51 protein-coding genes, 1 tRNA gene and 3 pseudogenes (1 of these 55 cut by a window edge) are annotated in these 56,611 nt (G+C 60.9%); 17 read left to right on the forward strand and 38 right to left on the reverse strand.

Annotated elements, in window-relative coordinates; translation table 11 throughout:
• Positions 1–218 precede the first annotated feature (218 nt).
• Positions 219–295 (forward strand) — tRNA-Met (locus tag C934_RS0113690).
• Between the two features lie 262 nt (positions 296–557).
• On the opposite strand, the gene C934_RS0113695 is transcribed toward C934_RS0113690, so the two are convergent.
• Positions 558–1,010 carry a universal stress protein gene (locus C934_RS0113695; protein ID WP_018857245.1) on the reverse strand — a complete coding sequence of 151 codons (453 nt, stop codon included), beginning with the start codon at positions 1,008–1,010 and terminating at the stop codon, positions 558–560.
• Positions 1,011–1,325: 315 nt separating this feature from the next.
• Here C934_RS0113695 and C934_RS0113700 point away from each other — a divergent pair, with 315 nt between their 5' ends.
• Positions 1,326–2,552: an alpha-D-ribose 1-methylphosphonate 5-triphosphate diphosphatase gene (locus tag C934_RS0113700; protein ID WP_018857246.1), complete on the forward strand. Its 1,227-nt coding sequence runs from the start codon at positions 1,326–1,328 to the stop codon at positions 2,550–2,552.
• Positions 2,553–2,639: 87 nt separating this feature from the next.
• Here C934_RS0113700 and C934_RS0113705 read toward each other — a convergent pair whose 3' ends face one another.
• Entirely contained in the window at positions 2,640–3,650 is a 1,011-nt protein-coding gene (locus tag C934_RS0113705) for a LacI family DNA-binding transcriptional regulator (protein WP_018113060.1), read from the reverse strand.
• 216 nt (positions 3,651–3,866) lie between these two features.
• Here C934_RS0113705 and C934_RS0113710 point away from each other — a divergent pair, with 216 nt between their 5' ends.
• From C934_RS0113710 to C934_RS0113725, 4 genes are all read left to right on the forward strand, one after another.
• Positions 3,867–5,468 (forward strand): sugar ABC transporter ATP-binding protein, encoded by a 1,602-nt coding sequence (locus tag C934_RS0113710; RefSeq protein WP_018857247.1) that lies wholly within the window; start codon positions 3,867–3,869, stop codon positions 5,466–5,468.
• Positions 5,465–6,790: an ABC transporter permease gene (locus tag C934_RS0113715; RefSeq protein ID WP_018857248.1), complete on the forward strand. Its 1,326-nt coding sequence runs from the start codon at positions 5,465–5,467 to the stop codon at positions 6,788–6,790. Before C934_RS0113710 ends, C934_RS0113715 begins: the two co-directional genes overlap by 4 nt.
• The gene (locus C934_RS0113720) at positions 6,777–7,745 is read left to right on the forward strand and encodes a substrate-binding domain-containing protein (protein ID WP_018113584.1); all 969 of its coding nucleotides are present in this window, start codon (positions 6,777–6,779) and stop codon (positions 7,743–7,745) included. Before C934_RS0113715 ends, C934_RS0113720 begins: the two co-directional genes overlap by 14 nt.
• Before the next feature lie 484 nt (positions 7,746–8,229).
• Positions 8,230–10,509, forward strand: a complete 2,280-nt coding sequence (locus tag C934_RS0113725) for a CDC48 family AAA ATPase (protein ID WP_018857249.1) — start codon at positions 8,230–8,232, stop codon at positions 10,507–10,509.
• 144 nt (positions 10,510–10,653) lie between these two features.
• Here the strand turns inward: C934_RS0113725 and C934_RS0113730 are convergent, their stop codons facing one another.
• Together C934_RS0113730 and C934_RS0113735 are read right to left on the reverse strand one after the other, a co-directional pair.
• Positions 10,654–12,414: an adenylate/guanylate cyclase domain-containing protein gene (locus C934_RS0113730; RefSeq protein WP_018857250.1), complete on the reverse strand. Its 1,761-nt coding sequence runs from the start codon at positions 12,412–12,414 to the stop codon at positions 10,654–10,656.
• 142 nt (positions 12,415–12,556) lie between these two features.
• Positions 12,557–12,895, reverse strand: coding sequence for a putative quinol monooxygenase (locus tag C934_RS0113735; RefSeq protein ID WP_018857251.1), 339 nt, complete (start codon positions 12,893–12,895; stop codon positions 12,557–12,559).
• A 245-nt stretch (positions 12,896–13,140) separates the two neighbouring features.
• On the opposite strand from C934_RS0113735, the gene C934_RS0113740 reads away from it, so the two are divergent.
• Positions 13,141–14,889, forward strand: a complete 1,749-nt coding sequence (locus C934_RS0113740; RefSeq protein WP_018857252.1) for an adenylate/guanylate cyclase domain-containing protein — start codon at positions 13,141–13,143, stop codon at positions 14,887–14,889.
• A gap of 109 nt (positions 14,890–14,998) precedes the next feature.
• A complete protein-coding gene (locus C934_RS0113745; protein ID WP_245267952.1) occupies positions 14,999–15,457 on the forward strand; it encodes a MarR family winged helix-turn-helix transcriptional regulator in 459 nt (152 codons plus the stop codon).
• A 139-nt stretch (positions 15,458–15,596) separates the two neighbouring features.
• Here the strand turns inward: C934_RS0113745 and C934_RS0113750 are convergent, their stop codons facing one another.
• Entirely contained in the window at positions 15,597–16,538 is a 942-nt protein-coding gene (locus C934_RS0113750; RefSeq protein WP_018857254.1) for an alpha/beta fold hydrolase, read from the reverse strand.
• 392 nt (positions 16,539–16,930) lie between these two features.
• Here C934_RS0113750 and C934_RS0113755 point away from each other — a divergent pair, with 392 nt between their 5' ends.
• Both C934_RS0113755 and C934_RS0113760 read left to right on the forward strand, forming a co-directional pair.
• Positions 16,931–17,326 (forward strand): cupin domain-containing protein, encoded by a 396-nt coding sequence (locus C934_RS0113755; protein ID WP_018857255.1) that lies wholly within the window; start codon positions 16,931–16,933, stop codon positions 17,324–17,326.
• A 24-nt stretch (positions 17,327–17,350) separates the two neighbouring features.
• Complete coding sequence (locus C934_RS0113760) at positions 17,351–18,667, forward strand: epoxide hydrolase family protein (RefSeq protein WP_018857256.1); 1,317 nt, start codon at positions 17,351–17,353, stop codon at positions 18,665–18,667.
• 59 nt (positions 18,668–18,726) lie between these two features.
• On the opposite strand, the pseudogene C934_RS35145 reads toward C934_RS0113760, so the two are convergent.
• The 10 genes and pseudogenes from C934_RS35145 to C934_RS0113810 all read right to left on the reverse strand — a co-directional run.
• Positions 18,727–18,965 (reverse strand): annotated as a pseudogene (locus tag C934_RS35145) (LysR family transcriptional regulator); the annotation flags it as partial.
• Between the two features lie 71 nt (positions 18,966–19,036).
• Positions 19,037–19,807 (reverse strand): ABC transporter ATP-binding protein, encoded by a 771-nt coding sequence (locus C934_RS0113770; protein ID WP_018857258.1) that lies wholly within the window; start codon positions 19,805–19,807, stop codon positions 19,037–19,039.
• 12 nt (positions 19,808–19,819) lie between these two features.
• Positions 19,820–20,794: an ABC transporter substrate-binding protein gene (locus tag C934_RS0113775; protein WP_409564071.1), complete on the reverse strand. Its 975-nt coding sequence runs from the start codon at positions 20,792–20,794 to the stop codon at positions 19,820–19,822.
• A gap of 80 nt (positions 20,795–20,874) precedes the next feature.
• The gene (locus C934_RS0113780) at positions 20,875–21,720 is read right to left on the reverse strand and encodes an ABC transporter permease (protein WP_018857260.1); all 846 of its coding nucleotides are present in this window, start codon (positions 21,718–21,720) and stop codon (positions 20,875–20,877) included.
• Positions 21,721–21,746: 26 nt separating this feature from the next.
• Complete coding sequence (locus C934_RS0113785) at positions 21,747–23,093, reverse strand: LLM class flavin-dependent oxidoreductase (protein WP_018857261.1); 1,347 nt, start codon at positions 23,091–23,093, stop codon at positions 21,747–21,749.
• A 402-nt stretch (positions 23,094–23,495) separates the two neighbouring features.
• Positions 23,496–24,278, reverse strand: coding sequence for an ABC transporter ATP-binding protein (locus C934_RS0113790; RefSeq protein ID WP_018857262.1), 783 nt, complete (start codon positions 24,276–24,278; stop codon positions 23,496–23,498).
• 1 nt (position 24,279) lies between these two features.
• Positions 24,280–25,140 (reverse strand): ABC transporter permease, encoded by an 861-nt coding sequence (locus C934_RS0113795; protein ID WP_018117153.1) that lies wholly within the window; start codon positions 25,138–25,140, stop codon positions 24,280–24,282.
• A gap of 25 nt (positions 25,141–25,165) precedes the next feature.
• A complete protein-coding gene (locus C934_RS0113800) occupies positions 25,166–26,182 on the reverse strand; it encodes an ABC transporter substrate-binding protein (protein WP_018857263.1) in 1,017 nt (338 codons plus the stop codon).
• 68 nt (positions 26,183–26,250) lie between these two features.
• Positions 26,251–27,585, reverse strand: coding sequence for a histidinol dehydrogenase (hisD, locus tag C934_RS0113805; RefSeq protein ID WP_018857264.1), 1,335 nt, complete (start codon positions 27,583–27,585; stop codon positions 26,251–26,253).
• A 360-nt stretch (positions 27,586–27,945) separates the two neighbouring features.
• Positions 27,946–28,716 (reverse strand): SDR family NAD(P)-dependent oxidoreductase, encoded by a 771-nt coding sequence (locus C934_RS0113810; RefSeq protein ID WP_018117156.1) that lies wholly within the window; start codon positions 28,714–28,716, stop codon positions 27,946–27,948.
• A 217-nt stretch (positions 28,717–28,933) separates the two neighbouring features.
• On the opposite strand from C934_RS0113810, the gene C934_RS0113815 reads away from it, so the two are divergent.
• A complete protein-coding gene (locus C934_RS0113815; RefSeq protein WP_018857266.1) occupies positions 28,934–29,416 on the forward strand; it encodes a BON domain-containing protein in 483 nt (160 codons plus the stop codon).
• A gap of 121 nt (positions 29,417–29,537) precedes the next feature.
• Here the strand turns inward: C934_RS0113815 and C934_RS31960 are convergent.
• The 8 genes and pseudogenes from C934_RS31960 to C934_RS0113855 form a co-directional block, all read right to left on the reverse strand.
• Positions 29,538–30,409, reverse strand: a pseudogene (locus tag C934_RS31960) (dihydrodipicolinate synthase family protein).
• A 56-nt stretch (positions 30,410–30,465) separates the two neighbouring features.
• Complete coding sequence (locus C934_RS0113825; protein ID WP_018117159.1) at positions 30,466–31,434, reverse strand: ABC transporter ATP-binding protein; 969 nt, start codon at positions 31,432–31,434, stop codon at positions 30,466–30,468.
• Complete coding sequence (locus C934_RS0113830; RefSeq protein ID WP_037089755.1) at positions 31,435–32,448, reverse strand: ABC transporter ATP-binding protein; 1,014 nt, start codon at positions 32,446–32,448, stop codon at positions 31,435–31,437. It lies immediately after the preceding gene.
• Positions 32,449–32,453: 5 nt separating this feature from the next.
• A complete protein-coding gene (locus C934_RS0113835; RefSeq protein ID WP_018857268.1) occupies positions 32,454–33,374 on the reverse strand; it encodes a dihydrodipicolinate synthase family protein in 921 nt (306 codons plus the stop codon).
• Positions 33,375–33,394: 20 nt separating this feature from the next.
• On the reverse strand, positions 33,395–34,270 hold the full coding sequence (locus tag C934_RS0113840) for an ABC transporter permease (protein ID WP_018857269.1): 876 nt from the start codon (positions 34,268–34,270) through the stop codon (positions 33,395–33,397).
• Between the two features lie 2 nt (positions 34,271–34,272).
• On the reverse strand, positions 34,273–35,232 hold the full coding sequence (locus C934_RS0113845; RefSeq protein ID WP_026371800.1) for an ABC transporter permease: 960 nt from the start codon (positions 35,230–35,232) through the stop codon (positions 34,273–34,275).
• A gap of 57 nt (positions 35,233–35,289) precedes the next feature.
• A complete protein-coding gene (locus C934_RS0113850) occupies positions 35,290–36,873 on the reverse strand; it encodes an ABC transporter substrate-binding protein (RefSeq protein ID WP_018857271.1) in 1,584 nt (527 codons plus the stop codon).
• Positions 36,870–37,601: a FadR/GntR family transcriptional regulator gene (locus C934_RS0113855; protein WP_026371801.1), complete on the reverse strand. Its 732-nt coding sequence runs from the start codon at positions 37,599–37,601 to the stop codon at positions 36,870–36,872. Before C934_RS0113855 ends, C934_RS0113850 begins: the two co-directional genes overlap by 4 nt.
• 470 nt (positions 37,602–38,071) lie before the next feature.
• On the opposite strand from C934_RS0113855, the gene katG reads away from it, so the two are divergent.
• The gene (katG, locus tag C934_RS0113860) at positions 38,072–40,252 is read left to right on the forward strand and encodes a catalase/peroxidase HPI (RefSeq protein ID WP_018857273.1); all 2,181 of its coding nucleotides are present in this window, start codon (positions 38,072–38,074) and stop codon (positions 40,250–40,252) included.
• Between the two features lie 115 nt (positions 40,253–40,367).
• On the opposite strand, the pseudogene C934_RS33660 reads toward katG, so the two are convergent.
• The 3 genes and pseudogenes from C934_RS33660 to C934_RS0113880 all read right to left on the reverse strand — a co-directional run.
• Positions 40,368–40,484: pseudogene (locus C934_RS33660) on the reverse strand (DUF3175 domain-containing protein); the annotation flags it as partial.
• A gap of 753 nt (positions 40,485–41,237) precedes the next feature.
• Complete coding sequence (locus C934_RS0113875) at positions 41,238–41,597, reverse strand: RT0821/Lpp0805 family surface protein (RefSeq protein WP_018857276.1); 360 nt, start codon at positions 41,595–41,597, stop codon at positions 41,238–41,240.
• Positions 41,598–41,857: 260 nt separating this feature from the next.
• Positions 41,858–42,751: a LysR substrate-binding domain-containing protein gene (locus C934_RS0113880; protein WP_025660063.1), complete on the reverse strand. Its 894-nt coding sequence runs from the start codon at positions 42,749–42,751 to the stop codon at positions 41,858–41,860.
• A 129-nt stretch (positions 42,752–42,880) separates the two neighbouring features.
• On the opposite strand from C934_RS0113880, the gene C934_RS0113885 reads away from it, so the two are divergent.
• A complete protein-coding gene (locus C934_RS0113885) occupies positions 42,881–43,585 on the forward strand; it encodes an SDR family oxidoreductase (RefSeq protein WP_018857278.1) in 705 nt (234 codons plus the stop codon).
• Between the two features lie 60 nt (positions 43,586–43,645).
• Here the strand turns inward: C934_RS0113885 and C934_RS0113890 are convergent, their stop codons facing one another.
• The 5 genes from C934_RS0113890 to C934_RS0113910 all read right to left on the reverse strand — a co-directional run bounded on the left by C934_RS0113890 (position 43,646) and on the right by C934_RS0113910 (position 48,365).
• Positions 43,646–44,434, reverse strand: a complete 789-nt coding sequence (locus tag C934_RS0113890) for a DUF481 domain-containing protein (protein ID WP_018857279.1) — start codon at positions 44,432–44,434, stop codon at positions 43,646–43,648.
• A gap of 203 nt (positions 44,435–44,637) precedes the next feature.
• Positions 44,638–46,095 (reverse strand): CYTH and CHAD domain-containing protein, encoded by a 1,458-nt coding sequence (locus C934_RS0113895; protein ID WP_018857280.1) that lies wholly within the window; start codon positions 46,093–46,095, stop codon positions 44,638–44,640.
• Between the two features lie 234 nt (positions 46,096–46,329).
• Positions 46,330–47,208, reverse strand: coding sequence for an aldo/keto reductase (locus C934_RS0113900; RefSeq protein WP_018857281.1), 879 nt, complete (start codon positions 47,206–47,208; stop codon positions 46,330–46,332).
• A 72-nt stretch (positions 47,209–47,280) separates the two neighbouring features.
• Positions 47,281–47,562, reverse strand: a complete 282-nt coding sequence (locus tag C934_RS0113905; protein ID WP_018857282.1) for a hypothetical protein — start codon at positions 47,560–47,562, stop codon at positions 47,281–47,283.
• Positions 47,563–47,567: 5 nt separating this feature from the next.
• Positions 47,568–48,365, reverse strand: a complete 798-nt coding sequence (locus C934_RS0113910; protein ID WP_018857283.1) for a DUF899 domain-containing protein — start codon at positions 48,363–48,365, stop codon at positions 47,568–47,570.
• Between the two features lie 121 nt (positions 48,366–48,486).
• On the opposite strand from C934_RS0113910, the gene C934_RS0113915 reads away from it, so the two are divergent.
• Positions 48,487–49,707, forward strand: coding sequence for a hypothetical protein (locus C934_RS0113915; protein ID WP_018857284.1), 1,221 nt, complete (start codon positions 48,487–48,489; stop codon positions 49,705–49,707).
• 9 nt (positions 49,708–49,716) lie between these two features.
• Complete coding sequence (locus C934_RS0113920) at positions 49,717–50,349, forward strand: Vgb family protein (protein WP_018857285.1); 633 nt, start codon at positions 49,717–49,719, stop codon at positions 50,347–50,349.
• Between the two features lie 59 nt (positions 50,350–50,408).
• Here C934_RS0113920 and C934_RS0113925 read toward each other — a convergent pair whose 3' ends face one another.
• The 4 genes from C934_RS0113925 to C934_RS0113940 are packed head-to-tail and all read right to left on the reverse strand — an operon-like array spanning position 50,409 to position 54,083.
• Complete coding sequence (locus tag C934_RS0113925; protein ID WP_018117179.1) at positions 50,409–51,557, reverse strand: ABC transporter permease; 1,149 nt, start codon at positions 51,555–51,557, stop codon at positions 50,409–50,411.
• Positions 51,554–52,504 (reverse strand): ABC transporter ATP-binding protein, encoded by a 951-nt coding sequence (locus C934_RS0113930; protein ID WP_018857286.1) that lies wholly within the window; start codon positions 52,502–52,504, stop codon positions 51,554–51,556. The genes C934_RS0113925 and C934_RS0113930 overlap by 4 nt, the downstream gene beginning before the upstream one ends.
• A complete protein-coding gene (locus C934_RS0113935) occupies positions 52,501–53,466 on the reverse strand; it encodes an HlyD family secretion protein (RefSeq protein ID WP_018857287.1) in 966 nt (321 codons plus the stop codon). Before C934_RS0113935 ends, C934_RS0113930 begins: the two co-directional genes overlap by 4 nt.
• Entirely contained in the window at positions 53,463–54,083 is a 621-nt protein-coding gene (locus C934_RS0113940) for a TetR/AcrR family transcriptional regulator (RefSeq protein WP_018857288.1), read from the reverse strand. Before C934_RS0113940 ends, C934_RS0113935 begins: the two co-directional genes overlap by 4 nt.
• A 303-nt stretch (positions 54,084–54,386) precedes the next feature.
• Between C934_RS0113940 and C934_RS0113945 the strand changes: the two genes are divergently transcribed.
• Positions 54,387–55,109 (forward strand): 3-keto-5-aminohexanoate cleavage protein, encoded by a 723-nt coding sequence (locus C934_RS0113945; RefSeq protein ID WP_018857289.1) that lies wholly within the window; start codon positions 54,387–54,389, stop codon positions 55,107–55,109.
• A gap of 28 nt (positions 55,110–55,137) precedes the next feature.
• On the opposite strand, the gene C934_RS0113950 is transcribed toward C934_RS0113945, so the two are convergent.
• Positions 55,138–55,398 carry a YMGG-like glycine zipper-containing protein gene (locus C934_RS0113950; RefSeq protein WP_018857290.1) on the reverse strand — a complete coding sequence of 87 codons (261 nt, stop codon included), beginning with the start codon at positions 55,396–55,398 and terminating at the stop codon, positions 55,138–55,140.
• 188 nt (positions 55,399–55,586) lie between these two features.
• Here C934_RS0113950 and C934_RS0113955 point away from each other — a divergent pair, with 188 nt between their 5' ends.
• Positions 55,587–55,886 (forward strand): DUF2934 domain-containing protein, encoded by a 300-nt coding sequence (locus tag C934_RS0113955; protein ID WP_018857291.1) that lies wholly within the window; start codon positions 55,587–55,589, stop codon positions 55,884–55,886.
• 134 nt (positions 55,887–56,020) lie between these two features.
• On the opposite strand, the gene C934_RS0113965 is transcribed toward C934_RS0113955, so the two are convergent.
• On the reverse strand, positions 56,021–56,278 hold the full coding sequence (locus tag C934_RS0113965) for a DUF982 domain-containing protein (protein ID WP_018117187.1): 258 nt from the start codon (positions 56,276–56,278) through the stop codon (positions 56,021–56,023).
• A 139-nt stretch (positions 56,279–56,417) separates the two neighbouring features.
• Positions 56,418–56,611, reverse strand: partial view of a hypothetical protein gene (locus C934_RS0113970; RefSeq protein ID WP_018117188.1) — the 3' portion only. The gene runs 1 nt beyond the window's last position; the window shows 194 of its 195 coding nt (coding positions 2–195); only part of the start codon is in view: it crosses the right edge, with 2 bases visible at positions 56,610–56,611; the stop codon is at positions 56,418–56,420.

The following is a 56,611-nucleotide window of genomic DNA, read 5'->3' on the forward strand; positions in this document are numbered from 1 at the left end:
TAAACGCAACAAACAAAGATAATCTTCTCATCACGAAAACGGCCCCAAGCCGATCAAAAGGGCCGCCCACAAAGCGGCCTTTCTGCTATAATGGGTCCGGAAACATGCAGTGCGTCCCTTACACGAGACAAATCGCCTTCGGCAATTTGCTCGGGCAGTAGCGTAAACTGCTTCGCAGTTTACGCACCGTGACAAAACCCAAAGGGTTTTGCACTTGGCGCGGGGTGGAGCAGCCCGGTAGCTCGTCAGGCTCATAACCTGAAGGCCGCAGGTTCAAATCCTGCCCCCGCAACCAAATCTCCCGTGGTGAGCGCTTCCCGGGCGATCTAGCTCGGCGTCTTCCTGACGCGAGCGAATATCCTTATACATCGGATACATAACGTCCGCGCAAGCGCCGAGGAGCTTTCTCTTTTTGGACTCCGTGTCGAGCTCGGCTCCGCAACCTCAGACGCGGTGCCGTCCCCGATTTCGCTCGCCGATGACCGAGATTTGGAGCCAGCCGCGCTGGTCGGTTTCGGCGCAGGCCCCGCGGGACACCGCTTCCCAGAAGTGACGACTTACCGGACCACCAAGACAGGCACCGGGCTGCTCGCGAGGACTTCCGATGTCTGGCTCCCGAGCACCAGCTTTCTTAAACCCCTACGGCCGTGTGATGCCATGACGATCAAATCGCAGTCGAGAGCCTTGGCCTCCTCAACAATCGCTTCGGCCGGATAAGCCTGCGGGATATGGACAGTGTTCGCCTGCACGCCGAGCTTTTCTGCTGCTCTCTTGACCCCAGCCAGCACTCTCTCGGCTGTTTCCTTTTGACCGGCTTCATACTGGGCCATCTCTGTCGGCCCGGGAATATAGGTGCCGGCAATCCCGGCATGCGCGTAGACAGGGAACCGCTCTGTTGCCATGATTATCGTCACGCGGGCCTTGAGGCTGCTTGCAAGCGACAGCCCATGATCGACACCCTTCTGCGCTACTTCCGATCCATCGGTAGAAATGAGAATATGGTTGTACATACTTGTCGTCTCCCGTCTGGTCCAAGGCATTTGTGCCCACCACGCAAGGTACTATCGTTTCGCAACTAACGATACGGTTGTAGACGGAGAAATCGCCAGAACGGACTGGCGGAGGTTGGCCATCGCGCCACATGCAACGCACCTCCACTGTGGACGGATTACACCGCTGTGGACCTGCGCTACCGTGTCAGTCAACGTATGCCTGTGCACAGCGACATTCTCAAATCTGTCATATCGGCTGGTTCGAAGCGGCGTGGCACTCAGGCCTCCGATGAAACGGGGCTGCTGCACTCTCCTTTTCGTGGAATGACACCAATGCAGAACAATTCGGCAGTGATTATCGAGGGCGCGACCGTCATTTTTGGCGACCGTCTGGAGCCCGCTTCCGTGCGCATCGAAGACGGCCGGATCATGGCGGTCGACGGTGCACGCGACGGAGCGGACATTGTGGATGGACGCGGCTCTCTCCTCGCTCCGGCTTTTGTGGACATTCATGGCGATGCCTTCGAGCGGCAGATCATGCCGCGGCCGGGGACGATGCTCCCCGTCGCTCCTGCGCTGCTCGAAACAGACCGTCAGCTTGCCGCCAATGGGATAGCGACTGCCTACCACGCCCTGACGCTGAGCTGGGAGCCGGGGCTTCGATCTGTGGAAAACGGTTACGCCGTCGTCCGCGCTCTCGACGCACTCGGCCCGCGTCTGACGGTGGACAATCGTGTCCAGCTCCGTTGGGAAACCTTCTGCTTCGAGGCGATCGAGCTTATTCGCGAGGCGCTCGCCGGACCGCGCCTGCCGTCGATTGCCTTCAACGACCACACATCAATGGCAATGCTGCATCCCTCGATACCGTTGCAGGAGCGGCCGTTTGACCTCGATCCGGCCTTCCCGGCAGTCGACCCCGAAACGCCTGCGTTCGCGGAGAAGATGGCGGAACGCGCCAAGCGGGCCAAGATCCCGGTGTCTGACATGGTCGCGCTCGTCAGGAACATGTGGGATCGCCGTCCGCAAGTACCAGCCGCGATTGAAGAGGTGGCGACCCTCGGCCAGGCCGCCGGCGCACCGATGCTGTCGCATGACGATAGCCAGATTGAAACGCGCGACTTCTTCCGCGTCCGTGGCGCACGGATCAGTGAGTTCCCGACGAACAAGCGGGTGGCGCGGGCCGCCCGTGAGGCTGGTGACTTCATCGTCTTTGGCGCGCCGAACGCCACGCGCGGCGGTAGCCACATTGTTTCGATCGGTGCCGCCGATATGATTCGCGAGGGTCTCTGCGATATTCTCGCCTCGGACTATTATTATCCTGCGATGCTGCTTGGCCTGGCCAGGCTCAAGGCCGATGGCGTGGCACCGGTCCACGCGCTCTGGCCGCTCGTATCCGGCAATCCGGCGCGTGCGTCGGGGCTCTTCGATCGCGGCGTGATCGAAGTCGGAAAGCGGGCGGACCTCATATTGGTCGATTGGCCAGAGGGCGGCGCCCCCGTGGTTCGGCGCACCTGGGTCGCCGGCCGGGAAGCCTATTGCGCGGCGCCGATGGGCTGGTGACGAGTAGAGAAGCGGGCGAGCAACTGATGCAGAGCTAGAACGAGGCCCGTCGGGAGCTCCGCTCGTCCGCCCATCTCGCGCAAATCTTTAACCTCCGTCAGCTGCAGAGAAAGGCCGGCAGGACGAGCGGATCGTCAAGCGGCCCGAAAGTACGATCTGCCGGGGAGGGCGGTCGGAGCGATTGGCAAGGCGGTCGAGAATGAGCTGGGCTGCGTGTTCACCGATGGCCTGTACCGGCTGGGCGATGGTCGTCAGGTTCGGCTGGAAAACATCCGCCCAGGGAAAATCGTCGAAGCTCGACACCGAGATGTCATCGGGACAACGCAGCCCCATGTCCCGGATCGCCTTCATCACGCCGATGACCATCAGGTTGTTTGCCGAGAAAATGGCGCTCGGCCGTTCCGGCATCACGAGCAACTGCATGGCGGCATTATAGGCGTCTTTCTCGCGAAAGTTTCCGATGCGCACCAATGCGTCGTCCTGGGGAATGCCGGCATTGTCAAGCGCGCCGCGATAGCCGGCCAGCCGGCCGAGGCCGGTGGAGGTATCAAGCGAACCCGAGATGTAGCCGATCCGGCGATGGCCGAGGCCGACAAGATAGTCGATCGCGTCTTGTACCGCGCGCTGGTTGTCGAGGACGACGGCATCCGCCGCGATGCCGTGGCTGATGCGATCGATCAGTACGGTCGGGATACCGGCGCGCTGGAGGACGCGCTCAAGCGCATGGTCGTCGCCAGCCGGCGCAATGATCAGGCCGTCCACCATCCTGTCCAGGAGAAGCGAAATCTGCTCCTCCTGTTGCACCGGATCTTCGTCTGTGCAGCAGAGCATCACAGCGTAACCGGCGCGATGCAGCACATCCTGGATGACGGCGACGACATCCGTGAAGAACGGGTTGGTGATATCGGCGATGACGAGCCCGATCGTCTTGGTGGCGCCCGTCTTCAGGCTTCGGGCAATGGCGTTGCGTTTATAGCCGATGGCCGCAATCGCATTTTCGATTCTGCCACGCAGTTCGGAACTGACCGGCGCGGTACCATTGACGACCGCCGAGACCGTGGCAACCGAGACGCCTGCCGTCGCAGCGACGTCTAGCATGGTCGGCTGGGATTTTCGTCTTTTGGAAGAAATCCGGTCCATAATTCAAAACGTTTAGATCGATGCGTTGTCCAACATGTTACGAAAATGGCAAGTTCTTAGCAAGATCAAAGCGTTGGAGGGCGACTGATCTCTTGACAGATTCGAAACGTTTAGATTAGCTTCTACTGTCGCTTACAGCCGCGAGACAAAGATGGAAGGGAGGCCGTCATTGTCATGCAGGAAGAAGTGGGCCATTTGTCTTCGCGCGCCGACGCGCCATTTTCGTCCACCGCGCCTGTGCTGGAAGCGGTCGACGTCTCGAAGTCGTTTGGCGGAATTGCCGCGCTCAATCATGTGAAATTTGATCTGTTCGCCGGTGAGATCCACTCGCTGATGGGCGAGAACGGCGCCGGCAAATCGACCCTGATGAAAATCCTGTCCGGTGTCTACGCCGACTATGATGGCGCCGTCATCATCGACCAGGCTCCGGTTCACTTCGCGACGGTGCGCGACGCAGAGGTTGCCGGTGTCGCCATCATCCACCAGGAACTCAATCTCGTCCCTGAGCTGTCGATTGCCGACAATATCTTCCTAGGCAGGGAGCCCTTGATCGCCGGGTTGTTTGTCGATCGCCGAAAAAGCATGAATGCCGCCCGGACCCTGCTCACGCGGCTCGGCATCGATCTTGATCCCGAAGCACGGGTGTCGTCGCTCAGGATCGGCGAACAGCAGCTGGTCGAGATCGCAAAGGCGCTGTCGCTCGACGCCCGGATGCTCATCATGGACGAGCCGACATCGGCGCTGTCACCGAATGAATGCAAGCGGCTTTTCACGATCATGCGCCAGCTCGCATCGGAAGGGGTGGGCATCATCTACATCTCGCACCGGATCGACGAGGTAATGCAACTCAGCGATCGCGTCACGGTGTTCCGGGACGGCCGGCACGTCTGGACCAGGCCGAAGTCGGAGATCGATGAAGACATGGTCATCGCCGGCATGGTTGGCCGCAATCTCAGCCGTGCCGAAACCATCAGGCACGAAGCGACCGCCGTTGGCGGTGCAGTCCTGTCGGTGAGAAATCTGTCATTGTCCGTGGCCAACCGGCACGGCTGGAAGCAGGTCCTGACCGGCGTCAATTTCGAGGTCGCCTCAGGTGAAGTCCTTGGCATCGGCGGCCTGCTCGGGGCCGGGCGTACCGAGATCCTGCAGGCGATAACGGGCGCCAGCAACGGGGAGGCCGGCGGTGAGATTCTGATCGACGGGCAGCCGGTCACGATCCGCTCGCCGACGGACGCGCGCCGACTGGGCATTGCCTTCGTCACTGAGGACCGCAAGATGCAGGGACTTCACCTGCACGATACGATCACGGAGAATGTCGCGCTACCGCTCGTCAGCCGAATGGCGCGCTTCGGCCTGCGCGACTTTGCGGCGGAAGCGGCGGTTGCCGCCGACGCCATCAAGACGTTGGGTATTCGGGCCTCGGGCATTGAACAGGTCGCGGCAACGCTTTCCGGCGGAAACCAGCAGAAGGTCGTGATCGGCAAGTGCCTCGCCACGACGCCGCGCATCTTGCTGCTCGACGAGCCGACCCGCGGCATCGATGTGGGGGCAAAGAGCGACATCTACGACCTGATCTTCCGCCTGGCCGAAGCGGGTATGTCGATCGTCGTCGTGAGTTCGGAAATGCCGGAACTCCTGCATCTTTCCGACCGCATCCTCGTCATGTCCGAAGGACACCAGACCGGTATCCTGAACCGCGCGATCGCGACGGAGGAGCGGATCATGCAATTGGCGGCACCGCGATCCGGCAACAGGCAGGAGAAGGCATCCGCATGAATGTGATAAAGCTTGTTTCCCGCACGAAACTGTACTGGGGCCTGATCGCGATTTTCCTGATCGGTGTCGCCTGGTCGCCGGTGACGTCGTCGGGCAGGAACATATTTCTTTCCAGCGGCAACCTGCTCGACGTGCTGCGTCAGGTCTCGACGACGGGGCTTATCGCGACCGGCATGACGGCCGTCATCATCACCGGCGGCATCGACCTGTCGGTCGGTTCGTTGATGGCAATCTGCAGCGTCGTCTGTGCCATGTTGTTGACGGTTCCGGGGGACACACCCGCCTTCCTGCTCGGCGTGCCGTCGGTGCTGCTTGCCGCCCTCGTCATCGGGGCCGCCGTGACCCGGTTCATCTTCTCCAATCTTGAAAAGAGCCGCACTGGCTTCAGCCATAGCCGCGACCTGACGCTCGACCGCACGCGGGGCATCTATGTCCCGGCGCTGGTCGGTATCGCCCTCTGCACCGTGCTGCTCTTCTATATCGTGCCGCAGAGCGAAACCAAGTTCGGTGTGCTCGGCGTGCTGCTCGTCGTACCGGCCGTCGGCCTTCTGTTTGGCGCCATCAACGGCATCATCATCGTCGTCGGCCGCCTGCAGCCCTTCATCGTCACCCTGGCGATGATGGTGACTGCGCTCGGCATCGCTCGGCTGACGGCGGGTCAGAACAATGCGGTCCTGCCGGTTTATACCGGGTCGAACGCCACGGCCGATTTCGATATCCTCCGCTCGCTGGTCTTCGGCATCATTCCCATGCCCGGTATCTTTTTCATTGCGGCGATTGCGATTTATGCGGTCGTGCTGAAGTTCACTCCGTTCGGCCGCTTCGTTTATGCGATCGGCGGCAACGAGGAGGCGGCGCGGCTTTCAGGCATCGACAGCGGACGGGTCAAGATCGTCACCTATGCCGTCTCCGGCCTGCTCGCGGGCATCGCCGCGATCCTCTACGTTGCGCAGTATCGCCAGGGCAAGCCCGATGCCGGGGCTGGGCTGGAGCTCGACGCCATCGCCGCGGTGGTCATCGGCGGCACGAGCCTGATGGGGGGACGCGGCAGCCTTGCCGGCACCTTCTGCGGCGTGCTGATCTTCGGGCTGCTGTCGAATATCCTGCAGCTCCACAACATCAATTCCAACCTTCAGCTGGTGCTGAAGGGACTGATCATCATCGGCACCGTGCTCGTTCAGGAGCGCAATGCCCGCGATATTCTGGCGCGGTTGCGGCTGACACTGCCGCGGCCCGCGAGATCGGAGGCGTCCGGGGAGGAGCGTCCGCGCAAGGAGACCATGTCTCTCAACACTGGAGGAAACGGAAATGAAACGTCGTGACATGTTGAAGTTCGCGGTCGTCACTACCGCGCTTTTCACCACTACATCCCTTTTCGCTACGCATGGCGCGCTGGCGCAAGACAAGAAGTGGCGCATCGGGTTCTCCCAGGCGACCACGATCGAGCCCTGGCGGGCGCAGTTCAACAAGGACATCATCGCGGAAGCCGCAAAGCATCCCGAAGTCGAGCTGATCATCACCGACGGTGAGGACAAGACTGAAAAGCAGGTTGCGGATGTCGAAAACCTGATCCGCCAGGAAGTCAATGCGCTGCTGATCTCGCCGAAGGAATCCGCTGGCCTCACCGGCGTCGTCCAGCAGGCGATCGACGCCAAGATTCCGGTCTTCGTCTTGGATCGCAACGTCGAAACCGACAAGTACGTCCAGTTCGTCGGCGGCGACAACAAGCTGATCGGTCGGGCTGCGGGGGAATATGCCGTTGAACTTCTCGGCGGGCCCGGTAAGGCGCAGGGCAATGTCGTCGAGATCTGGGGCGGCATGGGAACCCAGCCGGCACACGACCGGCACGACGGCTTCCACGAATTTACCGACAAGGAGCCGGGCATCAAGAACCTGCTCGACCAGCAGTCGGGCGACTGGAAGCAGGACCAGGCCTACAACATCATGGCCACCGCGCTCCGCAACAATGAGAAGATCGACCTCGTCTATGGCCACAACGATCCGATGGCCTATGGCGCCTACCTCGCTGCCAAGGATGCCGGACGTGAGAAGGACATCAAGTTCATCGGCATCGATGCGCTTCCCGGAGAAGGCGTGACCTGGGTGAACAATGGTGAACTCAGTGCGACCTTCCTCTATGCAACGCCGGGCGCGGAAGGCCTGCGTCAGGCGATCAAGTATCTCGGCGGAGAAAAAGTCGAAAAGAATGTCGTCTTGCCGACGCTCAAGGTGACAAAGGAAAATGCAGGCCAGATCATGAAGGACAACGGCCTCTAACTCAGCGTAAACCTGACAGTAAAGAAGGGTCGGCTATCCCAGCCGGCCCTTTTTGTGTCCATACGGGTCCGCACCTGTTCGACGGTCAGTCCGGTCCGCTAAACCACTGTAGTAGTCGGCGGCATCCGCGCATTCGTCGATAGCCTGGCGGAATATCGGGCTTGGGGAGAGCTTGGATGGCTGCCTGGGGGCGAAGGCTGCGTAAAACTCGAGGGGATTGTGAAGCTTCCGAGTTTTGCGGCTTTCCACCGAGGCTCAACCGGTGGACCACTGGAGCACTTTGTCCAACCGTGAAACGGTCGCTCACCTATACCTCTGTATAATTCGCTCCATCACGCGTTTCGAATATCAGTAGGCGGATCCGTCGTGTCGGCGGCAAGGAAGCGCAAGTCTTTTTACGTGTTCGCATGAAAACCGCTTGTCTTTTCCGTAAGCTCTCTAGCTGTCAGCGCAGCGTTTCATCACAAGCGATTTTGGAGGTATCATGTCTGTCCCCGACGATCAGATCCTCACGCTGCAGGTTGCCAATATGCCACCGCAGGATACGGGAGCGAGCATCGCCCGCGTCTCCACGAAGGCGATGACCAAGCTCGGCGTACGAGAAGGCGAGCTTATTGAGCTCATCGGCAAGCGGCATACGGCCGCGATCGCGATGGGGCCCTATTCCGATGATGAGGGCCTGAACCTGATCAGGCTCGACGGCCTTCAGCGCGTAAATGCAGGCGCAACAAGCGGCGACCATATCGAAGTTCGCAAGGCGGAGGTCAGGCCGGCGACGAAGGTTGTCCTCGCGCCGGCGCAGAAGAACCTGGTGTTGCAGGGACCGGGTGAAGCTTTGCAGCGCACGTTTCTTCACCGCCCAATGGTGGCCGGCGACGTTGTATCGACCTCAGTCCAGCAACGCGTAAGAGATCCCCGCGCTGCGGACCCGCTGCTACGGAGCGTACTCGATCTTCCCGCCTACGGTCTGCAGGAAATCAGGCTCGTCGTTGTCTCGACACAGCCGAGAGGCATCGTCCAGATGAACGAGCAGACGGTTGTCGAATTGCGTTCGCAGTTTGAGGAACCGAAGGAAGCACGCCGAGCTGACGTAACGTACGACGATATCGGCGGACTCGGCACCTCTGTCGAGCAAGTCCGCGAGATGGTGGAGCTGCCACTGCGCCATCCCGAGTTGTTTCAGCGCCTCGGCATCGAACCGCCAAAGGGCGTGCTTCTCTATGGCCCCCCGGGCACCGGCAAGACGCTGTTGGCCCGTGCTGTCGCCAATGAGACGGAAGCCAACTTCTACCACATCGCCGGTCCCGAGATCATGGGCAGCCGCTACGGGGAGTCCGAGGAACGTTTGCGGCAGGTCTTTCAGGAAGCCTCGCAGAATGCGCCATCAATCATCTTCATCGACGAAATCGACTCCATCGCGCCAAAGCGCGAGCAGGTGACCGGAGAAGTCGAACGGCGAATTGTCGCCCAGTTGCTAACCCTTATGGATGGGCTGGAGCCGAGGCAGAATATTGTTGTCATCGGCGCGACGAACAGGCGAGACGCGATTGACGAGGCGCTCCGCCGTCCCGGGCGTTTCGACCGCGAAATCGTCATTGGCGTACCGGACCAGCGCGGCCGGCGCGAGGTGCTCGCGATCCACACCAGGGGCATGCCACTCGCCGAGAACACCGATCTCGATGAGATCGCGAGGACGACCTACGGCTTTGTCGGAGCGGATCTCGGTGCGTTGGTTCGCGAAGCGGCGATGGATGCGCTGCGCCGTGTTCTTCCCGATATCAATCTGAAGCAGGGTATCCCAACCGAGATCCTTGAAAAGCTCACGGTCTCTCAGGACGATTTCACGTCCGCCATGAAGCGCATTCAACCTTCCGCGTTGCGCGAAATCATGATCCAGGCGCCGAACGTCCGTTGGGACGATGTCGGAGGTTTGGACGAAGCGCAGATGAGACTGAAGGAAGGGGTGGAACTGCCGCTCAGGTCACCGCAGTCCTTTAGGCAGATGGGCATTCGCCCTGCAAAGGGATTTCTCTTGTTTGGACCTCCTGGGACCGGGAAGACACTGTTGGCAAAGGCCGTGGCGCGCGAAGCCGAAGCGAACTTCGTGGCAACCAAATCGTCCGATCTGCTTTCGAAATGGTACGGCGAGTCCGAGCAGCAGGTTTCGCGGCTCTTCGAACGCGCACGACAGGTTGCCCCGACCGTCATCTTCATCGATGAAATCGACTCGCTGGCCCCCGTCCGCGGCGGCGGGCTGGGTGAGCCGGCGGTGACCGAGCGGGTCGTCAACACGCTACTGGCCGAAATGGATGGGTTGGAAGACATGCAGGGCGTCGTCGTGATGGCAGCGACCAATCGGCCGAATTTGCTCGATCCGGCACTGCTGCGACCGGGGCGCTTTGACGAACTGGTCTATGTTCCCGTGCCGGATGCAAAAGCGCGGCGGAAGATCCTTGGCATCCATACGAAGAAGATGCCGCTCGCCGACGATGTTGATCTCGATGAACTCGCCGACAAGACGGAGCGGTTTACAGGGGCAGATCTCGAAGACCTGACACGGCGAGCAGGGCTGATTGCACTGCGTCAGTCTCTGACTGCGTCGACGGTGACAAAGGAGAATTTCGCCATGGCCCTGCAGGAGGTTCGACCGTCGGTCACGGCAGAAGCCGAACGGGAGTATGAGGAGATGCTGCGCACGCTCCGCCAGGAAAATCCGCAGCGCATGCAGATCGGCTTCACGCCCCTCAGGCAGGCTGGAGAGTAGGGGCGCCAGATTAAGTAGTGATCGACCGTGGCGGCTCTGCCGGTCCAGTGCGGGGCGGCCGGGCTTCCGCGCTCCATGCTGAGCCAGGTGAAGCTCCGTGACGCCACCTGTTCTGCGCCGCGTGGGTGGCTGATCGGCCGTTCGTCATCTCAGCAAAGTTGATTTCTTGCGGGGTGTAGGCTTCCGCGGCTTTGGCGGCAGGCCGGCATCGCAGTTCCGCTCGATCAGGGCTTCGGTGACGGACTCGTCGGCATAGGTCTCCTGCATCCGGATGTATATCGCAGACAGGCCCGGATCGAGGGAAAGCGCTTGCCGAACCAAGAGTTCAGCCTTTCCGCTGTTGCCGCAGGCCATGCTAGCCGCGATCTGATAAAGCAACGTCCGCCTGGTCTGAAACGGTAGTGTCAGGGCGACGCGCATCATGTCTTCGAAGCGGTCCAGCGCGTAGAGGGCCGCCACCCGCTCTTCAGTGATCCAGACCGGCAGAAAGGGATCGAGTGTCTCGGCACGATCAAGCATTCCAAGGGCGTGCTCAGCCTCTCCGACATAGACATAGAACGCGGCGCTGCGGCCGAGAATATAGGCGTCGTTCGGAGCGAGTTCCTTGGCGCGTATGTGATGGTAACGCGCCGAGGCGAAGTCGCCCGATTTCATCTTGATCGCGCCCATGATGCGATGGGCTTCCGGGTCGGTCGGGTCGAGTGCAAGCGCATGCGCAACCTGCTTTTCGGCCTCATGAAGGTCAAAGCTTGGCAAGTTGCTCCACGAGCAGACGTGCATGGCGAAGGGGCGGCCGAAACCGGGATCAGCGGTCATTGACCGCTCGAACCAGGTCATGGCTTCGTGTATGTGGGTGTCCGAAACGCCAACCAAGCGATGATGGTCCAGTCCCCGTAGGTAATACTCATAGGCCGTCATGTTCTCCGGGCGCTTTAGCCGCGCGGCCGCAAGTTCCGACTGCTCGACCCGTCCGGACACGGTTGCTGCGACACGCGCGATGATTTCATCCATGACATCAAGCAGTTCGCGAAACGGACGCGTTATGCGATCGGACCAGATGACGAGACCCTCTCCGGTTTCCGTCAGCGAGATGTTGACCCTGAGGTCGTCGCCCGCTTGCCGGATCGAGCCGCTGACGACGTAGCCGACGCCGAGAAGGCGGCCGATCTCGACCGGGTCTTTGGTCGTCAGTGCGGTCGCGGCCGAACGGGAACTGACAAACAACCCCTTCAGCCGGCTCAGTTCAAGAGTCAGGTCGTCGGTGATGCCGTCCGCCAGGAAGGATTGATCCGCAATGGCGCCGGGCGCAATGTCGAACCGCGCCACGGCGATCGAGTTTGTCCGGGGAGGCTGTGCAGCATTGGGAGAGGATCGTGTTGGAGCGAACTGATAGAGGTGGCGGTCCACCAGTTCAGTAACCCGGTAAATCCGTATCGGCTCGAAAATTCCTTTCAGTCGACGTTCGCCGATGTCTTCAAATCCACAAGGCGAGACCCGACGGACCTGGTCGTAAAGCACCCCCGAAACCTCGATTGCGCCAGGTGGCGCAGACGCCTCAATTCGCGCGGCTATGTTCACGCCATCGCCGCGCAAGTCCGAGCCCACGACGACGACATCCGCGACATGCAGGCCGAAACGCATGTCGCCGCCACTCGAGCCAGGAAGGGCAGCGATCTCGGCGCGCGCCTCGATGGCGGCCCTAAGCGCATTGACTGGGCTGCCGAACTCGGCGAGCAGGGCATCGCCCGCGGTGCCGAAGACGCGGCCATCATGGCGCTGGATGACCATGCGAACAGTGTCGAGGACAGCGTCAATCCGGGTGATCGCTCCTTCCTCGTCCGTTTCCATCGCAGGGGTGGAGCCGACGAAATCTCCGACCATGATCGTGGCCAGCTTGCGCTGCATTCTCGATCCCTCCCGCCACAAAAGCACGTGGTGACAATGTAGCACATCAACAGGCTTGGGTGTTTTACGATTGCCAACGACAGCGGCGGGTGCGAACGGTGCTGTGGGAGCACGCACATCGACGTGCAAGCTGCCTGCAGGACTAAGGACGATAGGGGCCCGGCGGATTTGCGATGAAATCGAGATCATAACGTGCGACTTCATCCGAGACCGTCTCGATCAAACTCAATCTTGCCAGGAGCCGCCGCACATCGGCCTGCATCGCGATCATGTGCGGGGTTCGCCTATGGAACTCGTGTGCCTCCGCATCGCGAAAGCCTTCGATCAGAACCACCACGTCGTCTTCATCCTTGTGCCGATGATACTCAAAAAACACACAGCCTGGCTCAGCGCGCGTGGACACAACATGCGGCTCCATAGCGGCAAGGAACGCCTCTCGCATTCCCTGCTTGCAGGTGAGCCAACCCGTTATGAGTTTCATATGGGCACCTCGAATTTCTGTATCACTCGCCCTGACACGGAGGCTACTAACATTCGACGTGGGTGCAGACCTCAAGGTCCATGTCCAGGTTGTAACTTATAGCGCAGGCTGCTTCTGGCGCGAAGTGGACACCGTCCGCCACGGGGCGAGCGAAGACGAATTCTTGAGCGCGCCAGGAAGTGTCTCGACATTGCGTATATGCTAATCTGAGTGGCCATTGGCTGACTTGATGGGGGTGGGCGACAATGAAGCAACGGCTTTCTGTCATCATGGCCTCTGACGTGGTCGGCTATAGTCGACTGATGGGGATCGACGAGAAAGGCACACTTTCCGCTCTAAAATTGCACCGACACGAACTTTGGGACGTGAAAATCGCGTTGTATCAGGGCCATACAATCAAGCTTGTTGGCGATGGGATGCTGACGGAGTTTCAGACTGCTGAAGAGGCGGTCCTGTGCGCGATCGAGATCCAATCGGAGATGCAGAAACGCAATGCGCGTGTCCCCGGCGATCGCAGGATAGAATTTCGGATCGGTATAAATATCGGCGACCTTATCTTCGAGGACGACGATGTTTACGGCGATGGCGTGAACGTTGCAGCTCGCATTGAGAATGTCGCGAAACCGGGAGGCATAGCGATATCCGCATCGGTGCGCGACACCTTAGGCAAGCGTCTGGGCATCCGCTTCGAAGATGTGGGCGAGCACGCACTGAAGAACATCGAGCGGCCAATTCGCATCTTCAACATCATCGTCGACGACGGTGCAGAAGGGGCGAATCCTGAGTTTATTGCGACACCCAAGCCTGCCGTGCAGTCGGTCGGAACGCGCCTTGGGCCGGAGTTTTCGCCGAACAGAACATTGCTGTACGTTTCGAAGTTCTCAAATCTCAGCGGCGATCCAGACCAGGATTATTTCGCGGCGGGATTAACAGAAGATGTCGCGGCAGGTTTGGCGCGGTTCTCCAGGCTGATCGTTGTCGCTCAACAACCGCCCTCAGAGCAACAGCACGCCGAGTCAATCCCGCACTACGTCCTCGAGGGGAGCGTGAGGCGACTTGGCAATCGTGTCAGGGTGAGTGCCAACCTCATCAATGTTTCGGGTGAACGAATCTGGGCGGAAAAATACGACTTCGACCTTATCGACATCTTTCACATTCAGGACGAGCTGTCCCGCTCCATACCGGCCGCGCTGAGCGTCAAGATAGAAGAGGCGGAGCGTCAACGCGCCCTGAGCAAGCCTGTTACATCGCTGAAAGCCTACGATCTGTATTTGCGGGGCCGGCATCTTCATCAGGGCTCGAGCCAAGAGGATGTGCGACTTGCGCGGGAAATGTATCTCGCCGCGATAGCCGATGATCCGGAGTTTCCGCGGCCTTACATCGGGTTGGCCTGGATCGAGCTTCGGAAGCTGAAATGGAACGAAATCGTTGAAATCGATACCGCGCTTGCGACCGCATCGGCCCTGCTAAGCAAAGCCCTGAAGCTAAACCCGATCGACGCTGATACCCACTGGGCTCTTGGCGTCGTTCACCTTTGGAGGGGAGAGGCCGAGCGAGCCGTAGCCTGCTATGAGCGTGCCCGAGAACTGGCTCCCAGCAACTGTGACCTCCTCGCCGAATATTGCGATGCCCTTGGTTATCTTGGGCGCCTTGACGATGCCGTTAGGATGGGAGAGCTTGCCGTTCGCCTCAATCCGAGCCGCCCCGACTGGTATCTCTGGGATATCGCCGCAGCCAAATTTCTTTCGGGAAAATATTTGGAGGCACTGTCCCTTCTGGAGAAAATGGCCGAGCTTGGGCCCGCCTATCGCCTGCTTGCAGCGACCTACGCCCAACTGGGGCGGCTTGAAGAGGCGCGCCAGGCCGCGCGCGAACTTCTGAAGGTCAATCCTGACTTCTCGATCGAGCGTTACAGTTCGCGTGCACCCTATCTCGATAAGACGCTCATGGCCAAATACATCGAAGGCCTACGACTAGCGGGTCTGCCGGAGTAGGTTGGCGATCTGAAAGTCTAATGGACATGTCGACAAAGCAGCTCAATTGACGAAATGTTGCATATGCACTACAAAACGAGATCCGATTGAATGCTGGGGCGAGATGGCCATGGATCGACGTGATTCCAACTCTGATATCGTCAGCGAGGTCGTATCCGGGTGCTTGATGACGAGGAGCAGGCGCATCTCCCGGGTGATTACAAACATCTATGATCAGGAATTGCGTGACTACGGCCTCAATGCATCGCAGTTCTCGATGTTGATCATGATTGCAAAACTGGGTGGTGCTAGCCGCGCCGAGATCGGCCGCGCAAACTTTCAGGATCGGACGACCTTGACCCGCAGTCTTGCACCGCTTCTTGCAGAAGGTTGGATCGAAGAGCTTCCGACGGATGGCGGCCGCAGTAGACCGGTCGTCATTTCGGATTCTGGAAAAAAGCTCCTCAATGACGCCGCGCCTGCCTGGCGCGAGGCGCAGCGGAAAGCCAGCCAGCTCGTTGGCGATGTTGGTGCAAAAGCCATCATTGGCGTTGCCGAGAGTCTTCCGAGAGTAGACGAGCAGAAGTGAAGACGATCTCGGCGCCTCGGTTCCTTAACTTTCTCAACGTGAAGCAAAGCCTCGGCGACGCCGTTGATCCCAGTCCTGCACGATAGCCTTTGCGCTCATCGGGCAGGGCCGTTGTCTTACAGACCACGCTTCGTCGGCGCTACTTCGCCGCCCGTATTTCAGCGACAGTATTCTGAGGTTTCTGGAGGTGCGGGTAGTGGCCGATACCCGGCAAAACAGTCATGGGCGCACCGGTTCGCCGCGCAAATTCCTCTCCCATCTCTTTCTTGATGTAGAGGTCCTTTTCGCCCCAGACGAGTTTGACGGGAGTCTTGAGTTCACCGAGGTGCTCTTCGAGATAGTCCTGGTCGCGCGTGAAGTGCGAGTAGTATTGGTAGAACGCGTCAGCGGACGTGATGTCGCCGTGCCCCCATCCCTCCGTCATGTCCTTCAGCACCTCGGCCGGAAGGTCGAACTGTTCCTCGGGTGGCAGGCCGCGGCGATAGGCGTTTGCAAGGATTTCCGCGCTCGTCCCGTTCATGTGGATACGGGTTTTGGATGCCGCCGGCTCGCTCTTGAGGTTCTGGAGGCTCTTGTACATGTATTCGGGCCTGTTGAACGGAGCGAAGTCTCCGACGACGATGTTCTTGGCGATATCAGGTTCCTCAATCGCTGCCAGCAATGCGGGAAGCGATCCGATATCGGTCGCGTAAATTGTCAGCCTTGAGCGATCGACATGCGCAGACTTGATGTAGGCTCTCAGAATGTCGGCATAGTCTCGTGGCGAATACGAGAACGTCGCGACTGCGGGTCGCGATGACATTCCGTAGCCTGGCCAATCGATAGCATGGACTTCGTAGTCCCGCGCAAGTGCGTTCGCGATATCCTTCCAGACGAGTAGCGTCTCCGGAAATCCGTGGAGGAAGAGAACAGTCCCCTTAGGCGCGGCGCTGTGGGCGACCATGCGTCGAAGCGTGATGTCGGGGGCTACCTCTATGTATCCGATCTCGGCATGGATGCTGCTGGGAGAAGCGCCGGCTGAACCAGCCGATGCCGCGCTCAGCATGAGCGAGGAAAGGAGGGGTATCGAGTGTTTCAACATTTCAAGGCTCCTTCGTGTGTTGTTGCTCGCCTCTGGAGGCGACGATAGTGATTGCGGAAGCTTGGCGAGACCGTCGCCAACCAGTTCCGTACCAATTTGCCTGTATGTTGCGTACGCAACAGAATGTTTGTTCTAGAATGATGATATTGTACAGGAGAGACCGTTGGGCTCATTCCCTGTAAGGCATAATGATGCATATGCAACATATCGTCAAGCCACGCAGAATCTGCGGCGGACGATTTTGTATTGCATTGTATCCAGACCCTCGGTTGGCTTGGTTCCGATACATTTGCGACCGGCATCAGAAATATCCGGGATACCGAACGGTCCGATTTTGGCTCGGAAGCATGGGGCATTGGTTGCGCCTGCTAGTGCCAACGAAGGAGCAATCCATGAACGCACGGTTTATCGTCTCCGCGGCTCTTGTCGCTGCCGCCGTCATCTACCAGCCCGCGCAGGCCCAGCAGCCCGAAATTCAGCGGACCGATCTGGTGAAGGAGGACATCAGCGTCGCCGGCAAGGAAGTCGTCCAGGTGCGCGTCGACTTCAATCCCGGCGCTTTCGCAGTGAATCATAGACATCCTGGCGAGGAAGTTGCCTACGTTCTCGAAGGGACACTCGAATACAAGCTAGAGGGCAGGGAAGCCCTGACGCTCAAAGCTGGCGAGACCCTGTTCATCCCCGATGGCGTTGTCCATTCCGCGCGCAACGTCGGCGAAGGCAAGGCTTCGGAATTGGCGACATACATCGTCACCAAGAATGCGAAGCTCCTTGAGACCGTGAAATAGTCCGACAAAGGAGGAGGATACGTCATGACAGCAAGTGCCAAGGTAGAAGCCATCGACCTTTCTCGTCGGACGCTGTTGTTCGGGGGAACGGCTATCGCCCTGTCGACCGCGGTGTTGCCGTCGCTTGCGAAAGCGGCAGAAACCAGAATGGCGAAACCGGGCTGGAACGGCGAAATTCGCCCTTTCAAGGCCGAGGTTCCTGAAGCGGAATTGATTGACCTGCGGCGGCGGCTCGCCGCCACGCGCTGGCCTGACGGTGAGACCGTCACAGATCGATCCCAAGGCGTCCAGCCGGAAAAGCTGCGCGGTCTCGTCGAATACTGGCAGACCGGCTACGACTGGCGCAACGCCGAGAGGAGGCTGAATGCCTTTCCGCAGTTCCTGACGAACATCGACGGGCTTGATATTCATTTCATTCACGTGCGTTCCCCGCACGAGAACGCGCTGCCGTTGATCATGACGCATGGTTGGCCGGGCTCAGTGTTCGAACTCCTCAATGTGATTGGCCCGCTAACCGATCCAACGACGCACGGAGGCAAGGCCGAAGACGCCTTCCACCTCGTGCTGCCGTCCATCCCGGGCTTCGGTTTTTCGGAGAAGCCGAACACGACCGGATGGAACCCCCAGCGCATCGCGAGCGCTTGGGACGTGCTCATGAAGCGTCTAGGTTACAAAAGCTACGTCTCCCAAGGCGGTGACTGGGGCGCGATCATTTCCGATGCCCTTGGCCGGCGGGCACCGGAAGGCCTACTCGGCATTCACGTCAACCGGATCGAGCGGGGCACCACCTTTCCGCCGGACGCTGCCCAGGCGCTCAAGAACGGCGCCCCGGCCCCCGCGACTCTTTCTCCCGACGAGAAGAAGATCTTCGACGATGCCAGGGATTTTCTGAATAATGGCTTCGGGTACGCCGCCATCATGAATACGCGTCCGGAAACTGTCGGTTACGGTATTGCGGACTCTCCAGTCGGCCTAGCTGCCTGGCTCTATGACAAGATCGCAGACTGGGTCTTCACGCGCGGTGAACCTGAAAAGGCTCTGACAAAGGACATGATCCTCGACAACATCACCCTCTACTGGCTGACGAACACCGGGCCTTCGAGCGGACGCATCTACTGGGAGAACACGGTCTCAGGCGCGAAGCTTACGGCGATTCAGGTGCCCGTCGGCGTGACTGTTTTCCCCGGCGAGGTCTACAAGCCCCCGAAGGAATGGCTCTCCCGCGCCTATCCCAAGTTGGTCTACTATAACCGCGCCTCGAAGGGAGGCCACTTCGCCGCCTGGGAGGAACCGAAACTGTTCAGCGAAGAGATCAGGGCGGCATTTCGGAGTTTGCGATAAGGTGTTGTCGATCGTTGAGGGACGCCGTCGCGGAATAGAACGGCCGGCACCCGCCTTCATCAATGTTTGACGAGGTCCTCCGACCGCGCGATCTTGAAGAAGGCGTTGACTGGCTTGGCTCCGGTTCGCTCCTTGAGACAGATCAGGGCCTCGTCCATAAGCATGTCGTCGGCCCCCACGATTTCCAAAGGAACAAAGCATCGGCCCCGTCCAAACTCGGCCCGGGAAACAAACCAACACAGCCGCCGGCCGCAACGATCTCGCGAACAGCCTCCCGACCCTCGGCCTCGATCGTGGGCGGACGGCGTTCGCCGCACGGTCGCTGATCTGCTGGATAAACGTTCTTCTGTTTGTGTTCCAGGCCCGCGGTCAGTGCAGCCCGAACTCGTTCAAGAGTTGCTCGCGGAACTTGACGAAACGCGCCTCGCTCCGGTTACGTGGGCGTGGCAGGTCGATGTCGATCTCGCGTGTGCGGCCGCCTTTCTCCTTGGCGAGAATGAGGACCCGGTCGGCAAGGTAGACGGCCTCCTCGAGATCGTGGGTTACCAGGATCATGGTGACCTTTTCCTCCCGCCAGATGCGCGCCAGCTCTTCCTGCATCGTGATCTTGGTCATGGCATCAAGCGCGCCGAAGGGCTCGTCGAGAAGCAGAATTTCCGGTTTCACCGCTAGCGCCCTTGCGATGCCGACACGCTGCGCCATGCCTCCCGAGAGCTGGGCCGGCAGCGCCTCGGTGAAATCGCCGAGACCGACGAGTTCCACGTAGTGTCGGGCGCGATCCCGAGCCTCTGCTTTTCGCAATCCGCGGTTTTCCAGCGGAAAGGCGACGTTGTCGAGCACGCTCAGCCAAGGGAGAAGCCGTGGCTCCTGAAAGATCACGGCACGATCGGTGCCCACACCATGGACCGGCTGACCGTCGATCAATACCTCGCCTCGGTCGGCCTCTTCGAGGCCGGCGAGAACCCTGAGCAGGGTCGTCTTGCCGGAGCCAGAGGCTCCGACAATAGCCAGACTCTCACCGGCGCGAATCTGGTTATTGACCGCTTGGAGCACATTGAGATGGCGCCCGTTGATCGAGAAGGATTTGGAAAGGTTCCGGATCGTCACCTCTCCACGCGTGGCAAGTTCAGCGAGTGCCATCTGTCTGCTTCCTCAATTCGCGGCGACGGCGAAGTTCGCCGGATCGTAAAGAATATCCTCGGCCTTCAGCTGTCCCGGCTGCAGGACGCCGCCGCGGGCGAGGATGTCGATCCAGAATTGCAAGTCGCGTGGAACGGCCTTGCCGCCCTCGCGCACGCCGTAACCGGTGAAATACTGCGCGATATCAGGGTTCTCGTTGCGCGAGGCAAGAACCTTGGCGATGACAGCTTTCGTTTCCTCGGGATGGAGGCGGGCATATTCGAGCGCGGCCTGCGACTTCTCGACGAAGGTCTTGGCGGCGGCCGGATGCTGCTTGATCCAGTCGCGGCGCAGCACGACAAAGCCGCCGGCGATTTCGCCGAGAACATCCGTGTCACCGAAAACCTTCTGAAGGGGGCCGTTCTTCAGGGCGGCGCCTTCAAAAGTCTTCTGCCAATAGCCGAAAGCCGAAATGTCGACCTGCTTTGAGCGCAGGACCTGTTCCAGCTGCGGGCCGGGCACGACCACGAGCTTGGCGGCGTTTTCCGGCAGGCCGACGGAGTGGAGCGCCTCGCGTACGGTATAGTCGAGGTGGGCGCCAAGCGTGTTGACAGCGATCGTCTTGCCGGCGAGATCCTTGATGGATTTGATCGGGTTGCCTTCAAGCGTGTAGAAAATGCTCTCGGTGGTCTTGTTGATGCCGTTCGACGCATAGGCGGCGACGAAATCATTGCCGCCAGCAATCGAGTTCAGGACGGCGGCCGTCGCCGCGCTGCCGAGTTCGACGTCGCCGGAAGCCAGCGCGAAGAGCGAGGCAGGCCCGCCCTGGGCATAGCCGACATTCTTGAAGGTGATGCCCGTATCCTTGAAATAGCCGAGTGCTTCGGCAAGCTCGTGACCGGAAAGGCCGCCTTGGCTTGCGAGATAGCGAATGGTGACCTGCTCGGGCTCGGCTGCGAAGACGGTGCCAGCCGTGCCCGCGAGGAGAAGGCTAGCGGCGGCGGCCATGCGGCCGAAGGAGCGACGGGAAATCTGCATGTTAGTCTCCGTGGAAAGTTTGGAGTGGAAGGGCTGAGATATGCGGATGATCAGTTCTTGACCTTGGACCAGCGGCAGAGCCGGGCCTGCAGGGTCTCCAGAATGAAATTCGCCGACAGACCGAGGAGGGCGAGCAAAAGGATGGCGGCGAACATCAATGGAATCTGGAAGTTGTATTGGGCGTTCATCACCTGAAAGCCGATGCCGGAATTGGCGCCGATCATTTCGGCGGCGATGAGCAGCAGAAGTGCGGTCGTGGCGCTGAGTCGAAGGCCCACGAAGATTTGCGGCAGGGCCGCCGGCAAAACCACACGGCGGAAGACGGTGAGCGGCTTGGTGCCATAGACGCGTGCCATCTCGATCAACTTCGGATCCACCTGCTTCACGCCGCCGATGGTGGCGAGCAGGATCGGGAAGAGCGTCGCCCAGAAGATCACGAAGATCTTCGAGGTTTCGCCGAGACCGAGCAGCAGGATGAAGACCGGATAAAGCGCGAGCGCCGAGGTCTGGCGGAACAGTTGCAGGATGGGATCGAGGCTGCGCTCGATGATCCGGATATGCCCCATGAACAGGCCGAGCGGAATGCCGACGCCGACTGCCGCGCCAAAGGCTGTGCCCGCGCGCTGCAGGCTGATGAGAATGTCGCCGGAGAAGGTGCCGACGGTAACGCCGTTCCAGAGGGCCCGCAAAATCGCGCCCAGCGGCGGCAACACAGCCGGATTGGTCCAGCCGAGCGACGGTGCGATCTCCCAAAAGAGCGCAAAGACAATCAGCAGACCATAGCGCGACAGGAAATTGCGCAAGAATGCCAGGGCCTCCCGCACCGGCTTCTGCCGCCAGAAAGAGGTGATGTTATAGCTCTGCAGGGCGATCTGCTGTTCCGTATCCAGGGCCATGGCCAGTGCTCCTTTTGCGGTTTCGCTTATTCGGCGGCTTCGGTGTAGGCGGCACTCCACCTCGTGTGGGGAAATGGCAGCCCGAGATTTTCGCGCAGCGTCTTGCCTTCATAAGCAGTCCGGAACAGCCCGCGGCGCTGCAGTTCGGGAATGACGAGATCCACGAAATCGTTGAGGCCGGTAGGCAGCCAGGGCGGCAGGATATTGAAGCCGTCCGCAGCCTCGTTCTCGAACCATTCCTGCAGCGTATCGGCGACTTGTTCGGCCGAGCCGACGATCGTGAAATGGCCGCGCGCGGACGCGATCCATTGATAGAGCTGGCGAATAGAAAAATCGTTGTCGTCCGCGATGCGGCGGATCAGCTCCTGCCGGCTCTTCATCCCCTCTGTCGGCGGCGCCAGCGGCAGCGGACCATCGAGATCGCAGCCGGCAAGGTCGAGTTCGCCACCGGTCAGCGCGTTGATCAGCGCCAGTCCGTCCTCCTCCACAATCAGGCTCGTCAGTCGCTCGTATTTTTCACGCGCCTCGGCCTCTGTCCGGCCGACGAAAGGCGAGACACCAGGCATGATCAGGACATGGGACGGATCGCGGCCGAAGGCGCGGGCACGGTTCTTGACATCCCGGTAGAATTCCCGCGCGCTTTCGAGCTTCTGATGTGCCGTGAAGATGACTTCGGCGGTCGCCGCCGCAAGTCCGCGCCCGTCATCGGATTGTCCGGCCTGCACGATCACCGGATGTCCCTGTTGCGAACGCGGAACATTGAGCGGCCCCTCGACGGAAAAGTGCTCGCCGCGATGATTGGTGCGATGCACCTTGTCAACATCGAAATAGACACCGCTTTCGCGGTCGCGGATAAAGGCGTCATCCTCGAAACTTTCCCAAAGCTTCTTCACCACCGCGAGATGCTCTTCGGCCCGGCGGTAGCGTGCGGCATGAGGGATTTGCTTGTCGAGGTTGAAATTCCGTGCCGCGGCTTCGGTTGCGGTGGTCACCACGTTCCATCCGGCGCGCCCGCCGGAGATCAGGTCGAGCGAAGCGAATTTGCGGGCGACCGAATAGGGTTCCTCGTAAGTGGTTGACGCCGTCGCTATGAAACCGAGATTTTCGGTGAAGGGCGCCAGGGCTGAAAACAGCGTGACGGGCTCGAACCCGGCTACCTTTGCATTGCCGCCTTCGATGCCGCCGCCGAAAGCCACCGCCAGCCCGTCCGCCAGGAAATAGGCATCGAAAAGACCACGTTCGGCCGCCTGCGCAAGCTCGATGTGAAACTTCAGGCTCGTCGCCCCGTCGAGCGGCTGATCCGGATGACGCCAGGACGCAATGTGCTGCCCGCCACCGGGAAGGAATGCACCAAGCTTGATCTGTCGCGTCATTTTCAATCTCCCGTTGCTGCTTCACGCTGCTGCCGGACGGGCAGGCGGGCAAGTCGGGAAAGACTGGCACATAGTATATATATTACATAGATTTTATTTTTTCGTGTGTGCGGTCATAGGGTGAAAGATTTTTCCTCGGAAGGCTCCCTGCAATGGTTTTCCACTACCACGCGCTCCTGCCGTCAGACGAGAAGTTGGAAGGAGGCAGTTGTCTCGCATTGCGCTGACACGTCGCCGACATTGATCGGTCGCCGATTAGGCGAAGACGCCGAGAGGTCTGGAACCGATACGCCGCGCCAAAGAGGGTTCATCGGCGATTGGAGCCGCGCGGGTAAGGACGGCGGGCCCTGACCCTGCTGGTTCGTCCCCCGTCCGATGCTCGACAAAGCACCGCGAACGAGATCAGTGGCCGTCGTCCTGTTGTGATCCGGCGCGGATGGCGGCGAGCACGTCCTTCTGCAGGGCGATGAAGTCCGGCGTGGCGATCATGTCCTGATGCCGTGGCCGGGCGAGGCCGACGTGGAAGGTCGCGTTGATGCGGCCGGGATTGATGCTCATGGCGACGATCCGGTCCGAAAGGTAGACGGCCTCCTCGACGTCGTGGGTGACGAAGAGCACGGTCAGGCGGTGCTCTTCCCAGATCTGGGTCAGAAGCTCCTGCATCTGGTGGCGGGTGAGGGCATCGAGTGCGCCGAACGGCTCGTCCATCAGCAGCATCTTGGGCCGATAAGACAAGGCCCTAGCGATCGCCACGCGCTGCTTCATGCCGCCGGAGAGTTCGGAGGGAAAGCTGTCGGCGAAGCGACCGAGTTTCACCAACTCGATATGGTGGCGCGCGACGTCGCGGCACTCCGCACCCGTGAGCCCCGCGGCGCTCAGCGCGAATTCCACGTTCTGCTGCGCCGTCAGCCAGGGCAGAAGCGTATAGGATTGGAAGACGACCCCGCGGTCGAGGCCCGGTCCGACGATCGGCACCCCGTCCGTCAGGAGCACGCCGTCGTCGAAGCCCTGCAGGCCCGCGACGATCGACAGGAGCGTGCTCTTGCCGCAGCCGGACGCGCCAACCAGTGAGACGAATTCGTTATCGGCCAGTTCCAGGTCGATGTCGCTCAGTGCGTGCATGCGGTTCTTCTTCGAACCGTACCACTTGTTGAGGGACTGTAGCTTCAGTTTCGGCTCGCTCATCTCAATGCCTCGACGCATAACGGAAGAGGACGCGCTCCAGCGCCTTCATGCTCTGGTCGGTGATCAGGCCGAGCACGCCAAGCAGAAGGATGTAGCCGATGATCGTCTGCGTCTGGAAATAGCGTTGCGAGACGACGATGCGGTATCCCAGCCCCGACGTGGCGGCGACCAGTTCCGCGAGCACCAGCCAGGTCCAAGCCCAGCCGAGGCTGATGCGCAGCGTATCCCAGATGCCGGGCAGCGACGAGGGCAGCACGATGCGTGTCAGAATGCGCGTTTCCGAGAGGCCGAGCGTGCGCCCGAGCCCGACGAAATCGGGCGGCACGCGCTTGACGCAGTCCATCACCATCAGCACCTGCTGGAAGAAGGTGCCGATCCAGATGATCACGAATTTCTGAATATCGCCGGTGCCGGCCCACAGGATGGTCAGCGGCACGAAGGCTACGACCGGCATGTAGCGCACGAAATCGACGAAGGGTTCGATCGCCGCTTCCCAGGTCTTGAAGCAGCCGATCATGATGCCGATCGGAATCGCCATCGCCGAGGCGAGCGCGAAGCCGACCGCCATACGGTAAAGGCTGACGCCGGCGTCGCTTAAGAGCGTACCGTCCAGCGCCAGTTCCACCATCTTGGAAAGAACAGCGCCAGGGTGCGGCAGGAAGATCGGCTTGACCCAGCCCGTCCCCGTCGCCGCCCACCACAACGCAAAGAGCAGCACAAAGACGCAGACTGCAATCGCCACGAACGCGTGCGCGCCGAGCGGATCGCCGATGCGGAAGGCGCTCGGCGGTCGGCCGACGCCCGCGCGCGGTTGCGCTCGGGAGCCGCCCTTGGATGTGGAGGAGGCTTCGGGAGCAGACATGGCTTATCCGTTTCTTGAAGCGCCGCTACTTGTTGGCAGCGTCGACGAAGGAGGGATCAATGATCTTCTCGGCCGATACGTCGGCGGTCAGAATGCCAGCCTGCTTGGCCGCCTTGAGCACGTCGCCGAAGGTCCTGCTGGTGAAGTCGCCGGCAAAGGCCTTTGCTGCTTCAGCGGTCGAGTAATACTGCACGCCGTCGAAGGCGGTCGCGAGATCTTCCGGCGAGGCGCCGACTGCCTTGGCGATGATCGTCCGGTCTTCCGCCGTGTTGGCCTTGTAGTCGGCGAGCGCGGCGTCCCAGGCCTTCAGCATCGCCAGCACTTGGCCTGGCTTCGACTTCAGCACTTCCTCGCGCACCACGAAGACGTCCGAGACGAGGCCCGGATCCTTGCCGGCCTCGAAGAGCATCTTGATGTTCTTGTCCTGGGCGCGGGCGGCGGAGATATAGGGCTCGTAGGTGACGGCAACGGGGACGCGGCCGGCAATCAGCGCCGAGCCCGCATCGGCGGCCGGCATCGGCACGCGGGTGATGTCATCGATGGTGAGGCCGTGGCTGGCCAGCGCGTAGTTGAGGAGGATGTCGCTCGTCGTTCCTTCTTCGAAGGCGATGTTCTTGCCCTTCAGGTCTTCCACGCTCTTGATGTCACCGCCGGCGAGGATCGCGTCGGCCGAGAGGCTGAAATCGAGGAGCGAGACGATCTTGACAGGCAGGCCTGCGGCGACCATCGCCATGGCGGTGTGGGTGGCGATGTTGGCCGCATCAAGCTGGCCGCTCGCCAGCGCTGCGTTGATGTCCTTGTCCTCGGTGAAATTGACGATCTGGACGTCTTCGAGGTTCTGCTTCTTGAAGAGATCCTTGGCGGCTGCCACGTGCCACTGGCCGTAGCCGAGCCAGGGCTCGATGCCGAGCTTGAAGCTGCCCGCCTCCGGCTTGGCTGGAATGTCGGCCGCACCGGCAGGCAGCGCCTGCGTCAGCAGCCCGACGAGGCCGACGGCGAAGGCGAGGCGAGAGAATTGGTGTCTGATGGATTGGTCTGTCATGGTTACCCTCTCTTTGTCCTTTGAGTTGTTGATTTAGGCATAATCGGCAACGCCACTGCTATCTATCTTCAGCGTTCGCCATCCCTTCGCAGATAGGCGTCGCGGACCGGCGAGACCGCGTGGGCATGCGAGGAGAAGCCCTCGTAGACGGCGAGCCGGTGGGCATGTTGGGCAAACTCAGGATATGCCGGCGCCGTGACGTAGCCGATCGAACTGCGCTTGACGAAATCGGTGACCGAGAGCGGCCCGAAGGTGCGCGCCCAGCGGCTCGTGGGCAACACGGCGTTCGGCCCCAGGCAGAAGTTGGCAATGCTGACAGGCGTGTGGAGGCCGAGCAGTATTTCGGCGGCCTCGGTGATATGGCCGAGATGGGCGAAGGCGTCGCGCGACAGGATTTCCAGGTGCTCGGGCGCGAAGGCGTTCACGACTTCGTAGCTCTCTTCGAGCGACGAAGTCAGCACGATGCCGCCGCAGGTGCCCGAGAGGACCGTCCGGGAAAAGGCGACGCGCTGTTCGGTCATCCGCGCCCAATGCTGCGGCAGGGCCGCGAGCGCCTCTTCCGCGACGCGGCGACTGTGGGTGACGAGATAGGCGGAGGAGTCCGGCCCATGCTCGGCCTCGATCAAGAGATCGAGTGCCGCAAGGCCGCCATGCACGGTATCGTCGGCGAAGATCATGGCTTCCGAGGGGCCGGCGGGCAGGCCGGTGTCGATGACGCCGGCAAGGCTGCGCTTGGCCGCGACCACCCAAGGGCTGCCGGGACCGACGATCTTGAGCGCCGGCTTGATCGTCTCCGTGCCGTAAGCGACGGCCGCAACCGCCTGTGCGCCGCCGACCTTGTAGACCGTTTCGACGCCGGCAAGGCGGGCGGCCACCAGCGTTGCCGCGTCCACCGTGCCATCAGGTGCCGGTGGCGTGACGATGGCAAGCTCGGGAACACCTGCGACCACGGCCGGCACCGAAGTCATCATCGTCACTGACGGAAACGAGCCCTTGCCGCGCGGCACGTAGAGTGCCACGGACCGGATCGGCGTAAACCGGTCACCGGCAAAGGCCCCGTTCCGGATTTCCTTCAGCGACATGGCCGGCGGCTTCTGCTCCTCGTGGAAGGAGCGGATGTTCTGGATGCTGAACTTGATAGAGTCGATGACAGCGTCATCGACGAGCTTGAAGGCGGCGTCGAACTCGGCTTCGCTGACCTTGATGCGATCCTCGGAGATGTCGGCCTTGTCGAGCTCCCGCCCGAAGCGCGCCACCGCGCGGTCGCCTTCAGCGCGCACCGCCTCAAGGATCGGCCGCACCTTTTCGATGAAACCAGAAATATCGGTCTCAGATCGGCGCAGGAGATTGGCTTTCGCCTCCGCACTCAGCTTGGCATAGTCGTAAAAGGAAACGTCGCTCATTGCAGGTGCCCTCGTTTGCGCCGGAAACGGCGCGGATAGTCCTCGCACGGTTTTGCGCTCATGCGGTCTCTGCGCTTCACCGTAGCCGTTATGTACGTACCTCTCGCCATCGGCGCCTTCAACGCCTTTTTCGCACAGCTGCGAGGTGTTCCATGATCGTCGCCGCAGCCGCCTTGCCCTTCGCACCGGTTTGGCCTCCACGGCACTAACATGCGAAAACACTTATGCAAAAGGCTGCTGCCGGCATTGCCAGGAAGGTAGTCCGATCCTGGGCGGCGGCGCCCGCTACTCATTAGCCGAGCAAGCCGCGTACCGGTTCAGATAGGGTCGGCCGTAGGGCTGAGTTCTGCGGAAGATCTCTCAGATTGACGCAAGGAAACCGCCGTCGACTGGAAGGCAGTGGCCGGTGATGTAGGCGGACGCGTCGCTGGCGAGGAAAATCACGGCGCCGCCGATGTCGGCGGCTTCGCCGAAGCGGCGTTGCGGGATCCGATCCAGCATGCGCGCCTGCCAGGCCTCGTCACGATAGAAGTCCTCCGTCATCGCGGTACGGAAATAACCGGGCGCGATCGCGTTGACGCGGATGTTCATTCCCGCCCACTCCGTGGCCAGCGCCCGCGTCATCCCGAGCAGTCCGGATTTCGATGCCCCGTAGGGCACCGCGGTCGGAATGCCGACGAAGGAAGTTAGTGAGCAGAGATTGACGATGCTGCCGCCCGAGACTTGCCGCGCCATCTGCCGGGCCGTCGCTTGTGCCCAGAAGAAGGAGCCCTTGAGGTTGGTGTCGATGATCCGGTCCCAGAGCTCGCCATGGACATCCAGCGACGGGGACACCTGCTCGACGCCGGCGTTGTTGACCAGAATGTCGATATGGCCGGCCGAATCCTCAAAGGCTGACAGGGTCGTTTCGATCGACGCGAGGTCGGTCACGTCCTGGGCCGCAATATAACAGCGCCTGCCGCGCGCCTCGATGCGCGCTCTGGTCTCAGCAAGGGCAGCTTCCTCGCGCGCCGTCACACACAGATCCGCGCCTGCATCGGAAAGCGCCAGCGCGATCGCCTGGCCGAGCCCACGGCTGGCACCGGTCACGACGGCGATACGGCCCTCAAGGCTGAAAGATGATACGGACATTGCTGCTCCCTTCGCAAACGGCGCTCTGCGTCGTCCGGCTCAACGCGCCGAAGCAGCCTGTGAAAACGGCGCCATGCAATCACCTTTTCGCCGCCATATCTAGTGCGATGCGATCAGCGTGCCATTGTGTCCCGCCGGCATTGAGCGCCGGACCCGGTCCTGAACAATCTCGGGACCGATGAGTTTCTTCAAGACAGCGCAACCGATGGAGATCATCATGCCCGGGAAGGACAAGGAACTGTCGCGTGAAGAAGACTATCGCGATCTCGAAGAGCGCAATATCGATGAAGGCTGGCCTTATGCCGATAAGGGGCCAAAAGGAGCCGCTTCGGCAAATCGCGCCTATGGTTCAGATGACTCCGGCCGAGACGACAATAGTGGCTTCCGGGTGGACGGTGTGGACGAGGATGGCAATGAGAATCCTCTCAAGGATTCGCTGCGCCCAGGTATGATCGATCGCGACGACAGCGGTGAACTGGAAGCGAAGGTGACTGAGAACCTCGAGAACATCCCTGACCTTGATATCGACAGTATTGACGTTCACGCGGACGGCCATACCGTGACCCTTGAGGGACAAGTCGAAACGATAGGAATGGCACGCAAGGTTGAACTCGCGGTACTCGCTGTCGATGGCGTGCGGCATGTCCGGAACAACATCGAGACAATAGCGGCTGACTCGCATATTCCGACTGACGATTGACGAAATGGCACGGCGAGATCCAGACGGTCGAGCGCTTGCGCTCTTCCGTCAGATACATTGGCGCCACAGTGCGTAGGGTCCGCGAAATCCGTCCGGTCCTTGAAGTTGGATCTTCGCATGCTCAACGGAAGAGTTCGGGCAACTCCGCTCGGGCGATCGCTCGGAGCCGGTCTGCCTCGGCTTTCTCGATGGAGCGGTATGGCCAGCGCAGCTCCGTTCCGACGGGGCCCCAGCCGCCGATTGCGCAGAGCAGTTTGTCGAGCGCGGCATTCGAATAGCCGTAAGTTTGGCGGAATGGAACGATGTGGCTGTCCATGAACGCGCAAATCCGCTTCTCGATGGCCAGCGCCGCGTCGATGTCTTCTGCCATCAAATCGGTCCACCACTGGGCGCCGCGCGGGCTGAGACAGGCCACGTTGGAAAAGGCGCCGGCGGCAACGCCGTGTTTCATGCCGGTCGCGAGGTGATGGCCGGGAATGAAAAGTGCGAACTCGTCAAGGTATTCGCGGGCAGCGGCATACCAAGCGGCATCGCCATCGGCGAGCTTGATGCCGACGACGGCAGGCAACGGGCGGCAGATGGCAGCCAGATCGCGCGGCGACAGTGCCCGCTTGGCATGTGGGGGATTGTAGAGGATCAGGGGATTGCCTCTGCCTCATTCGCCGCGCGTTTCAGGAAATCGATTGCCTCAACATCCGTGACCGGCCACCAGTCCGGCAGAATGACCTGGATCGCCAGCGGCTTCAGAGCGGATGCGCGTGCAACACGCGACAGAGCGATGTGCGGATCGGGCTGGCAAGCGCCGATCACGAAGGGCATGCCGGCACTCGTGCAACGCTCCGCGAGGGTGATCTGGATCCTCTCGAACTCGGCGTCGGTCTGATTGTGGAACTCGCCAGCCGTACCGTTCGAATAGATGCCATCGACCCCCGCTTCGATCAGGATGTCGATCTCTTCGCCGAGTGCCGCGAAATCGATCGCGTCGTTCCCCATGAGCGGCAGGAGAAGGCTCGCCCAATTGCCGGCGATCGAATGTCGTCTCTGCGTCGTCAAGGCATGGCTCCCAAAGGTATGTCGTCGCGAATGCACGCCTTGAGATGCCCCGGCGCGACTTCCCGCAACTCCGGAACGGCCTGGCTGCAGGCTTCGATTGCGTGCGGACAGCGGGTGCGGAAAACACAGCCGCTCGGAGGATTGGCGGGGCTTGGAATTTCACCCCTCAGCACCTGCCGGTCGCGTTTGGCGCCGACATCCGTGGAGGGAATGGCGGAGAGAAGCGCGCGCGTATAGGGATGCTGCGGCCGGGCATAGAGATCGCTGCTCGTCGCGATTTCCATGATGCGACCGAGATAGAGGACGATCACCCGGTCACAGATGTACTCCACGACGGCCAGGTCGTGCGAGATGAACAGCATGGTCAGCCCGAGCCGCTGCTGCAGATCGCGCAGCAGGTTTATGACCTGCGCCTGAATGGAAACGTCGAGCGCCGACACCGGCTCGTCGGCGACAATCAGTTCCGGGGCCAGGGTCAGCGCTCGCGCAATGCCGATGCGCTGGCGCTGGCCGCCCGAGAACTCGTGCGCGTAGCGATTGATCGCTTCTGCCGGCAAGTCGACCTGTTCGAGAGCCACACGGGCGCGTTCGAGCCGTTCCTTGCGGGTTCCGATGCGCTGGATTTTCAGGCCCTCGGTCAGGATTTCACCGATGGTCATGCGCGGCGAGAGACTGGCGAAGGGATCCTGGAAGATATACTGCATGCGCGGACGCATGCGTCGCATCGCCGTGGATGAAAGGCCGGTCAGTTCGACGCCATCGAAGCGGACGTTGCCAGATGACGGCTCGACCAGGCGAAGGACAGAGCGGCCGATTGTCGTTTTTCCACTGCCGGATTCGCCGACGAGCCCTACGACTTCACCCTTACCGATGTCGAAGGAAATGTCCTTCAGGATTGTCAGCTGCGTACCGTGGGATGCGTAGCTTTTCGACAGGTCGCGAACGGAAAGCAAAGGCTCGGTCATCTAAATCTCCCGCCAGCGAATGCATCGGCTCTTATGAAGCGGTCCGACGGCTTCGAGTGCCGGAACCGCTTTCCCGCAGGCCTCGATTGCAAATTGGCAGCGCGGTGCGAAGGCGCAGCCGGAAGGCATGTTCATGAGGCTCGGAACGACACCGGGGATGGCCGCGAGCTTTTCGCCCGACTGTTTCATCCGGGTCGCATCGCCAGGCCGGGGCATCGAGGCGAGGAGGCCCTTCGTGTACGGGTGCTTTGGATTGTTGAAGACCTCGCCGACCGGGCCTTCCTCGACGATGCGGCCGGTATACATGACGGCGACGCGATGGGCGATCTGGGCGACGACGCCGAGATTGTGCGTGACGAACAGTATGGCCATGCCGCGCTCGCGCTGGAGCTTCAGCAACAGGTCCAGGATCTGCGCCTGGATCGTCACGTCAAGTGCGGTGGTCGGCTCATCCGCAATCAGCAAGGTTGGATCGCAGGCAAGCGCCATGGCGATCGTCGCACGTTGACGCATGCCGCCGGACAGCTCGTGCGGATACTGGCCAGCCCGACGTTTGGCGTCTGGAATCCCGACGCTCTCCAGCAGCGAAATCGCGTTGGCCATCGCGACTCTCCGGCTTGCTCCGCGATGAATGCGAATGGGCTCGGAGATCTGGTCGCCAATCGTATAGACGGGATTGAGACTGGACATCGGCTCCTGGAAGACCATGCCGATGTCGTCGCCGCGAATGTCGCGCATCTCGTCTTCCGTCAGCGAAACCAGATTACACCCGGATCCGTCCTTTCGGCGCAGCCGGATGCTGCCTGCCGCTATCGACCCGATGTTGCGGGTCAGAAGTCGCATGACGGAAAGGCTGGTTACCGATTTGCCCGAACCCGATTCTCCCACCAAGGCCACGGTCTCTCCCGCGCCGACGGTCAGGTCGACGTCGTTGACAGCCGTGACATCGCCTCCGCGAATGCGGAAGATGGTCTTGAGGCCCTGAATGGCGAGGATCGGTTCGGTTGACTGCATGGAGATCACCCGCGAAGCAGACCGGTTGCACGCAGGATCTCGTTGATCCTCGCTGTTTCAGCTTCGTCGAGCGCTGCTCGCGGGCGCGGCATGACGGCGTTGTCGATGATGCCGAGGCTCTTCATCGCGGTCTTGAAGCCACCGATGCCGGAGGCGCCGCCGCTGACGCGGCCCTGGGCAACCCAGACGATTTCGAAGAGCCGGCAAAGCCGTTCCTGCTCCTTGCGTGCGGCGACCCAGTCGCCACGCTGGGCGGCATCCCACAGGCGCACGTAACCATGCGGATCGACGTTGGCGATGCCAGGGACTACGCCGTGGGCGCCCATCAGCAGGGCGTTGTCGACGACAATCTCCGAGCCGGTCATCAGGAACACGTCCGGCTGATCGGCAAGATCGAGCAGGGCATAGCGGAAGTTGCCGTCATCGCCGCTCGAATCCTTGAGGCCGATGATCGTGCCTTCTCTTGCCAAAGTCACCGTCGTCTGGCGCTGCAGCTTGACGTGAACGCAGACCGGAATGTCGTAGGCGACGAGCGGTACGTCGACGGCGTCGCGGATAAAGCGGAAATGGTCGAGGATCTCGGCTTGGCTGGTGACAGTATAGAAAGGCGCGGTGGCAACGACGGCGTCGGCGCCGGCACGCTTGGCAACGTCAGCGTGATGAATGACGCGATCTGTTGTCGGATCGATGACGCCGACGATCAGGGGCACGCGGCCATTCACCACCTTTGCCGAATGCTCGATGATCTCGCGGCGGGTCTTGTCATCGTGGAAAATTACTTCGCTTGTCGAGCCGAGCACGAAAACACCGTGACAGCCGCCCTCGATGAGGTGCTCCAGGACCCGCGTGTAGGACGGATAGTCGACCGTGAAATCCGCATTGAGTGGCGTCACGACCGGAGGAATTACACCTTTGAATTTCGTCATTGTCTCTTTCTTTCGGATGATCAGTTTAGTTCAGCACGAGGGTCAAAAGCGTCCCGAAGACCGTCGCCGATGAAGTTGATGGCAAGCACGGCAAGGATGAGCGCCCCACCCGGGAACAGCCATTGCCAGGGATATTGTTCGAGGACCGCCGTCGACCGGGCAGCATTCAGCATGTTGCCCCAGCTTGCGGCCGGCGGGGCGATGCCGAGGCCAAGGAAGGAAAGTCCGGCTTCAAGCAGGATGGCGTTGGCAATCTGCAAAGTCGCGTAGACAACAAGGATATCGATCGAATTCGGCAAGCCATGCCGGAAGAGGAGATGCGGCAGGCCGGCGCCCATTCCCCGAGCGGCGATGACAAAGTCACGCTCACGGAGTTCCAGAAGCCGTGCACGCACCATTCGCGCCAGAAGTGGCCAGGACAGCAACGAGATGACGAGTACCGTCGGCCAGATGCCCGTGCCGGCGATGGAGGCGAGCACGAGGAGAAAAATCACCGGCGGCAACGTCATCACGAGGTCGACGAACCGCATGCCCACGGCGTCGGCCCAGCGGCCGCCAAGGGCTGAGACAGCACCGAAGAGAAAGCCGATGACGGCCGACAGCAGCGTCGACGCAATAGCGACGAGGAGCGAGATGCGGCCGCCTTCCATGACGCGGGCAAACACATCGCGCCCGACGCCATCGGTACCGAACCAATGTTTCAGGCTTGGGCCCGAGTTCATCGCCAACAGGTCGATGTCGTTCGGCTTGAAGCTCCACCAAAGGGGATAGGTGAGGATCATTGCCAGGACAGGAACAGCCAGGCAGACACCGAAAACGGCGGCGCGGTTGATCAGGAAGCGGTCGAGTGCACGGGCGAGGGGGCCGGGACTGCGGCTAGGGGTTCTGGCCAGCATAGTTACGCCACCTTGATGCGCGGATCGATCACCGCGTAGGTGATATCCGTTAGAAGGTTCACGACGATCACGCAGGCTCCGATAATGAGCGTCGCGCCCATGATGACCGGGTAGTCGCGGGTCTCGACGGAATCGACCAGCAGCAGGCCCATACCCGGCCAGTTGAAGACGCTCTCGATGAAGATTGCGCCGCCGATGGCAAGGCCGATGGTCGAGCCGATGAGCGTAACGACAGGCAGCAGCGCATTGCGCAAGGCATGCTTGACGATCACCCAGAACTCGACGACACCCTTCGCCCGCGCCGTACGAACATAATCCTGATTGAGCACTTCAAGCAGGGAGGCGCGCATATAGCGCATGATCAGAGCCGCTTGAGCGACCGCAAGAAGAGATGCAGGCAGGATCAGGTGATGCACCAGATCGAGGATCGAGAAGGCCTCGCCAGGCGTCAGCATGCCGCCGGATGGCATCCATTTGAGCCGCACCGCGAAGACGTAAAGTCCGATCAACGCGCTAAGGAAAGCCGGGCTGGAAATGCCTGTGAGGGCAAGTACCGAAAACGAGAGGTCGGCGAAGGAGTTGCGCCGTACGGCGCTGACGATGCCGGTGGCGATGCCGACGATGATCGAGATGACGAGAGCCGTTCCCATCAATAGGACGGTGGGGCCGATCCGCGACAAGACGAGGCCGAGCACCGACTGATCCATCCGCTTGATCGAGTAGCCGAGATTGCCGGCCAAGGCCTGCTGCAACCAGGCCAGATATTGTACGGGCAGCGGCTGGTCGAGACCGAGCCTGCTGCGCAGCTCGGCCAAATCAGCTGGCGACATGGGAATATTCGGATCGATATAGGCGTCGATCGGATCGCCAGGGGTGAGGCGCAGCAGAAGGAAAATCAGCATGCTCAAGGCAAGCAGCATGCCTATCCCAATCGCCAGGCGCCGGAGACTGTATCTCAGCATTGCAACTCCGTCCTGAAAGGGTGGCAGATGCCACCCCCTCGTACCAATGGGCGGTCTTTACTCGGCGATCGACCAGCGCTGCGGATCGGCCTGGTAGGGACCGCCTCCGGGAGCGGGAGTCCAGACGAAATCCTTGACCTTGGTGGAGACGACGCCATAGCGGTTTGCCACCCAGAGCGTGCCCCACGGGAGCTGGCTGTTCATGACCTTGCAGACCTGCTGATAGCGCCCGTCGCGCTTTGCCGCGTCTGGCTCGCCGAGGGCGGCATCGAGCGCGGCCGTCAGATCGGGCATCCGGGCGCGAACGACGTTCGGGCCGGCCGGCGGGATCTGCTTTTCGTTTAGCCCGACATTGATGCTGCCGGCGTCCGGTCCGTTTTGCAGGCCGGCATAAACCAGCTGAAACTGCGAAATATCCGCGTCCGGCTTCAGGACGATGCTGTTATAGGTCGGCGCATCGACGGCACGTGGCACGACGTTAATGCCGACCTGCGCCAGCATCGCCTGAACGGCGGCCAGCACATTGGTCGCCAAGGGCGTCGTGTAGTAGGTCAGGAGCGTGATCGGCTTGCCGCCGTTGATCTGGTCCCAGCCAGCTTCCTTCAGGAGCGCTTTTGCCTTTTCCGGATCATAAGCATAGGGATCGATGTCCTTCGGAACGAGCTGGTCAGCGACATAGGCGCAATTGGCCGGCTTCGCAGCACCGCCGTAGAGACTCTGGATGATTGCGTCACGGTTGATGGCGCGCATCACCGCCTGACGAACACGCAAATCCTTCCAGATCGGTGATTCATGATTGAATCCCAGATAGTTGACGACGAAGGAATTGCCTTCGATCACGCGGAAAGACTTGTCTTCCTTGAATGTTGGGACCTCATTGGAATCGACATAGGTGAACTGGATTTCGCCGGCGCGAAGAGCGGCGATCGCCGCCGCCGGATCGGCGAAGTAGCGATTGATGATCTTCTCCAGGGCCGGCTTCCCGCCGCGGTAGTCCGTGTTGGCGGCGAGTTCGACATACTGGTCGTTGACATACTTGGTGAACTTGAATGCGCCGGTGCCGATCGGTGACGTCGACCACCATGGGTTCTTGGCGAGCTGGTCGGCCGGTATTGCGGCGAGCGCATGCTCGGGCAGCATCATGACCTTGGTGAGCGTATCCATGAGGCTTGCAGATGGGGCGCTGAGTTTGAGAACAAGCGTGTGCTCATCGGGAGCTTCGACGGATGAAACCGGCGTCAGGCGGGCCGCGAGAACGGAGCCGGTCTTGGCGTTCTTGGCAAGCTCCATCGTGAACTTGGCGTCCTTGGCGGTAAACGGCTTTCCGTCGTGCCACTTCGCGTCGACGAGCTTGAACATGTAGGTCAGCTGGTCGGGGCTCACTTCATAGGACGATGCAAGAACGCCGACCGGCTTCTGCAGCTTCGCATCGTAAGTCACGAGCGGCTCGAAATAGATGCTGAGCCATGTGAAGCCGGCGGTGGCTGCAAGCGGATTGAAATTGCCTTGGAATCCGCCAGGCCCGACGTCGAAGCCGCCCGACAGGGTTGCGGCTTGCGCCGGGCGGGTGAGGCCTGACGCGACTGTTGTTGCCATCATCGCGGCGATTGCGATCGCCGAAAGTCGGGACAGAGTGTTCATTGCGTTCCTCCCACATTTGAACTTGTCTTGTTGTTTGTGATTACCTGCGCGATGCCTTCGTAGTGGCGGTCGAGGCGGCGGCGAGCCTCCTCCAGGTCCCGGGCTTCGACGGCATCGACGATGGCGGCGTGATCCCGCCAGGTGGCCATCGGGTCGACGTTATCGAGATTGACGAAATCCGAGGCCTTGTAGAAAGCGAGCCAGAACACGTCGATTAGCCGGCTCAGCGTTTCGTTCTCCTGGCAGCGGAAGAGCAGACGATGAAATAGCTGGTCGTCCTCGGCGAAGGATTCACCGCGCTCGGCGTGCGCTTTCATGCGGTTGACGGTGGCGCGGAGCTCGGCAATGTCGTCCTTGCTGATCGTCTCCAAGGTCTTGCCGATCAGGCCGACTTCGAGCGTCCGGCGGATCTCGATCACTTCCTCAATCTGGCGAAGCGCCCCGCCAAGGCCATAGGCAAGGTTGTCGAGCAGCGGCTCGAACGAGAAGGCCTTCACGAAGATTCCGACGCCGCGGCGCGATTCCAGGACGCCCAGGGATTCCAGCGCCTTGATGCCCTCTCGCAGGGAGTTGCGGCTGACGCCGAGTTGGGTCGCAAGTTCGCTCTCTGCCGGCAAAAGGGTTCCGGGCTTCAGGCCATTGTCATTGATGTAAGCACGCAGGCTCTCCTGCACGGACACATGCAGCAGGGGGGCTCTTGTCAAAGGCTTCATGGTCTTTAGGGGCATGCCGGGTCTCGCTGCAGAAATTCCAGATGCCGAGATACATATCCACTTGTAGGATATCTGTCAAATGAACATGTCAACGAAGGCGCCGTAGGGAGGTTTGTCGTAGGGTTCGGCAAAGAGGCTTGGTACTTGGTCTTCCGCCCGTGGCCTTGCCGCCCGCTCGGGGGGGCTGGCCGAGGGATTGGAGCCAGGATCTCCTTGTTTCCCCATCTCTGCCACACAAGTTCAGCAAATCCTGCGGGGAGCGTAATCCATCCAACTCATAGGTTTTGGTTATCGTAACGATCAGTAAATCCAACTTAGAATTATCGCCATTTTCCGATATGAAGGAGGAAAGGGAGGATGTATGTCGATCGGTGTACCCTTGGCTTGAGTGCTGAACCTCATTTGGAAACGGCGCAGCGCCGTTGACTGGTTTGGCAGATCCCCCTTTAGACGGCAGAAAATTCAAGGTAATCAAGGAGAACGTTATGGACCAGAAAACCGACAGCGCGGGCAAATGTCCTGTTGCGCATGGCAATACGCCCCGTGGTCGATCCAACCGCGACTGGTGGCCGGACCGGCTGGACGTTCAGATCCTTCACCAGCATTCCGACCTGTCCGATCCGATGGGGACGGCGTTCAACTATGCCGAGGAATTCAAGACGCTCGACCTCGATGAGGTGAAGAAGGACCTTCATGCGCTGATGACCGATTCGCAGGACTGGTGGCCGGCCGACTTCGGTCATTACGGCGGCCTGTTCATCCGCATGGCATGGCATAGCGCAGGCACGTACCGCATCACTGATGGCCGCGGCGGCGCCGGTGCCGGTCAGCAGCGTTTCGCGCCACTGAACAGCTGGCCTGACAATGCCAACCTCGATAAGGCCCGCCGCCTGCTGTGGCCGATCAAGCAGAAATACGGCAACAAGATCTCCTGGGCCGACCTGTTGATCCTGACGGGCAACGTTGCACTGGAATCCATGGGCTTCAAGACTTTCGGTTTCGCCGGCGGCCGCGCGGACGTATGGGAACCCGAGGAACTCTTCTGGGGTCCTGAGGGAACCTGGCTGGGCGATGAGCGCTACAGCGGCGAGCGTGAACTCTCTGAACCGCTTGGCGCCGTGCAGATGGGCCTCATCTACGTCAATCCCGAAGGCCCGAACGGCAACCCCGATCCGGTCGCGGCTGCCCACGACATCCGCGAAACCTTCGCCCGTATGGCCATGAACGACGAAGAGACGGTGGCGCTGATCGCCGGCGGTCACACCTTCGGCAAGACGCATGGTGCCGGCGATCCTTCGTTGATCGGCGCGGAGCCGGAAGGCGGTGCGATCGAGGAGCAGGGCCTCGGCTGGAAGAGCACCTTCGGTACCGGCGTCGGCAAGGACGCCATCACCGGCGGTCCTGAAGTGACCTGGACGCAGACGCCGACTCAGTGGAGCAATTACTTCTTCGAGAATCTGTTCGGCTTCGAGTGGGAGCTGACGCAGAGCCCGGCCGGTGCGAAGCAGTGGAAGGCCAAGAATGCCGAAGCTTCCATTCCTGATGCTTTTGATGCGTCGAAAAAGCAGCTTCCCACAATGCTGACCACGGACCTGTCGCTGCGCTTCGATCCTGTATACGAGAAGATCTCGCGCCGCTTCCTCGAAAATCCTGATCAGTTCGCGGATGCCTTCGCGCGCGCCTGGTTCAAGTTGACCCACCGCGACATGGGTCCGAAGGTCCGTTACCTCGGTCCGGAAGTCCCGGCGGAAGACCTCATCTGGCAGGATGTCATTCCGGCCGTCGACCACAAGCTTGTCGACGATGCTGACATCGCCGCGCTGAAGGAGAAGGTTCTTTTGACCGGCTTGTCCGTGCAGGAGCTCGTCTCGACCGCCTGGGCTTCTGCCTCGAGCTTCCGCGGCTCCGACAAGCGCGGCGGCGCCAACGGTGCGCGCATCCGGCTTGCGCCTCAGAAGGACTGGGAAGCGAACCAGCCGGCGCAGCTCGCCAAGGTGCTCGGTGTCCTCGAAGCTATCCAGAAGGACTTCAATGCCGCCCAGACCGGTGGCAAGAAGATCTCGCTCGCCGACCTGATCGTTCTCGCCGGCGCTGCCGGTGTCGAGAAGGCGGCAAAGGCTGGCGGTCATGACGTCACCGTGCCGTTCACGCCTGGTCGCATGGATGCCTCGCAGGAACAGACCGACGTGGCGTCCTTCGCCGCGCTGAAGCCGCGTGCTGACGGTTTCCGCAACTATGTCGGCGGCCGGCAGTTCATGAAGCCGGAAGAGGCCCTTGTCGATCGCGCCCAACTGCTGAGGCTGACCGCGCCGGAAATGACCGTTCTCGTTGGCGGACTGCGCGTGCTGAAGGCTGGTCAGCCCGAGCATGGCGTCTTCACGTCTCGTCCCGAGGCGCTGACGAACGACTTCTTCGTCAATCTCCTCGACATGGGCACCCAGTGGTCCCCGGTTGCGGGTAAGGAAGGCGTTTACGAGGGACGCGACCGCAAGACGAACGAACTTAAGTGGACCGGCACCCGCGTCGACCTGATCTTCGGCTCGCACTCGCAGCTCCGCGCCTTTGCAGAAGTCTACGGCCAGTCCGATGCGAAGAAGAAGTTCGTCAAGGACTTCGTCGCAGCCTGGAACAAGGTGATGAACGCCGATCGTTTCGATCTGGCCTGATCGATAAAATATTGGTGGGCGCGGCGGTAAGCCGCGTCCATGCATCCGTCCTCATTGTCACCGCGCTCGGCTGTGGTGAAGGTCTCGGTCGCCGGTTGAGCAGCTTTCTGCTTTCTCATCCCTTGGGCTTCCGCCCGAAATCCTTGCGAAGCTCGTCCTTCGCCTTCTCCAGCTTTGTTCGCTGTGCCTTGGAGAGTTGCTGACCTGCACGGTTGATATAGAAATTCAGCATCAGCCGTTGTGACGCCGGTTCCTCGATGCAGGACGGCACCGCCGCCAATGAGCCACGCCCGTTAGCACGCCAAGTGCGAAGCGTAGAACGTCTATGACGACGTGACGGTGCTGAAGCGCTCGCACCAGAAAATCACCGAAAGGTAGGCCGCTTTACCGCCAATGAGGTACGTGCAGTCAATGCGCGGTTGTGGTTTTATGGGGCCGGCCAGATGCGGCCGCTTGTATTGCGTCTCGGGCCCGTCAGGCATTCTGGCGGGCCCATGCAATTTGTGGCGCTTGCCGAATTGGACGGGTGCACGCGCGGAACATCAAGCGTTTCGAACGGCTCTCCAACAATCCAATGATGGAGATGCGTATTTCTCTTGCCTTATCCGCATTGCTGTTGGTCTGGCTGTTTGCGCCTTGCGGCGCACAATCGCTTCCCGACCAGGCCGGTCCGTCGCTCGGACAGTCGAGCTCCACCCAGGCACAAGAGGAGATCACCAATCCAGGCGGATTTGGTCGAGCGCCCGCAGGCAAGGCAGTTGACCGTGCAACCACGCAAAGCACGATCAAGCCTCGCGGTGAGATCTCAGATCAAATCCACGCGTAAGCCGGTCATCAGTCCGTAGGGACTGCATCCGCTAGGTGTTCGAGGCAGAGATCCCGGCGTGTCGTCGACCGCCGGCAATGGCTCACAAGAACAAGGTTGGGTCTGTTCGGCTAGCGGGCGGCGCTTGATTTGGCCACGCGAGGACGCGTGGCATTCCGGCTATCGCGCGGGTCCGAGCTTCCAATCCGAGTCGCCAGACGGACAGGCGAGACCCTTGAATCGGGTTTCTCCCTCCAGCGTCCGCTGGGTCGTTACAAAGGCGCGGCATGAACTTTCAGGATCAACGCCAATTTCTTCGATCACCCCCACACTTCCCGTCGACGGATTCGCCCAGGCAAGGGGGTTCACTCCGACCGCGCCGCGACTGACCGTATCTGCGATGACCGCCTGATCCGTCTTCGCAGGCGTCGGACTCGACTGCGGGATCGCGGTGGTTTCCAAGGGTTCTACCTTGGTGCATCCCGCCAACAGCAAGGCCGCGAGGGCCAATTGCATCACGCCTATGTTCTTTCGCGTCATCTAGACTTTCCGATGATAGTTCTCCCGCATCGTAGCGTGCAATTCTGACAGCTACCTGAGGAACTACTATAGAAATGGGCGCAGTGCCAGCCAGTTCCGTTCATTCCGACGCATTGCTTGTGAGTTCCACCGACTGCGCGCCTGCCCCAAGTCGGCGTTCAACGATGCTGCCCGGCCATCCCGACCCGCCGGGTGACCTTCTAGTCCGTTGATTGCGGATTCACGGCCCCGCGGGTGCCGGTTGATCGTCGTCTGGCCTATCAGTTCTGGCGCGCAGCGTCCGCGAGCCAGCTTTTTACGGCAGCCACGGATGCCGCATGACGGGGCTTTCGTGGCGAGATGACGTAGAAATCCGACCCAGCGGTAAGTTCGGTTGGCAACACACGGAGAAGGCGGCCCGACGCAATGTCCTCGTCCACAAAAAACGTGCTCGTCAGAGCAAGGCCCTGGCCAGCAATCGCGGCCTCAATCGCCAGGGAGGTCTGATTAAACCGAATATTCTTGGCGGTCGCCGGCGCTCCGTTCGGAAACGCCAATTCCAGAAACTGCGGCCAGAGATCGTGGCCATCGTGAAGGCGCGGGTAGCGCGAGAAATTGTCCTCTTGGTCGGGGAAGCCGAGCTTCTCCACCAGTAGCGGGCTGCCGACGGCAATAATCACGTGATCGAACAGCAGCTCCGCATTCAAGTTCGGTCCGAAGGGTGGCCGGCCATGACGGACGGCGAGATCCACCGCATCGGTTTGGAAATTGGCAATGCGATCACTCGCCAAGATGCGCAGATCAATGTTGGGGTGAGCCGCGGTAAAATCCGGCAGGCGAGGGATCAGCCATTTCGAGGCGAATGTCGGCGTCACGCTGATTGTCAGGTGAAGCGGTTCTGGTTTCAATGTCTCGGTTGCCTCCGAGATCAGCTCGAAAGCACGGCGGATGTTGGTCACATAGCTCTGGCCAGCCTCCGTCAACGCCAGCGTTCGCGGAAGCCTGTCGAACAGCTTCAGGCCCAACTCTGCTTCCAAGCCCCGAATCTGTTGGGCGACAGCACCCTGGGTGACCCCGATTTCCTCGGCTGCCAGGCGAAAGTTCAGGTGCCGTGTGACGACCTCGAACATGCGAAGGCCATTAAGCGAGGGAAGACGTCTAATACCTTCTGCCATTCAATAGATTTTCTACTGCTTTCTGAGAACGAAACTGGCTCGCACCGATGCCACACGAGTGATATCACGCTTTGCAGGCAACTGTAGACCGCAATTGCATGCGGGTCCTCTTTAAGGCAGGAGAGTATGATGTCAGTAGAAAAGGTAGCGGTGATCACGGCCGGCGGCAGCGGAATGGGCGCCGCCGCGGCGAAGCGTCTTGCAGCCGATGGGTTCAAGGTGGCGATCCTATCATCGTCGGGGAAGGGCGAAGAGCTTGCAAAGGCGCTGGGGGGCGTCGGCGTCACCGGCTCCAACCAATCAAATGACGATCTCCGCAAGCTCGTTGATCTCGCGATCTCCACTTGGGGACGCATCGACGTGCTCGTGAACAGCGCCGGCCACGGTCCGCGCGCGCCCATCCTCGACATATCGGACGAGGACTGGCACCGGGGCATGGAGGTCTACCTTCTGAACGTCATCCGTCCGACACGGCTGGTGACGCCGCACATGCAGAAGCAGAAGGCCGGCGCGATCATCAATATTTCGACCGCATGGGCGTTTGAGCCGAGCCCGATGTTCCCGACGTCGGCCGTGTTCCGCGCCGGGCTGGCGTCCTTCACCAAGATATTCGCCGACACCTATGCCGCCGACAATATCCGCATGAACAACGTTCTTCCGGGCTGGATTGACAGCCTGCCGGCGACGGAGGAGCGCCGCGACAGCGTTCCGATGAAGCGTTATGGCACGAGCGAGGAAATCGCCGCGACGGTTGCGTTCCTTGCATCGACCGGTGCAGCCTACATGACGGGGCAGAATATCCGCGTTGACGGCGGACTAACCCGTTCGGTTTGATGCCGGCGGGCACTGCCCCGGGGTGAAAGGCCTCCGGGGCGGTATATCAGGAAACGGCGATTAGAAGCGGATGATCGCTCCGAAAATCGGGCCGTGCTCGATCACGTCGTAGGTGAAGCCATCGTTGCTGTAGTTGACGCCGAGGGCGCGGTAACCGGCAACCGCCGAGACGGTGTCGTTGAACTTATAGCCAATGCCCGCCAGCACGTCCCAGTCCAGGTCGGCACCTCCGCCGCCGATCATGCCCCAGCCGGTGAGATAGACCGTGTCGGTCAGCGAGTAGTTGCCTTTGATGCCCGCGACCCCGTCCACCCAATTGGCGCTATCGGTCCGCGACACGTTGCCGATGAGGCCACCGCTTAGCCCTATCGTTGTTTCGGCATGCCAGTATCTGGCACCGGCAACCACATCCAAGCGAGTCTTCGGATCTTCGTAGACGGTGTATCCGACGCCCAACAGTGCGCTGAATGTGACTGACTTGACATCGACCTCGTCAGCGACGACGCCCCGCGGTGTTGCCGCATCCGTCGTTATGCGAGCATAGATTATGTCAGTGAAGACGCTGAACCGGTCATAGCGGGCGTCACCGGCTGCCATGAAGGCAAAGTCCAGATCCTTCAAGATGTCGCTGAAATTCTGATTGATGTCGACGGTCGGGAGGCCGAACACCTGAGTCTTGCCGTCGAGGCCCGCAACCCAGAAGTAGGGTGCGAAGGAAAACGTCCAGCCATTCGGTTGCACGGCCTGAGGTTGTGGCGCCGTGGCGGGCAGGAGATCTGCTGCATGCGTGGGTGTGACGAACGCCATTGCGGCAGCGGCGCATGCGATCAGTGAAATCCTGCTATTCATGATGAACCTGTCCCCTCTCGCGATCAGGTCACAATAGCCCCGATTCATCGACCTGAACTGATATCGCAGACTGCACTAACTCTCGCCGTCCGCAAAGTGCTTATATTCTGTTCCTGATATCTCACATGAGAAGAGTACGCTCGGCGCCAGGCGATCTCGGCACGCGGCGTGGGACAGCATCCCGGCAGCGCGGAGCGGCTGCTTCATCCCCGCCAGAACCTTTTTCGCTCCATCAGTTCGTCCAACGACGATTGAGCGGCGGTGATCAGTTTTTCGCTGTTGCCAGCGACCATCAGGGATTCGACGCCGGGATGTGATTCCAGCTCCAAATTGTGAATGACAGTCGGCGCGGTTACCATGTCGTTCAGGAGACCGAGTTCGTCCTGCAATTTCTCCATCGCTTGGATGAACTTTTCGTAGCGTCGCTCGGCCTGCTTGCTGGAGAACAGGGACCTTAGGAATTCGCTCGCATATCTAAACTTCTTTGCCGCCTTGCGGGTTTCGTGCCGATGCTCATCGTCGGCTTCGACCAGAGACTTGCCGCGTTTTTTCAGTTTCTTGCGTTGACGGTCAAGGATGTCGATTGCGAAATCGACCACCGGTCCGTTCCGAATCTCTGCCGTTTCCACCAGCGCGAGATACTCTCCGCAATGCAGCCACTCGTTAAGGTCCAGCATAAAGGCTTCGGCACGCGAGCTGAAAAGCGCGTTCAGCACCTGCTCATAGGCGCTGTCGCGTGCTTCGAGCAAACGACTTTTTACGTCGCTGTTTCCAACCCTGGCAATCAGTACATCGATGTTGCGTGCCTCTCCGAGAACGCCCGCCAGCCACTTCAACTCTTCCTTCAACCGCTGAGATTCGGCGTCGACCAGGATCACCTTGTAGAGCGAGAAGGCAGATCGCAGCCGCCTGAGTGCCACGCGGGCCTGATGAAGTGCCGATGGGTTCGGGCGATTTATGACGATCGATTCGTTCAGCCGGAACTGCCGGAAACATGCTTCAGCAATGACCTGGAACGAGGCCGAGACCCGCAGGTCGCGGTCGAGATGCACGGGTTCCGCCTTGTATGCCGTTTGTTGCTCGCGGAGCAGGCGGTATCCTCTCTCCGCTTTCGAAGCGACACCGAAACGGATCGGGACAAGCGCCTCGATTCTGCGGGCAAGGGTGAACAGCGTATATGGCTTGCCGTCCTTCAGTTCCAGCTCCAATTCCCGGATCTGCATCTCGCGGTCGCCGGCAACGATCGAGCCCATGTCAAGGGCAACTTCAATCTGGCTCCCGTCCTGATCGACGTTCCAACGATGTCGCTTTACCAGGGTGGAAAACTGCCGGACGAGAGTGCCGTCCTCGATATCGAGTTCGGACCTCAGCGGGGTCGTGTAATCGATCACAGGAGTGTTGCCCGTGAGCGGCGTTTCCCACTCGGAGCGCGCAAAGATGGCCCTGTTCGGTCCCGCAGCCTTGACCGTTTGGACGTGCGCTTCGCCAACCGTACGGATTCGCAGAGAATAGCCGCCCTCCCATGCCTGGCGGTCGGGCGTGTCGAAATAAATGGAGGTCATGGAATCGACAGAGATCGGGCTTCCCAGCAAGCCGGATCCCAGCAATGTGTCCACCGCGTCGGCGCTCAGTTCAAGTTTCAGTTCTGTTTCTGTTGCCAATTACCTCTCCGCTCGGTTGCACAGTCCTAGGTGGAGGCAACTCTTTCACGATATAGAGCGGTGGCATCGGGATAAAACGTCCTGATGACAAAAACCTGAGCGGGAATGCAACCGCAGCGATCTTTCACAAGAAAAGCGATCGCTGCTCGTTGCGGTACCCCGTCCGACTATAAGAGGCAGGTGAGGAACCACCTCGTGCGTCGGTTGGACATGCTACTAGAGGCCAGGTCGGCGCTAGGAGCCGGATTGGCGAGCCGCTGTGTCCAGCGCTATAAAATCCGCTTCATCGAGAGCGATGCTTGCCGCCTCTACGTTTTCCTCAAGATGCTTTACCTTGGAGGTTCCCGGTATCGGCAACATCACAGGGCTGCGTTTGAGCACCCACGCCAGAGCAATCTGGCTTGGCGTCGCGTCGTACCTCTTGGCCAATCTGTCGAGGATGGACCCTGGACGGGCAAGCTCGCCTGCGGCCAGCGGGTACCACGGTATGAAGCCAATGCCCTCGCGCTCGCAGTAGTCAAGCACGTCCTCGCTGGCGCGATCGACGAGGTTGTAGCGGTTCTGGACCGTCGCGACGGGAAAGACCTTTCGGGCGGCCTTTATGTCTTCAACCGAAACTTCGCTTAGGCCGGCATGGGCAATGATGTCCTGATCCAGGAGCATCTTGACCGCGCCGAATTGCTCGTCGCGAGGAACCTTCGGGTCTATGCGATGCAATTGCCACAAATCGATCCGGTCGACACGGAGTTTCTTGAGGCTGCCTTTCGCGCACTCGAGAAGATAGTCCGGCCGCCCGTTTGGCGTCCAGAGATCCGGTCCTTCGCGGGTCAGCCCTGCCTTGGTCGCGATCAGCAGCCCCTTGTAAGGATGCAGCGCTTCGCTGATGAGTTCTTCCGAAACGTCGGGGCCGTAGGAATCTGCCGTGTCTATGAAGTTGACTGCGATCTCGGGCAGGCGACGCAGGGTTGCCAGTGCTCCGGCCTTGTCCGCAGGCGGTCCCCATATGCCGGGTCCGGTAATGCGCATGGCGCCGAAGCCGAGACGGTTGATCGCGATGCTACCGATCGAAAATTGGCCCGATGCAGCCGCTGAGATCGTGGAATCGCCTGGCACTGATCTTCTCCCGATTGCCTGTTAGGTGGATTTGCTCGGGCCTTAAGTGGAGCGGGCAGGGAGCAATGCAAGTCAGGACTGTTCAGACTTGACCGTGCGCCCGGAGATCAGACGCAGCCACGGCGGCAGGTGGAAAGCGCACATCAGCAGGTACATCATGGCCATGCCATCCATGGGAAAGACATCCTGCATTGCGGAGCAGATTGTCTCTGCTCCGCCGCTTGCCATGGTGACAACCGCCATGATGGCGAAGGTGGGCGCTGCCGCAATACACAGCCAGTCGGCGATGTTTGCTGCATTGTCGGCCGGCTTCTCGACCGATGCGCTGCGCCTTGTCTGGTCGGAGGAAAGCATCGGCTCTACCTCCGGCCGTATTCGTCATGATGCCGCCACCAGATACCTTGCTCATTGCGGCCGAAGGGCGCGCGGTCGAGCCATTGATACACGCCCCAAATACCGTCCAGGCCGCGGGCATAGCTGGAGTAGGTGTGGTAGACCACGCCGTCCTCGAGCACGAAGGCGCTGAGGCCCGGCCTGTCGCGCGTATAGGTGGCGATGTCGGTTCCAGTCATCGCGGCGATCTGGCCGACCGGGGTCTCGCTGCCGCGCAACTTCCATTCCTGTACGGTTTCGCTCTCCTGCGGCCCCGGTGCCGGCGGTTCACGCCGGTAGTTATATTCTATCCCGCCTTCGCGCTGTTGCTGCTGGCTAAACAAAACGCTGAAGTCGTGGTTGAAATCGCTACCGAAGGAAGAGGCCCAGTCGAAGGTCCATCCCATCCGCTCTTTGAAGGCCTGTAGTTTGGGAAGCAGCGCGCGGGAAACGGCGGTGAAGGCGACGTCATGGTTCTCGAGGTGAACGACAACGCCGTTGAAGCCGTCCGCGATCGAGGAGCAAGAGGGGCATCCGGCTGTATAGTCAGGACCGAACATGAAGTGGTAGATGAGCAGTTGCGAGCGGCCCTTGAAAAGGTCGGCCAGCGAAGCGCTGCCGCTGTCGGTCTCGAACCTGTAGTCCTTGTCGATCCGTACCCACGGCAGTTCCTGACGGCGTTGTGCCAGCATGTCGCTGCGACGGGTCAGTTCCTTCTCTTCTGCGAGCAGGTCGAGCCGCGCCGCAAGCCATTCTTCGCGTGTGCCTGTCATGTGCATCGTCATCATACTTCTCCTCTTGGTGCCTGTTGACGTAGCATGCCGCTCCTTGCGGCTGCTTGGTGATCGTGAGCAGACTAGGACCGCAGTGGGCGAGGGTGGGAGTTACAAGTTTGACGGGATTTCGATGGACTCGATGATCATCGCCGCGGCGAGGCTGCTTGCGACAGGCGATCTTCTCGGTGCGCTGAAGAGGGTGGCGCTGCGGAATGACGCGCCCGCGCTCGCCCTTCGCGGCATCGCGATGGCCCAGCTCGGGGATCTCGCGAGGGCAAAGGTCCTGCTGAAGACGGCTGCCCGTGCGTTTGGGCCAAGGGAGCCGGTCGCACGGGCGCGCTGTCTCGTCGCCGAGGCGGAAATCGCTCTGGTCTCGCGCGATCTAACCTGGCCTGCCAAGACACTCAGCTCCGCGCGGGAAGTGCTCGAAGCGCATGATGACCGCTTGAACGCCGCACATGCGCGACATCTCGAAGCCAGGCGGTCGCTGCTCATCGGCCATCTCGACGAAGCCGAACGGCTGCTCGCCGGGGTCGATCCAACACCGCTCCCGCCGCCCTTGCGAACGGCGAACGAGCTTGTCGTCGCAGGGATCGCCATCCGCCGGCTCCAGACGGGCGTTGCGCGCGCGGCACTGCTCCGGGCGGAAAATGCGGCGAGGGAGGCGGGAATCCCCGCGCTTCGTGCGGAGGTCGAAGGGGTCTCCGAGGTTCTGAAGGCGCCGGCGGCGCGACTGACCAGCCGCGGCGAGGAGCGGTTGCTGCTGCTGCAAGAAGTCGAGACAGTCCTGTCGTCCGGCACGCTTGTCGTCGACGCGTGCCGCTACGTCGTGCGGGAGGGCGACGCGTTCGTGTCGCTGACAACGCGCCCGGTCTTGTTCGCGCTCGCCCGTGCACTGGCGGAGAGTTGGCCGGCGGATGTATCGAGGAACGTGCTCGTTGCCCGTGCATTCAGGGCGAAGGATGCCGATGAATCGCATCGCGCCAGGTTGCGCGTCGAAATCGGGCGGCTGCGCGGCGAGCTTCACCGCATAGCAGATATCAAGGCAACCAAGGACGGCTTTGTGCTCGCGCCGCGGCGTGCCGACCAGGTGGTCATCCTGGCTCCACCGGTCGAGGAGCAGCATGGTGAGATCCTTGCTTTTTTGGCCGATGGGGAGGCCTGGTCGAGTTCGGCGCTGGCAATCGCGATTGGTGCGAGCGCGCGCACCGTGCAACGCGCGCTTGATGCCCTCGCTGAAACGGGCAAGGTGCAGTTTTTCGGACGAGGACCAGCACGCCGCTGGACTATCCCGTCACTACCGGGATTCCCGTCAACTTTGTTACTCCCAGGTCCACTGCCCAACGACTAGGATAAGCCCATGAAACACTCCCAAGCTGAAATCCTTCGTGAATATGGCCCCTTTCCAGATGTGAAGCAGGTGGGCGGCGTGACCTTTGACGGTCGGAATGTCTGGTTCGCGTCCGGCGACAGGCTGAATGCCCTCGATCCCGATGTCGGTGAGGTCGTGAATACGATCGCCGTTGCGGCACACGCCGGAACGGCTTTCGATGGGCGCTATCTTTTCCAGATTGCCGAGGACAGGATCCAGAAGATCGACCCGAAGACGGGCGAGATAGTCTCGACGATTCCGGCCCCCGGCAATGGCGGTGATTCCGGGCTCGCCTGGGCGGAGGGAACGCTTTGGGTCGGAGAGTATCGCGGCCGGAAGATCCATCAGATTGATCCCGAAACCGGCGCTGTCCTTCGCAGTATCGAGTCCAACCGTTTTGTTACCGGGGTGACCTGGATCGGCGATGAGCTCTGGCATGCCACCTGGGAGGGCGACGAAAGCGATATCAGGCACATTGAACCAGAGACCGGGCAGGTCCTGGAACGGGTCGAGATGCCGGCTGGTATCGGTGTATCGGGACTTGAGTCCGATGGCGCGGACCGGCTGTTTTGCGGCGGTGGAAACAGCGGCAAGATCCGGGCCGTCCGCCGGCCGAAATAGTCAGACCGTGCTCGCGCATGTGCGCGGTCGGCGCGGGAAACCGCGAGTTCGGCCTGTGACTAGTCCAATGTCCTGCGGAAGCGGCGCACGGCGATGAACATGGCGACCGCCATCAGGCAGGCCAGGGCAGTGGTGTCGTAGGCAAGGGTCTGGATGCTGGCGCCCTTCAGCATGATTGCCCTGACGATCCGGATATAGTGGGTCAGCGGTAGTGCCTCACCGATCCATTGCGCCCATTGCGGCATGCCGGCGAACGGAAACATGAACCCAGACAGCAGGATATTCGGCAGGAAGAACATCATCGCCATCTGCATCGCCTGCAGCTGATTGGCCGCAATCGTCGAGAAGGTGTAGCCGATCGACAGATTGGTGATGACGAAGAGCGCGGTTGCGGCCGCGAGCGAAGCCGGGCTGCCGAGGATTGGAACGCCGAACACAAACAGGCCGGCCGTGATAATGAGCAGCGACTGGATGAGGCCGATCAGCACATAGGGCGCGATCTTGCCCAGCATGATTTCCAGCGGCTTGATCGGCATGGAAAGCAGGTTTTCCATGGTGCCGCGTTCCAATTCCCGGGTGACCGAAAGAGCCGTGAAGATCAGCAGCGTCATCGTCAGGATCGTGCCGAGCAAGCCGGGCACGATATTCAAAGTCGACGAACCGGCCGGATTGTAGCGCCGGTGCTGGACGATCGAGAATGCGGGCCTGGTCGGCTCGGAGAACTCGACCTGGCGGTCATTGGCGAGCGCCGACGTCACGATGCCTGATAGCGCACCCAGCGCCGAGCTCGATGCGACCGGATCGGTGGCATCGGCCGCGACCAGTAGCGAGGGCGTGTCGCCGCGCCGAAGCGAGCGTTCGAACCCTTCCGGAATTTCCACGACGAACAAAGCCCTGCCGGATTCCAGAAGCGAATCCATGTCTTCGGCTCGGGTAACGACAGAGCGGATCTGGAAGAAATCGGTGTTCTCGAGGGCGGCCAAAATAGATCGGCCGACATCCGTGTTCTCGCGCATCAACACAGCGGTCGGCAGATTGTGCGGCGTCGTGTTGATCGCAAAGCCGAACAAGAACAACTGCATGATCGGCAAGGCGACCATCGTCGCCAACGTTATGCGGTCGCGGGTCATCTGGATGAATTCCTTGATGGTCATCGCCCAGAAGCGCCCGAATGAGATGCCGTTGCGGTTTGCCGGTCGCGTCGTCATTGGAAATTATCCTCCGCGCGACGCATCAGGTCGATGAAGGCATCTTCCAACGTCGCTTCACCCTTTTGCCACTTGAGGTCGGGCCGTTCGCGATAAGGCGCGATTGCCTTTTCGAGCGCCTTCGGATCGCGGCCGGCAACATGCAGGCTGGTCCCAAACGGTGCCATCATGTCGATGCCCGGCACATTCTCAAGTTCGGACTGGAGACGATGCACCTCGGGCCCGGAGACGGTCCATGTCACGAGGCCGGTGCCGGCAATCACCTCGTCCACCGTTCCCTGCGCCAGCAGTTTGCCGTAGGCGATATAGGCGATCTCGTGGCAGCGCTCGGCCTCGTCCATGTAGTGGGTGGAGACCAGGACAGAGAGGCCGTCAGCGGCGAGGGCGTGGATCTCGTTCCAGAAGTCGCGGCGGGCTTTGGGGTCGACACCGGCGGTCGGCTCATCGAGGAGGAGTAGCGCCGGTTCGGGCAGGATACAGGCGCCGAGCGCGAGACGCTGTTTCCAGCCGCCCGAGAGCTCCCCCGCAAGCTGCTGTTCGCGGCCCTTCAGGCCAAGGCGGTCTATGGCGGCGCTTGCCTTGCCGCGGGCATCGGCCAGACCGTAGACGCGGGCGACGAACTCGAGGTTTTCCCGGATCGACAGATCCTGATAAAGCGAAAACTTCTGAGTCATGTAGCCGACACGGCGGCGAATACGATCGCTCTCGGTCAGGATGTCGAAGCCAAGACATGTGCCATTGCCGCTGTCTGGCGTCAGCAGACCACAGAGCATACGGATTGTCGTGGTCTTGCCGGAACCGTTGGGGCCAAGAAAGCCGTGGATGCGGCCCTTCTTGACCGTCATCGACACGTCATCGACCACCTTTCGGCTGCCGAAACTCTTGGTGAGGTGATGGACGTCGATGACGGTCTCCGGAGCATCGACGGCGATGGCTGTGTCGCTCATGGTCGCGCTCCCGCGGTGACATCCACCGGCTGGCCAGGACGCAGCGCCGTGGGATCGGTCGGGATCGCCTCGACGCGGTAGACGAGTTTGGCACGCTCATCGAGGCTGTAGATTACCGGCGGCGTGTATTCGGCGTTCTTTGAGATGAAGCTGATCGTCGCGTCGGTCGGCTGGCACGCGCTGCATGCAACGCGGATCGGCTGGCCCAGCGAGAAAAGCGCAAGCTCGGTTTCGGGTACGAAGAAGCGGACACGGATGTTCTCCGGCGGCAGGAGCGCCACGATCGGCCGGCCGGCAGGGACGACCTCACCCGCGCGATAGTAGATGGTCTCGATACTGCCTGTTGCCGGCGCCGAGACGAAGCGACGGGAGAGCGCGGCTTCCGCAGCGGCGAGATCGGCCTTTGCGACCGCGACTGCTTCCCTCGACTGGCGCAGCGTTTCGATGCGGGCAGGCAGGTTGGCGAGCGTGATCTGGCCGCGGACATTATCGAGGACGGCACGGTTGGCGGCTTCGGTGGCCGTCGCCGTATCGAGGTCCGCCTTTGTCGCGGTGCCGCGCTGGACCAGCACCCGGGTGCGGTCGAGCTCCTGTGCGGCAAGCTCCAGCCGGGCGATCGCCTCACGTTCGCTCGCGCGCAGTACATCGATCTCTTCCGGTCGCTTTTGCGCGGCCTCGGCGAGTTCCAGTTCTGCCTGCAGGCGCGCCAGCGAAGCGCGTGCGGAGCCGACGGCTGCCTCCTCGCTCCGCGAATCCAGGCTGAAGAGCGGCGAACCGGGCGCAGTCGCCTGGCCTTCGACGACGTCGAGCTTGACCAGCCGCCCGCCGGTGTCGGCGCCGATGAAAAGTGTGTCGGCCTCGACCCACCCCTGGTAGGCACGTTGAGACCTGTCAGAAAACAGGAGGGGCAGAGCCGCAAGTGCCGCGGCGGCCACGAGAGCGACGGTAAGGATTCGTCTCATATCGCGCCTCCTTGGGGCACGAAGAGCGTGTCGAGGAATGTGTCGAATAGCTTCTGCGCGTGGAGGTGCTCGTAGCCTTCGAAGAGCGTCGCCCAGACGATCGACATCAAAGCAGGCGCCATAACCAGTTGCGGAACGTCTGCGACGGCGGGATTGCGCAGTTCACCGCGTGCGGCGGCGCGGGCAAGCACGATCCGCAGGATCGCTAGACCCTTGGTGATGATCTCGCGGTAATAGAATTCGGTCACGACAGGGAACATCGGTCCTTCCGCGAGGATCAACCGCAGAAGGTGCCGGCGCTCTGTCTCCAAAACCTCGCGTTTGAAGATGGAATAGAACATCGCAACGGCGGCCCGCGCCGGGATCGCATCCTTCTCAACCATGCCGCCGACCTCGCCGAGGATCGGCGAGGCGATGCCGGAGACGAGATCGATGAACAGCCGCTCCTTGTCGGGAAAATGCAAGTACACCGTGCCCTTGGCGATGCCCGCCCGCGCCGCGACGTCCTCCATGCGGGTCGCCGCGAAACCGCGCTCCGCAAAGCAGGCGAAGGCGGCGGCGAGGATCTCGGCGCGGCGCTGCTCGGGGTCTCGTTTCTCCCGCTTTCTCTCTGCCATTCTCTTGCATCCAATTATGACTGACTGGACAGTCATTAACGCAACGTGCGCTTTTTCGCAAGCCGAGTCCGATGTGAAGCGGCCCTACGATGATGACGACGAACGGACATTCCGCGCTAAGGGGGCGAGGGCCTCATGATGGGGCGTCCTCACTCCAGACCGTCAACCGGTAGCGTCTTCGGAACGTGGCCATCGTCTCCTCACGACGGAGATGCGGATCGTCGACGACGGATCGCGTTTGTTGCCATTTCTCGTCAGCAGGTATCAACTGCGCCAGGCAGACACGAAAGAGGTTCAATTTCCATGATCGTTCAGGCCTGTATCAACGGCGCGCGGCCAATCGACTATCATCCGCAATTGCCTGTCACGGTTGAAGCAATCGCACGGGATGCCGCCGCCGTGGTCGCTGCCGGTGCCGCGGAACTCCACATTCATCCGCGTGCCGTTGACGGGAAGGAAAGTCTCGGCGCTGTTGATGAGACCATTGCTGCGGTTCGGGGCTCCTGTCCGGGTTCGTTTCTCGGCATATCCACCGGTGCCTGGATTGAAGGCGACGCGCACCGCACCCTTGAGGCCATTCGTTGCTGGAGTGTCCTGCCCGACTATGCGTCGGTGAACCTCTCGGAGGACGATGCCCCCGCCGTCATGGCATTGCTCCGCGATAAGGGAGTTGGGATTGAAGTCGGGTTGGCGTCAGTCGCGGATGCGGAGCGGTACATCGGACTTGAAGCCCATGAGCGCGTTTTGCGCATCCTCATCGAACTTGACAACGAACAGGACCTGAGGGGCGCTTTCGATGTCGCGGAGGGGATCGTCGGCACGCTACAGCGTGGGAATGTGCAGCGGTCCGTCCTGATGCATGGCTTCGACGCGACCGTCTGGCCGTTTGTCCGGCTGGCGAAGGAACGACGCTATTCCACCCGCGTCGGCCTGGAAGATGGAAAGCTCCTTCCCAGCGGGATGATCGCCGCGAACAATGCCGAGCTTGTCGCGGCGGCCGTCGAGATCTTTAGCAGCGAGAGCTGATCCTCGAGCCCGTGCCGCGAGCGCCCGCTCAACGCGGGCAGCTGGCGATGTATCGCCGACCGTAACGGTCACGGAAATAGCACTGACCAGGCCGCCCAGCGACGTTGCCAATGACCGCGCCAGTGGCACCGCCGATCGCTGCGCCCACGGCGGCACCGCGCACGTTGCCGGTCGCCACGCCACCGATGACCGCGCCGGAGGCTGCACCAATTCCCGCGCCTTGCTCGGTGGGCGTGCATCCGGCAATCGTGGCCCCTGCCAGAAGCAGCAAAATCGACGTGCGTTTCATCTCGCTTTCCTTCCTGTTCGATTTAATTCGCGCGAGGGTAGATAGAGGGATTTCGGAAAAGACAATTGTTGCTTTTAGTTCGCCGCCAAGCCTGCTTCGTTCGATCAATCGACCGCTGGTATCTCCATTGCCTATTGGACCGCTTGCTCCAATTAAGATTGGGTTTCAACCAAAAGCAGGGTCCCATCATGAACGAGCGTGAAGAGAAAATCCGTCGTCGTGCTTATGAAATCTGGGAGCAGGAGGGGCGCCCGCACGGCCAGGATATGAAACACTGGCTACAGGCGTTCAAGGAATTCGGCCAGCAGGCAGACAATGCAAGCAAGCCGACGGCCAAGGCCAAATCCGCCAAGCCGCGCGCCGCGCCGAAACCCGCTGCCGACAAGCCTACGGCGAAGAAGACAAAGGCGGCCGCGATCGCGATAACGGCTGCGCCCGGAGACAAGCCCCGTCGCACGCGTTCTCCAAAGTCCGTCACGACACACTAATCGTCAGCGCCTTCCCCGCCCGGGCCAACGTGGTTTGACACAGGGCGTTCGGATGTCGGGCGCAGCTGTTGGACTTTGCGCAACTGGGCGGCGAAGACGACCGTGATCATCAGCGGCCTTCGCCTCGGAGCAAGTCACGCCAAAACCTTGGCCTCGACCGCGGCTGCGACAAAGGCATCTCTGGCGGCTTCCAGGTGTGCAAGGTGGTTCATGGCTTCCACGCACCGACGCTTCGCCGCCTCAACGTGCATGCTGCTTTGGAGTGGCCACCTGTGCTCCAGATAGTCAACAGCTTCAGCCGGACCATGAATATGTTCAGAGGGGCGCGTTCCAATCCGGATAGCCACCGGTGCGGCCCACCTTGGTTCGGTTGCATGGCTGATCGTGTTCATGATGAACCTCCTCTCTGCCAACAAACGATAAGCGGGATGTAGGTGTTCGCGGGAGCCATTCAACACCTATCCCGCCCTCAAGACGATGCCTCGACAACATATTGATGCGAGGCTGTTTCGGCAGCCAACTCGACGCGAGTCAGTGGACACTTGGCAGTCTTGCCGATACGGCGAAGTCCTCCGCCACAAGTTCGCTGATTGCGATCAGAACCTCTTCAGCGGTAAAGCCGGATGCTATCGTCGTTCGGATCAGATCCTGAAGATCCGGCTCGATCACCTCCCGGCAGTCTTCGAGTCGTTCGTCCGAAACAGTCAAGCTATGCAGTTCTTCCA

This window comes from Rhizobium sp. 42MFCr.1, assembly GCF_000377185.1.
Taxonomy (GTDB): Bacteria; Pseudomonadota; Alphaproteobacteria; order Rhizobiales; family Rhizobiaceae; genus Rhizobium; species Rhizobium altiplani.

Coding starts and splice junctions, on each gene's coding strand:
- C934_RS0113695 (WP_018857245.1), bottom strand. CDS start 1,010: ATGTACAACCATATTCTCATTTCTACCGATGGATCGGAAGTAGCGCAG.
- C934_RS0113700 (WP_018857246.1), top strand. CDS start 1,326: ATGCAGAACAATTCGGCAGTGATTATCGAGGGCGCGACCGTCATTTTT.
- C934_RS0113705 (WP_018113060.1), bottom strand. CDS start 3,650: ATGCTAGACGTCGCTGCGACGGCAGGCGTCTCGGTTGCCACGGTCTCG.
- C934_RS0113710 (WP_018857247.1), top strand. CDS start 3,867: ATGCAGGAAGAAGTGGGCCATTTGTCTTCGCGCGCCGACGCGCCATTT.
- C934_RS0113715 (WP_018857248.1), top strand. CDS start 5,465: ATGAATGTGATAAAGCTTGTTTCCCGCACGAAACTGTACTGGGGCCTG.
- C934_RS0113720 (WP_018113584.1), top strand. CDS start 6,777: ATGAAACGTCGTGACATGTTGAAGTTCGCGGTCGTCACTACCGCGCTT.
- C934_RS0113725 (WP_018857249.1), top strand. CDS start 8,230: ATGTCTGTCCCCGACGATCAGATCCTCACGCTGCAGGTTGCCAATATG.
- C934_RS0113730 (WP_018857250.1), bottom strand. CDS start 12,414: ATGCAGCGCAAGCTGGCCACGATCATGGTCGGAGATTTCGTCGGCTCC.
- C934_RS0113735 (WP_018857251.1), bottom strand. CDS start 12,895: ATGAAACTCATAACGGGTTGGCTCACCTGCAAGCAGGGAATGCGAGAG.
- C934_RS0113740 (WP_018857252.1), top strand. CDS start 13,141: ATGAAGCAACGGCTTTCTGTCATCATGGCCTCTGACGTGGTCGGCTAT.
- C934_RS0113745 (WP_245267952.1), top strand. CDS start 14,999: ATGGATCGACGTGATTCCAACTCTGATATCGTCAGCGAGGTCGTATCC.
- C934_RS0113750 (WP_018857254.1), bottom strand. CDS start 16,538: ATGTTGAAACACTCGATACCCCTCCTTTCCTCGCTCATGCTGAGCGCG.
- C934_RS0113755 (WP_018857255.1), top strand. CDS start 16,931: ATGAACGCACGGTTTATCGTCTCCGCGGCTCTTGTCGCTGCCGCCGTC.
- C934_RS0113760 (WP_018857256.1), top strand. CDS start 17,351: ATGACAGCAAGTGCCAAGGTAGAAGCCATCGACCTTTCTCGTCGGACG.
- C934_RS0113770 (WP_018857258.1), bottom strand. CDS start 19,807: ATGGCACTCGCTGAACTTGCCACGCGTGGAGAGGTGACGATCCGGAAC.
- C934_RS0113775 (WP_409564071.1), bottom strand. CDS start 20,794: ATGGCCGCCGCCGCTAGCCTTCTCCTCGCGGGCACGGCTGGCACCGTC.
- C934_RS0113780 (WP_018857260.1), bottom strand. CDS start 21,720: ATGGCCCTGGATACGGAACAGCAGATCGCCCTGCAGAGCTATAACATC.
- C934_RS0113785 (WP_018857261.1), bottom strand. CDS start 23,093: ATGACGCGACAGATCAAGCTTGGTGCATTCCTTCCCGGTGGCGGGCAG.
- C934_RS0113790 (WP_018857262.1), bottom strand. CDS start 24,278: ATGAGCGAGCCGAAACTGAAGCTACAGTCCCTCAACAAGTGGTACGGT.
- C934_RS0113795 (WP_018117153.1), bottom strand. CDS start 25,140: ATGTCTGCTCCCGAAGCCTCCTCCACATCCAAGGGCGGCTCCCGAGCG.
- C934_RS0113800 (WP_018857263.1), bottom strand. CDS start 26,182: ATGACAGACCAATCCATCAGACACCAATTCTCTCGCCTCGCCTTCGCC.
- hisD (WP_018857264.1), bottom strand. CDS start 27,585: ATGAGCGACGTTTCCTTTTACGACTATGCCAAGCTGAGTGCGGAGGCG.
- C934_RS0113810 (WP_018117156.1), bottom strand. CDS start 28,716: ATGTCCGTATCATCTTTCAGCCTTGAGGGCCGTATCGCCGTCGTGACC.
- C934_RS0113815 (WP_018857266.1), top strand. CDS start 28,934: ATGCCCGGGAAGGACAAGGAACTGTCGCGTGAAGAAGACTATCGCGAT.
- C934_RS0113825 (WP_018117159.1), bottom strand. CDS start 31,434: ATGACCGAGCCTTTGCTTTCCGTTCGCGACCTGTCGAAAAGCTACGCA.
- C934_RS0113830 (WP_037089755.1), bottom strand. CDS start 32,448: ATGCAGTCAACCGAACCGATCCTCGCCATTCAGGGCCTCAAGACCATC.
- C934_RS0113835 (WP_018857268.1), bottom strand. CDS start 33,374: ATGACGAAATTCAAAGGTGTAATTCCTCCGGTCGTGACGCCACTCAAT.
- C934_RS0113840 (WP_018857269.1), bottom strand. CDS start 34,270: ATGCTGGCCAGAACCCCTAGCCGCAGTCCCGGCCCCCTCGCCCGTGCA.
- C934_RS0113845 (WP_026371800.1), bottom strand. CDS start 35,232: ATGCTGAGATACAGTCTCCGGCGCCTGGCGATTGGGATAGGCATGCTG.
- C934_RS0113850 (WP_018857271.1), bottom strand. CDS start 36,873: ATGAACACTCTGTCCCGACTTTCGGCGATCGCAATCGCCGCGATGATG.
- C934_RS0113855 (WP_026371801.1), bottom strand. CDS start 37,601: ATGCCCCTAAAGACCATGAAGCCTTTGACAAGAGCCCCCCTGCTGCAT.
- katG (WP_018857273.1), top strand. CDS start 38,072: ATGGACCAGAAAACCGACAGCGCGGGCAAATGTCCTGTTGCGCATGGC.
- C934_RS0113875 (WP_018857276.1), bottom strand. CDS start 41,597: ATGACGCGAAAGAACATAGGCGTGATGCAATTGGCCCTCGCGGCCTTG.
- C934_RS0113880 (WP_025660063.1), bottom strand. CDS start 42,751: ATGGCAGAAGGTATTAGACGTCTTCCCTCGCTTAATGGCCTTCGCATG.
- C934_RS0113885 (WP_018857278.1), top strand. CDS start 42,881: ATGTCAGTAGAAAAGGTAGCGGTGATCACGGCCGGCGGCAGCGGAATG.
- C934_RS0113890 (WP_018857279.1), bottom strand. CDS start 44,434: ATGAATAGCAGGATTTCACTGATCGCATGCGCCGCTGCCGCAATGGCG.
- C934_RS0113905 (WP_018857282.1), bottom strand. CDS start 47,562: ATGCTTTCCTCCGACCAGACAAGGCGCAGCGCATCGGTCGAGAAGCCG.
- C934_RS0113910 (WP_018857283.1), bottom strand. CDS start 48,365: ATGACGATGCACATGACAGGCACACGCGAAGAATGGCTTGCGGCGCGG.
- C934_RS0113915 (WP_018857284.1), top strand. CDS start 48,487: ATGGACTCGATGATCATCGCCGCGGCGAGGCTGCTTGCGACAGGCGAT.
- C934_RS0113920 (WP_018857285.1), top strand. CDS start 49,717: ATGAAACACTCCCAAGCTGAAATCCTTCGTGAATATGGCCCCTTTCCA.
- C934_RS0113925 (WP_018117179.1), bottom strand. CDS start 51,557: ATGACGACGCGACCGGCAAACCGCAACGGCATCTCATTCGGGCGCTTC.
- C934_RS0113930 (WP_018857286.1), bottom strand. CDS start 52,504: ATGAGCGACACAGCCATCGCCGTCGATGCTCCGGAGACCGTCATCGAC.
- C934_RS0113935 (WP_018857287.1), bottom strand. CDS start 53,466: ATGAGACGAATCCTTACCGTCGCTCTCGTGGCCGCCGCGGCACTTGCG.
- C934_RS0113940 (WP_018857288.1), bottom strand. CDS start 54,083: ATGGCAGAGAGAAAGCGGGAGAAACGAGACCCCGAGCAGCGCCGCGCC.
- C934_RS0113945 (WP_018857289.1), top strand. CDS start 54,387: ATGATCGTTCAGGCCTGTATCAACGGCGCGCGGCCAATCGACTATCAT.
- C934_RS0113950 (WP_018857290.1), bottom strand. CDS start 55,398: ATGAAACGCACGTCGATTTTGCTGCTTCTGGCAGGGGCCACGATTGCC.
- C934_RS0113955 (WP_018857291.1), top strand. CDS start 55,587: ATGAACGAGCGTGAAGAGAAAATCCGTCGTCGTGCTTATGAAATCTGG.
- C934_RS0113965 (WP_018117187.1), bottom strand. CDS start 56,278: ATGAACACGATCAGCCATGCAACCGAACCAAGGTGGGCCGCACCGGTG.